Source organism: Bacteroides sp. 1001136B_160425_E2, assembly GCF_015559655.1.
GTDB classification, from domain to species: domain Bacteria; phylum Bacteroidota; class Bacteroidia; order Bacteroidales; family Bacteroidaceae; genus Bacteroides; species Bacteroides luhongzhouii.
Window position 1 is genome coordinate 173,015 of the sequence record NZ_JADMQH010000007.1, and the last position, 57,671, is coordinate 230,685.

Here is a 57,671-nt window from a genome sequence, read left to right on the forward strand (position 1 = left end):
TCGGTAGAGTTGTGGGATTCAGTAGGTCATATGACTTTAGTTGCTAACTTAGAAGACGCATTCGATATTATGATGGAGACCGATGATATTATTGATTTATCGTCTTATGAGAAGGGAATTGAGATTTTGACAGGAAAGTATGGCGTCGAATTATAGTGATTTACGTGGGAAAACAGCTCTGATTACTGGTTGTAATCGTGGTATTGGAAAAGATATTCTAACTAAGTTTGCTTCACAAGGAGTTAATATAGTAGCTTGTGTCCGAACTGCTTCCAATGAGTTTTCAGCATATTTGAATACTCTTTGTGAGAACTATGATATTAACATAGAAATTGTATTTGTTGATTTAGCTAATCCGGAGAGTATTACTTCTGCTATGCGGGAGATTTTTCAGAAGAAAATACAGATAGATATTCTGATAAATAATGCAGGAGTGGCTTTTGGCGGTTTATTTTCGATGACTTCAATGGCAAAACTCCGGGAAGTTTTTGAAATAAATTTCTTTTCCCAAGTTCAAATAACACAGTATGTGGTGAAGTGGATGAGGAAAAGAGGCTGTGGAGTAATTATTAATATGGCGTCAATTGCAGGTATTGATGGAATGGAAGGATTTACAGCATATGGATCAAGTAAAGCAGCCATGGTTTATTTGACTAAGATGTTATCTAAAGAATTAGCAACGAGCGGAATTCGAGTTAATGCTGTGGCACCTGGGTTGATTAATACAGAACTCGTTAAACAGTTAGACAATAAAGCTGTAAATAAGATGGTTGAACAGAGTAGCTTGGGGCGTTTGGGAACGCCAGATGAAATAGCAGAATTAGTTGTTTTTTTATCGTCTGATTCATCTCGCTTTATTGACGGTCAAATAATCCGGATAGATGGAGGAATGTGAGTGGGAAATAAAATAATATCTTTGATCTAATGAATTCAATAAAAGATATACTCCAAAAATATATGTTGTCAGTTCTTGCCGTTGATGAGGATGGGAACTCATATAGCTATTCTCAAGCTTTGTCTTTTGCAAGAAATATCGGACAGGTGTATCGTGAACGACCTTTAGTATTTTGTTTAGCAGAAAATAGTATAGGTTCGTTGATGGGATATCTTTCTTTTATGCAGAACCGATGGGTAGCTTTGATGTTGGATGCTAAATTGGATTCTGAATTATTACAGGGGCTGGTCGGAAAGTATCAGCCGAATCTTATCTGGATGCCTGATTCCAGAGTGCGGGAGTTTATAAATGCAAAGCTGATATATCAGGATTATGGATACTCTTTAATTGAATTGAATTCCGATCAAATTCATTTACATACAGATTTAGGACTGCTTCTAACCACATCAGGAAGTACCGGGAGCCCTAAATTAGTGCGCCTGTCTTATCAAAATCTTTCAGCAAACGCTTTTTCTATAGCTGAATATTTAGATATTACAGCCGAGGAACGACCGATAACGTCGTTACCTATGTATTATTCTTTTGGGTTATCAGTTATCAATAGCCATATAATAAAAGGAGCAACTTTGCTTTTATCTAAACGTGGATTGATGGAGAAGGAGTTTTGGAATATGTTTAAAGAGCAGAAGGCTACTTCTATGTCAGGTGTTCCTTATACTTTCGAAATGCTTCACCGTTTGAGGTTTCAGCGGATGAATCTTCCGGATTTGAGGACGATAACACAGGCTGGAGGCAAATTGAATGATAATTTGATTGAATTTTTTGCATTACATGCGCAAAAGACGGGGCAACGCTTCTTTGTAATGTATGGACAGACAGAAGCTACAGCGCGAATGAGCTATTTGCCATATCAACAGACATTGGATAAAATTGGGAGCATTGGAATACCCATTCCAGGAGGACGTTTTATGTTGATGGATGATTTGGGAAATGAAATCACTGAAACTGGGAAAAGTGGCGAATTGGTCTATTTTGGAGAAAATGTATCTTTAGGATATGCTGAGTCACAGGACGATCTGTCGCTGGGGGATGAAAATCAAGGATGTTTAGCAACGGGGGATATTGCTCAGGTGGATAGTGATGGCTATTATTATATTGTGGGGCGTAAAAAGAGGTTTATTAAGATATTTGGGAACCGAGTTAATTTAGACGCCTCTGAGCAGCTTCTGAAAGCACTTTATCCGGATATTGTATGTACTGGTAGGGATGATAAGATGTATATTTATACTCTCCAATCCGGAAAGGAAGATGAAATCCGGTCGTTTATAGCTCATAAGTTAGGTATTCATATTTCGGCTTTCGTGGTAAGGCAGATAGATGAAATACCTAAGAATAATTCAGGGAAAGTATTATACGCTCATCTAAGTATAGAATAAATGATTGATATTAACGCAATATTAGAACAAGGCCCTTATTCTTTGAGCAGAGAAGAAAAGGGCGTATTGATGGATCAGGTCATTCGGGAATTAACGAAGTATCATGCGGAGCATTGCGAGCCATATCGTAAGATTCTTCAGGCTTTGAATCTGGACTTAAATAATCTACCTTACTATACGGACTTACCTTTTTTGCCTGTTCGTTTATTTAAGGAGTTCGACTTAGTGAGTGTTCCTCGAAATGAGGTTGTTAAAACAATGACCTCTTCTGGGACAACGGGACAAGCTGTCTCTAAGATCTATTTAGATCGCGAAACGTCTAGTCTGCAAACAAAAGTTTTGGCTAAAATAGTTTCTTCATTTATTGGCAACCAGCGAGTTCCGATGTTAATTCTGGACAGTTCGGAAGTAATCAAGAACCGGGCTATGTTTTCAGCACGGGGAGCGGGTATATTGGGGTTTTCAATGTTTGGATCCAAGCGCTATTATGCTCTTGATGCTGAAATGAAACTTGATGTCGAAGGAGTACGTTCTTTTCTGGAGCAGCATAAAGATCAACCGATATTCTTGTTTGGCTTCACTTTTATGATTTGGCAGCATTTCTACAAGCAATTGAAGGAACTGGATGTCCATCTGGATCTAAGCAACGGATTACTGATACACGGAGGAGGCTGGAAGAAATTAATTTCGGAGAAAGTGAGCCCAGAAGAGTTTAAACAGCGATTGTCTGAAGTTTGCGGGCTGTCAAAAGTGTACGACTACTATGGAATGGTTGAGCAAACGGGAACGATTTATATGGAATGTGAATGCGGGCATCTGCATGCTCCTCTTTTCTCTGATGTATTGATTCGTAGAACAGAAGACTTTAGTCTTGCTGGAAAAAATGAGAAAGGACTGATACAGGTTGTTTCTATGTTGCCAAGAAGCTATCCCGGGCACTTTTTGCTGACTGAAGATGAAGGTGTATTGTTGGGCGAAGATGATTGCCCATGTGGTCGTAAAGGAAAATACTTTAAGATATTAGGACGGATTCAGAATGCGGAAATCCGAGGATGCAGTGATACATATCAATTAAAACGATAATTATGGAATGGTTGTTTAATCAATATAAATCAGATGAGGAATTTCAACAATCCTACCCCTTATCACCTTTCTCTGATGAGGTAATTCTTTATTTGAATGAGCTTTCGTCGATATTACTCCGGATGCCTGAAATAAGGCATTATCCGGATGTAGTGACATTTGCCTTTTTCTGTAGAAAGGCAAATCTGTTACGTCTTCAGAAAGAGCATGCAACTAATTCTTTGCGTTTGGGGCGGGGGCTTGTTTTTCATATTGCTCCCTCTAATGTTCCGGTCAATTTTGCCTATTCTCTAATTTGTGGATTATTGTCGGGGAATAATAATATAGTGCGACTTCCGGGAAAACAGTTTCGTCAAGTAGATTTAATTGTTGAAGCGATTCGAACACTTTCAGGCGATGAACGGTTTGATACGGTTTCCCGAATGGTTCATTTGATTAAGTATGAGCGTGGTGGAATAGAAACTACTACCTATTCGGCTTTAGCTGATGTTAGGGTTATTTGGGGAGGTGATGAAACTATTCGTACCATCCGTCAATCACCACTTCCTCCGCGAAGTTATGATATCGCATTTGCCGACCGTTATTCTGTTTGTGTGCTTAATGCAATATCTATACTTGAAGAGTCTTCTTTAGATAAGATTATTGAAGGCTTCTATAATGATACTTATCTGTTTGATCAGAATGCCTGTTCAGCACCGCAGCTAATGGTATGGGTAGGTACGGCGGACAAGATAGAAAAAGCAAAGGAATACTTTTGGACTGCTTTGCAGCAGTATGTTGACCGGAAATATAAGTTAGAACCAATCTTAGCTGTTGATAAATTGTCTACATTTTATAGACAGGCTATTTTGTCGGATGTGATAAAGGAGGAAAATAAGAACAATAACTTATGGCGTGTCAGGTTGAGGGAATTATCCTCTGATATTCCTCAATATAGGTGTGCTGGTGGATATTTTTCTGAATATTCAACCAACGATTTTAACGATCTGGCATCTATTGTTACTACTAAATATCAAACGTTGGCTTACTTCGGATTCTCGAAAGATGAGTTGCAACAGTTTGTTTTAAATAATCATATTAAAGGAATAGATCGTATAGTGCCAATTGGCAAAACGACAGATTTCTCTTTGATTTGGGATGGCTATGATTTAATAACAATGTTATCACGTGAAATTTCAATCTTATGATACCTTTTAATAAACCTTATTTAACAGGAAAAGAGGCACATTATATGTACCAGGCAGTGTATGGTGGCAAACTTTCGGGTAATGGGATATTTACCAAGAAATGCCAGGAGTATTTTGAGAAACAGTATGGTTTTAAGAAGTCTCTATTGACGACTTCTTGTACTGACGCTCTGGAAATGTGTGCTATACTGGCTGATATCCAGCCGGGTGATGAGGTGATTGTTCCTTCATATACCTTTGTTTCAACAGCATTGGCTTTTGTTCGTCAAGGAGCAAAGATAGTATTTGCTGATAGTTGTCCTGATAATCCGAATATTGACGCTACACGCATTGAGGAACTGATTACTCCTAAAACAAAGGCGATCGTTCCAGTTCATTATGCAGGAGTGGCTTGTGATATGGATCTTATTATGGATTTGGCACGAAAATACAATCTTTTAGTGATTGAGGACGCTGCTCAGGCGATTGATTCTTATTATAAAGGAAAGCCTTTGGGAAGTATCGGGCATTTGGCAGCTTTCTCATTTCACGAAACTAAAAATATAATTTCTGGGGAAGGCGGAATGTTGGCTATCAATGATGAACGATTTATCCGTCGTGCAGAAATTATTTGGGAGAAAGGTACTAACCGTGCCGAATTCTTCCGTGGGGCGGTAAACAAATACGGTTGGGTTGATACAGGGAGTTCTTTTTTGCCTTCGGAAGTAATTGCTGCGTTTCTGTGGGCGCAGTTAGAAAATTTGGAGAATATCCAATTGCGTAGGAAAGAACTATGGAACCGGTATAATGATGCATTATCAGCAGTAGCTTTACCAAATATTACTCTGCCTAATATTCCTGATTATGCAACCAACAATGCTCATATGTATTATTTGGTTTGTCAATCGTTGGAACAGCGTACTGAATTAATCAAAAAGCTGAAAGAGAATGAAGTGTTAGCTGTATTTCACTATTTGTCATTGCACAGTAGTGAATATTATCATAATAAACATGATGGAAGAGTATTGGCTAATACAGATCATTTTGCAGACTGTTTGCTACGCTTGCCTATGTTCTATGAGTTGACAGATGCGCAGGTCGATGAAATAGTTCGTATTATTGGTAGCTAATGTAAAAACCTTAAAATAATGAAGAAGAAACTAGGTTTATTATTCTTGACAGCATTTGTTGTTAGAGCCATCTTTTGTTTATCTTATAACATTAATGAATTATATCCAGATGCTGCAGGGTATCATATGTATGCAGTGAACCTAATCAATAATGGTTATTTTTCGCCTTTGGAATCCCCTACGGAGGATGTGTTTTTTAGGGAACCAGCAACTGTTTATATCTTGAAAGCTGCGTATCAAGTTGCTTCTTTTTTTGGTGTGGATGTACTCCCAATTTCTGATTATTCTATTGAAAAATATGCAGTATTGGAATATCATCCAGAATTTTATTGGGGAAGGTTGGCTTTTGCTTTTATAGACTCTATTTCTATTTGTTTCTTCTTCTTGACTTTACTATATTTTACTACGGAGAAAAAGGCGACAATTGTTACGGTCATATATTTACTATTTTTTCCATGTTTTTTCTATTTACAAACCTTGTTAAGGGATTCTTTTCAAGTAAGTTTACTGTTAATCCTTAATTACTTTTTTGTTCGATATTTGTTTAAGGGGAGCCGAATATCTTTGTTTTTAGTCGGATTATTACTTGGGATCGCAATTCTGACGTTGAAAGCATTGGCAGTTATTGGATTGGGGATTGTTATATATATATTTATTATTCATAGACGATCTTTAAAAAGGTTCTTTGTAGATGCTGCTTTAGTAACTATTGTTTCTTGCTTAACGATAACTCCTTGGATGATGAAAGTTTATAGGTCATATCCTGATGTTAGGATTGTTAAGGCACTTGGCACTTCTTTTACATTTGATATGGGTGAGTTTTGTACGGCAATGAGAGTGTATCGTTTTTCTGGCCAAATACCGGTTAATGATGCTGAGCAAATATTGGTGAATACTTGGGCAATGGATAGCAAAAAGCAATTTGCACTCTCATTTGATGGGACATTTAAGCATCAAGCGGATTCGGTTTATGCACTTATGGGTGATAAACAGGAGTACTATAAGCAGAAGTTTCATTTATATTCTTATCGTAGAGCTGTAGAAAATTCTTTTTATCCAACTGGTTGGGGATTGCTGTATAATTTTATGTTTAAGTTAAATGAATCTGTGATATCAATATTTCTTTTAATGGGTGCATTGGGTTTCTTAGGCTTTATCTTATTCTTCAGGAAATATTGGAAAGGGTTGATGGTTTACTCTTCTTTAATAGTCACAATGCTTTTTTTACCGTCATTTGGAGATGAAGGTAGAAGGCTACTGGTATTTTATTCTATCTGGATTCCTTTTTCTTTATTGCTAATTAGTAAGATATATTTTTATGTGAAAGGTAGATGGTGCTTTGAGTTGAGGGGTAAATTATAGCAACTTATAGTTGGGATGAATTTTAGGTAAGCGTCTTTTAGCCTGGTTATTTGAAAAAAAAGAGCAACAGTCTTGTTTATATCTGTTAAAGAACTATATCGATAAAAAGTTATTCAAGCTTGGGGCTTATTAGTTCTCCGTTGACAGTTCTTTTTTGAGCGTAAAACTAAAAGAAGCTTACAACTTAGGTAGCTGCTTGATAATTTCACAATTACACCTGCTTTAAGTATATCTTATTTATGATATGTTCTTGTGGACTAAGATTTTGAATGCATAATTCTGGTGCGTGTCCTCTTGATATTTAATTATTAGGATAAACATATCCAACTATAGGAGGTTCTATTCGAATCCATCCTCCATGATTATAAATTAATATTGGGGGGGCTAAAGTTGTTAAGTGCTCATCGTGTACGGTATGATAATATTCATAAAGTGGAACTGTAAACTCGGTCATTTCTTCATAAACATACCCTAAAATCGTGGATTTTCTAAATTTATTACTCTTATTTGTTGTATTTGAGAAACAAATGTTTATATTTGTTATATTGTTAAACTTTAAAGACTATTATTATGAAGAAAATTTATCTATCATTGTTCATTGTTTCTCTTTTCCAGGCATGTACTTCAGATATGGATGAAGTTTTACTGCCAGATGAAATAAGGATGAATAAAGTCATGACTAGACAGGCCTCAGATGGGGAATATGACTTGCTGGGATTTAGTTACGATATTACCGGTGATTATTTACATGTAGATAATGCGAAAAAAATGGTCGTAGACATCAAATCTTTTATCGAAGATCCTAAGAATAAAGATCGATTTTACAACCCAGCAACAATAATTGCGAATGAGGATTTCTATGCAGGTGCAAATGTGGAGGAGTTTTTACAAGAAATAAAAGATAAAAGAATAACAGAAGGTTCAAGTGGGTTAAAAATAGGGCCCTTGTCATTATCAGGTAGTGCTAAAGTAACAAAAGAAAAAAATGAGCGATATTCATACTCAAATAAATATTCATTTGCTCGCGTAGATATAATAAAAAGGATAAAAAGGCTTTATCTGGATGTTGTGGATGCTAATGATCTAATTCCTTATTTGTCTGTTGCATTCATCGAAAATCTAAATAAAATGACACCACAACAATTCGTTGAAGAATATGGTACTCACGTGTTACTTGATATATCTATTGGTGGACGTTTGCAGTTTAATTATAGGTCCGTAATAACTGAAACAGACAGCAATACTGAAAAGAAAAAAATAGTAGAAGCAGGTGCAAAAACTAGTATAGGAATTTTTGGTGCCAGTGGAAGTGGTTCTCATGAAACAACAGAAATTAAAAATCTTAATAAGAAAAATTCAAATTGGGATGTTCAAATCAGTTATCACGGTGGTACCAATAGTGGGCTTAATTATTCGTTAACTTCAACTGAAGGTCTAACGAATATACAATTTAATAAGACTCAATGGGAGGAATCTGTAAATGATAGAAATGCGGCATTAGTGGATATTAATTGGAGTAAAACATTTCCTATATATGAATTTATAGCAGATGCCACGAAGAAGCAGCAAATAAAAAAGGCGGTTGAGAATTATTTGGAAGGCAAGAAACTTCAGACAATGAACCTTATTCCCATGTATGCGCTATTTGACTTGAATGTGTATGACTGTCTTTATACAACAAATTTGAAAGAATATTTAAGCTACCCCATAAATAATGTAACAAAGCATGGTGCCTGTTTCTATGTACATAAAACTCAAGAACCTAACACGATTCCAATTTATAGAGTTTATGATGCAAGTGGACACGACCATATATATATAGTTAGAGGAGGAGAAGCGGAGCTTAATCAATATTTACCATGGACTCAATATGAAGGAATTGAAGGGTATGTATATAGTCCATATCAAACCCCACCAGCGGGTACAATCCCTGTCTATGCTTTTTTTGCTGAAGAAAGCTTAAATTGTATACTTATAACAGATGAAAAGGAGATTCCTAGCTATTCCGAATGGTGCATATATAATGGTATTTTATTTTATGCATATCCTGTATAGATAAAAAACAAAGGACTCAACAAGAGCCCTTTGTAGTTGGTAATAAAACGGGTGTCCGTGAGAAATAACCTTTTTGAAAATGCTCTAATCAAAAACTCTGTCATTAAATGATGTATTTTTTGATTAGTAATGAAGAATATAGAACGAAAAAATATCTGGACGAACTCGTTTCTTTACGTAATAATGGTATGATCAAGGTTATAATCGGTACGTCTAGGTGCGACCTTATTGGCTCTTCGAAATATTCACTTCGTATTTCGAAAGCGACGGTATTTATTAGGTCGTTTTGCAGAATGAGAATATTATAATATGGATGTTGCAATTGAGGCAGCCTTGGATTTATATAAATTGTTGCAATACGATGAAGCTGTTTTGTAATGGGGAAGATATGTTTGCCCTATTTGTGGGATGGAATTCTTGGTTGGGGATTTGTCGTATCTGGTAAATGCTATAGTTTTGGAAAACCATATGGATATGTTTATGAATTAGCTCCATATGTAACTTAATAACATTGGGCATAGGGTAAATTGCCGAATAAAACTAGCACTTTTTATAAAAACTGCAGGTTTTATTCGGCAATTTACCCTATATTTGTCTGTATAACCCTAAAACAAGAAATGATGGATACGCTTTATAGATCATATTACGGTAGATGGTTATACCTTTGGAGTAGGTGGAAAAAATAAACCGCAGAAGCAGGCGCATGATGTGGAGAATGTGTATGTTGTGAAAGATGATATTGAGTACGGGATGCGAAATGTGATTCCTCTTTGGGTATTTGTTTCTTTATATTGAGATAATATGTATATTTGTATGATGTGAACTTAAACAGATTGAAAGATGAGTGGCAAGATTTACCCTATCGGTATACAGAACTTTGAAAAAATTCGTAAAGGTGGCTATTTTTATATTGATAAAACAGCATTGATTTATCAATTGGTGAAAACCGGAAGTTACTATTTTCTGAGTCGTCCGCGCCGTTTTGGCAAAAGTCTGCTCATTTCTACGCTTGAAGCCTACTTTCAAGGAAAGCGGGAGCTCTTTGAAGGGTTGGCTATGGAGAAGCTGGAAAAAGATTGGATAACGTATCCTGTATTACATCTTGATCTTAATACGGAAAAATATGATACTCCGGAAAGTTTGGAGAACAAACTCAACGGGGCATTGGTGGAATGGGAGAAGATGTATGGCGCAGAGCCCTCGGAGAGATCCTTAGCGATGCGTTTTGAGGGGATTATTAAACGTGCCTGTCGACAGGAAGGACAGCGTGTGGCTATTCTTGTGGATGAGTATGATAAGCCGATGTTGCAGGCCATTGGTAATGATGCCTTGCAAAAGAGTTTTCGCAATACATTGAAAGCTTTCTATGGCGCATTGAAAAGTCAGGATGGCTGTATTAAGTTTGCTATGTTGACGGGAGTTACCAAGTTCGGTAAATTTAGTGTGTTCAGTGATTTGAATAACCTGAATGACATTTCAATGTGGAACAAGTATATAGACATTTGTGGCGTCAGCGAACAGGAGTTATACGATAATCTGGATGTTGAGCTTCATGAGTTTGCCAACATACAAGGGGTGACGTATGAGGAGATATGTGCCCGGTTGAAAGAGATGTATGATGGTTATCATTTTACGCACAATTCTAAGGGAATGTACAATCTTTTCAGTCTGCTTCATGCTTTTAATCGGAATGAGTTTGGGAGTTATTGGTTTGAAACGGGTACTCCTACTTATTTGGTGGAGTTGCTGAAGAAACACCATTACGACCTTCATCGGATGGCTCATGAAGAAACCGATACCCAAGTGCTGAACAGCATTGACTCTGAATCTACCAATCCTATTCCGGTAATCTATCAGAGCGGGTACCTTACCATTAAAGGGTATGATGAAGAATTTGGAATTTACCGTTTAGGTTTTCCTAATCGCGAAGTGGAGGAAGGATTTATCCGTTTTCTGCTTCCTTATTATGCGAACGTGGATAAAGTGGAATCTCCCTTTGAAATTCAGAAATTCGTTCGTGAGGTACGTGCCGGTGATTACGAATCTTTTTTCCGTCGCCTGCAAAGTTTCTTTTCCGATATTCCATACGAGCTTGCTCGCGAATTGGAGCTACATTATCAGAATGTACTTTATATTGTATGTAAACTGGTAGGTTTTTATGTAAAAGCGGAATATCATACGAGTGAAGGCCGTGTGGATATGGTATTGCAGACTGACAAGTTCATTTACATTATGGAATTTAAACTGAATGGTACAGCGGAAGAAGCTCTGCAACAGATAAATGACAAACACTATGCCCGACCATTTGAAACGGATCCACGAAAACTTTTTAAGATTGGTGTGAATTTCAGTGCTGAAACGAGAAATATAGAAAAGTGGTTGGTCGAAAATTGAACTGCCCCTGCGCCGGAAATAAAATATTTATTTCTCATATTCTCATAAATAGATGCTAAACATTAGATAATCAATAATGTAAACTATGAGAAATACTTTTAAAATTGGTATTTCTCATAGTTTTATTCGCAAATAGACCTTGATTTGGCTTATTTCTCATACCTGTTGAACTCATTTCTCATAATGTCCCGGTGTTGGTATATAAATAGGCTGTGTGGGCTTACCTATATTCTGTAAGTAGCCTTGTGCTTTAAGGCGACGGATTTGCCTACTGGCCATACTTTGAGTGAAACTGCAGAGCGACTGCATATTACTACGGGTTAATACGGGGTGAGTTGCAAAATATCCAGTGAGTTTCTTGTCGATCTCTTCTTCAGAAAGAGAAGCGGAATGTGGCTTGTATTTTGAACGTCGTAGATGAGTGCTCATGCACAAACCTTTTAAATCTCTATCAGCTTGGAAGTTAATGGACTTAAGTTTTACTTTGTCTGCACGGGTGGTAAGTGAGTGCACGGGTTCGGTGGCCTGTAGTGTAACCTGAAAATAGCCGATTCCATCCAGGTGTACTCGTTCTCCCTCGCACAGATGGTTGCCCATGCATCTGCTCAATTCCATTAACATGGCTTCTACTTCTGCTTTCCCGAAAGTGGTTGCCATGTGGATTTCTCTTGCCAGCTTTTGAGTGGTCACATGTTGAAAATTAACCACCCGTGGGTGGTAACTAGGTTCTTCCCCTTCTTTTTCCGGTTGGGGATTCTTATAAAACTCGAACTGTATTGCCATCTTTGTTTTAATTTAATGGTTGTTTATATGTTATGTACTGATGCTCTTAGTGTATCTCGCTTTTATTCTTTTATTATTCAACCGCCATCCTGATTGTTCCACTAGAGTGAACGGCTCTTTTCACTCTAGTAGACAGAACTTTTTACTGTAGTGAACAGGCCTGTGCACTCTAGTGGAACGATTGGGATGCTCTTTCAAAGATACGACATTATTAGGTGAAAAACAAGTAATTAACTAGTTGTTTGCATGAAAGAAATAGCTAGATGTTTGGTAAGATAAGCTTGGCGGATAAATAGGAGAACAGTTGTGTCTGACTATGAGAAATACCCTGAAAGAGTATGAGAAATAGCGGTTTTTTGAAGAAAATCGATGAGGATTGTATGAGAAATACCTATTTTAAAAACGTTTCTCATAATGTACTTCTTTGATTATATGTGCTTTATCTGAAATCTATGAGAATATGAGAAATAGAATTGAAAAATCTTTTCTAGTAGAAAGATGAAATAAGTATTCTCTGAAAAGTTGTTTGTGTGGAATATTTACAGTATATTTGTATCGTAATAATCGCCCTACAAAACACATGCAGGACAAATAAATGAAGTAATGAGAATAACACTGGTAAGAGACGATGGCAAGGTGAACACTATGCGTACGTTAAGAATCGAACAGCTCGTAGAGCAAATGAAAGTGGAAACCAAAATGCAGCCCGTCTCAAAAATGAGAGAAGTCCTGCCTTTTATGCTTCCGGGTGATAAAAATGATTATGTACAGAAAGTACCGAAGTTAATACCCGCCGCAGCCTTTTTTCGCAAAGGCGGCATAACGGCGATGAGTGAATATAACGGAATTGTGATGATTCAGGTCAACAACTTGTCCGGACACATGGAGGCGGATGAAGTGAAAGAGCGGGTAAAGGAGCTTCCGCAGACTTACTTAGCTTTCACCGGATCTTCCGGAAAGTCTGTGAAAGTATGGGTACGTTTTACTTATCCCAATGATCTTCTGCCGACAACTAGTGAGGAAGCGGAGCTTTTTCATGCGCATGCCTATCGGTTGGCAGTGAAGTTTTATCAGCCACAACTTCCTTATGATATTGAACTGAAAGTACCTTCATTGGAGCAATATTGTCGTTTAACTTTTGACCCGGACCTGTATTTTAATCCCGAAGCAATGCCTATTTATATGAAGCAGCCTGCGGCTATGCCGGGTGAGGTGACTTATCGCGAACGGGTACAAACGGAAACGTCACCATTGCAACGGCTTGCGCCGGGATATGAAAAATGCAATGCGCTTTCTGTCCTTTTCGAAGCGGCTTTTGCACGTGCGCTGGATGAAGAGGCTGATTATCATCCGGAAGGAGACAAACAATCGCTGTTGATTAATCTTGCTGGACATTGTTTTCGTGCCGGTATTCCTGAGGAAGATACAGTACGGTGGTCTCGTGCCCATTATCGCTTGCCGAAGGATGATACATTGGTTCGGGAGACTGTGCGGAATGTATACCGGTCTTCAGAGGGATTTGCGAGTAAGAGCAGTCTGTTGCCGGAACAATTATTTGTCATGCAGATGGATGAGTTTATGAAACGACGTTATGATTTCCGTTTCAACCAACTGACATCACAAGTGGAATGTCGTGAACGAAATAGCTTTAATTTTTATTTTCGTCCGGTGGATAAGCGGTTGATGGCAAGTATTGCAATGAATGCACATTATGAAGGGCTTAAACTTTGGGATAAAGATGTGGTACGTTATCTGAATTCGGATCATGTGCCGGTTTATCAGCCTATTGAGGACTTTCTTTATGACCTTCCTCATTGGGATGGTAAAGATCACATCGGCGATCTTGCCAAGCGAGTTCCTTGTGATCATCCTCATTGGGGGCAATTGTTTCGGCGCTGGTTTCTCAGTATGATAGCACATTGGCGTGGAATGGGAAAGAATCATGCAAACAGTACTTCTCCTATATTAATCGGTCCACAGGCTTATCGTAAGTCTACATTTTGCCGGTTAATTTTGCCTCCATGCTTGCAGGCTTATTATACGGATAGTATTGATTTTAGCAGGAAGCGGGATGCCGAGCTATATTTGAATCGTTTTTTACTGATTAATATGGATGAGTTCGATCAGATTGGCATTAATCAGCAGTCTTTCCTCAAGCATATTCTACAGAAGCCTGTTGTCAACACACGGCGACCGAATGCTTCGGCAGTGGAGGAACTCCGTCGGTATGCTTCTTTTATAGGAACGAGTAATCATAAAGATTTGCTGACGGATACTTCCGGCAGTCGTCGTTTTATCGGTGTGGAGGTGACTGGAGTGATTGACGTGGTCCGTCCTATTGACTATGAGCAATTGTATGCGCAGGCAATGGCACTGCTGCGCAGTAATGAGCGCTACTGGTTTGATGAGAAAGAAGAGGCTATAATGACGGAAGCTAACCGGGAATTTGAACAGTCGCCAGTAATTGAACAATTGTTTCAGGTGTATTATCGGGCGGCAGAGGAGGAAGAAGAAGGAGAATGGCTGCTTGCTGCGGATATATTGCAGCGGATACAAAAGGCAAGTAAAATGAAGTTTTCTTCCGGACAAGTTAATTATTTCGGGCGTATCTTGCAGAGATTGGGCGTAAAGTCGTTCAGGAAAACACGCGGGGTTTATTATCATGTGGTGCCTGTTGGGCAAGGGTGATGATGAAATAATGCACGAGATGTGCATTTTATTATTTTATAATAATTATCTTTGCGTAATAACGTGGGATATACGAAGACTATGATAAGAAATCCTTTTATAACAAGTGGATATGTGTCTGCTGATTATTTTTGTGACCGTCAGCAAGAAAGCGAACAGTTGGTACGCGAAGTGATGAATGGGAATAACCTGGCTCTTGTCTCTACCCGACGAATGGGAAAGACGGGCCTGATCCGTCATTGCTTTCAGTTTCCTGAAATTAAGCATGGCTATTACACCTTCTTTATTGATATATATGACAGCCGGTCATTGCGCGATTTGGTATTTGCGCTTAGCAAAGAGATTTTGGAAGTACTGAAACCTGTGGGGAAGAAAGCTTTGCATGGTTTTTGGGAATGTGTGAAATCTTTGCAAGCCAGTATCTCTTTTGATGTGAATGGTATGCCTTCTTTGAATTTGGGATTAGGAGATATACAAGCTCCGGCTACTACGCTCGATGAAATCTTCCGGTATTTAGAGCAAGCGGATAAGCCTTGTTTGATTGCCATTGATGAATTTCAGCAGATTACCGGATATGCAGAGAAAAATGTAGAGGCTACTCTCCGGACTTATGTGCAGCATTGTAATAATGCGCGTTTCATTTTTGCCGGGAGCCAGCGACATGTGATGGGGAATATGTTTCTGACGCCTTCCAGACCTTTTTATCAAAGTGTGTCAATGATGCATTTGGAAAGTATTCCTTTAGAAGAATACATTCGTTTTGCATGTATGCATTTCAAACGTGCAGGCAAAGAAATGGAAGAAAGTGCTGTTACCACAGTTTATCAACAGTTTGAAGGAGTCACATGGTATATACAAAAAGTATTGAATACACTTTATGATATGACCCCGGAGCACGGAGTCTGTAAAGTGGAAATGGTGTCAGAGGCCATTCGGCAGATTATTGATTCATTCAGATATACTTATTCGGAAATCCTTTTTCGTTTGCCGGAAAAGCAAAAGGAGTTACTGATTGCTATCACTAAAGAGGGAAAAGCGAAAGCTATCACTTCCGGTGCTTTCATAAAGAAATACAGACTGGCTTCAGCCAGTTCTGTGCAGTCAGCATTGAAAGGATTATTAGAAAAGGATTTTGTGACCCAAGAAAAGGGAGTGTATCAAATATATGATCGTTTCTTGGGTATTTGGTTGAAAGAGAATTATTGAGTCATTTTTCGTTTGTTGAAATGTGCTTTTCGATAAATCGCGTTAATAATTAGCTGAAACTACTGCCTGTTAATCAGTTTTATTGTATCTTTGCGGTCTTAACTTTTTTAATGGTAAATAATGAAGGAATTTCTACAACTAATGCGACGTTTCGTGTCGCCTTATAAGAAGTATATCGGCTGGGCTATTTTGCTGAATATTTTGTCTGCTGTATTCAACGTATTTTCGTTCACTTTCTTGATTCCTATTCTGAGTATTCTGTTTAAAACAGAAGGAGCGGATAAAGTATACCATTTTATGGAATGGGGTAGTGGAGATTTAGCGGATGTTGCCAAGAATAACTTCTATTATTACATATCTCAGATGATCGTGGATAATGGTCCCACTATGGCTCTTATATTCTTGGGACTGTTCCTGATGGTAATGACATTGTTTAAAACCGGTTGTTACTTTGCTTCTTCAGCCGTGATGATTCCATTGCGTACAGGAGTGGTACGTGATATTCGTATTATGGTGTATGCTAAGGTTATGCGTCTGCCGATGTCTTTCTTTTCGGAAGAAAGAAAGGGAGATATTATAGCTCGTATGAGTGGTGATGTAGGAGAAGTGGAAAATTCCATCACTAGTTCATTGGATATGTTGATGAAAAGTCCAATTCTGATTATTATATATTTTGTGACATTGGTTACGGTTAGTTGGCAGTTGACACTCTTTACTATCGTTGTGTTGCCGGGAATGGGCTGGTTGATGGGAGTGGTCGGAAGAAAACTGAAGCGTCAGTCATTGGAGGCGCAGTCGAAATGGAGTGATACAATGTCGCAATTGGAAGAAACACTAGGAGGCTTGCGCATCATCAAGGCTTTTATTGCGGAAGATAAAATGATTAACCGCTTCACCAAATGTAGCAACGAGCTCCGGGATGCGACAAACAAGGTTGCCATACGTCAGGCTATGGCTCATCCGATGAGTGAGTTTTTAGGAACAATCCTGATTGTAGCTGTATTGTGGTTTGGAGGTACATTGATTTTGGGACAGAATGCAAGCATCGATGCTCCTACATTCATCTTCTATATGGTTATCTTATATAGTGTAATCAATCCGTTGAAAGACTTTGCAAAAGCTGGATACAACATTCCGAAAGGTCTGGCTTCCATGGAACGTGTTGATAAAATCCTGAAGGCAGAGAATAAGATTAAGGAAATTCCGAATCCGAAACCGTTGAAGGGTTTGAATGATAAAATAGAATTTAAAGATATCTCTTTCAGCTACGATGGTAAGAGAGATGTGTTGAAACATGTAAATCTGACAGTTCCTAAAGGGCAGACGATTGCATTAGTAGGACAATCCGGCTCCGGGAAATCTACATTAGTCGATTTGTTGCCACGTTACCATGATGTGCAGGAAGGCGATATCACTATTGACGGAACGAGTATCCGTGATGTGCGTATTGCAGATTTGCGTAGTTTGATTGGTAATGTAAACCAGGAGGCTATTCTGTTCAATGATACATTCTTCAATAACATCGCTTTTGGTGTGGAGAATGCTACAATGGAACAAGTGGTAGAGGCGGCCAAGATTGCCAATGCACATGATTTCATTATGGAGAAACCGGAAGGATATAATATGAATATCGGTGACCGTGGTGGAAAATTGTCCGGTGGTCAGCGCCAGCGTATCAGTATTGCCCGTGCCATCCTGAAGAACCCTCCGATTCTGATTCTCGATGAGGCTACTTCTGCTTTGGATACCGAATCAGAACGTCTTGTGCAGGAAGCGTTGGAACGTTTGATGAAAACACGTACGACGATTGCTATTGCCCACCGTCTTTCTACGATTAAAAATGCAGACGAAATCTGCGTATTGTATGAAGGAGAAATTGTGGAACGTGGTAAGCATGAGGAACTTATAGAATTAAACGGTTATTACAAACGCCTGCATGATATGCAACAATTGTAATGCAGCATTTGTAATTTTTTGATAGTGCAATGATATTATTAAGTTTTGATACAGAAGAATTTGATGTACCTCGTGAACATGGCGTAGACTTTTCGCTGGATGAAGCGATGAAAGTATCAGTCTATGGTACGACTAGAATACTGGACTGCCTGAAAAAGAATGGGGTGAAAGCCACCTTCTTCTGTACAAGCAATTTTGCAGAAAATGCGCCGGAGGTGATGCGGCGCATTATGGACGAAGGACATGAAGTTGCTGCGCATGGATGTGACCATTGGCAGCCGCAGGCTTCAGATGTCAGTCGTTCAAAAGAAATCCTGGAACGTCTTACCGGCAGAACGATAGAAGGCTATCGCCAGCCACGTATGTTTCCCGTATCAGATACAGAACTTGAACGAATGGGGTATGTGTACAACTCCTCATTGAATCCCGCATTTATCCCCGGAAGATATATGCATTTGTCGGAGCCGCGTACCTGCTTTATGACAGGCAAACTGCTTCAGATCCCGGCTTCTGTAACTCCATGGATTCGTTTCCCGCTATTTTGGTTGTCTTGTCATAATCTGCCGATGTGGCTTTATCAAAGCCTGATAAACCGGGTATTGAAGCATGACGGATATTTTGTGACTTATTTCCACCCGTGGGAATTCTACCCATTGGGTGAACATCCTGAATTTAAGATGCCTTTTATCATCCGCAATCATTCCGGTAAAGGAATGGAGGAACGTCTGGATATGCTTATCCGCAACCTGAAAGAAAAAGGCTATCCTTTTATGACTTACTCGGAGTTTGCGCAGATAAAACTGGCTGAACTAAATAAACCGGACAAAAAATGATTAAATTGGCTATTGTATCCCCCTGCTATAATGAGGAGGAAGTGTTGGAAGATTCGGCCGCCCGTTTGACAGCCTTGTTTGATGAGCTGGTGGCAAAAGAAAAGATCAGTGCCGACAGCTTTGTGCTCTTTGTGAATGATGGCAGTAAAGATCGTACATGGAGCATTATTAAGAAACTGCACGGGACGAATCCTTATATAAAAGGAATGAATCTGGCAAGGAACGTGGGGCATCAGTATGCCATCATGGCCGGTATGATGACCGCTAAAGACTGGAGTGATGCCGTTATTACCATTGATGCCGATTTGCAGGATGATCTGAATGCGATTGAGGAGATGATAGATGCCTATACGGAAGGATATGATGTAGTATACGGGGTGAAAGTATCCCGTCAGGCAGACCCGATGTTGAAACGTCTTTCCGCAACGGCTTTTTATAAATTACAGCACCGGATGGGAGTAGAGACTATCTACAATCATGCGGATTTTCGTTTTTTGAGTCGGAGAGTACTGGAACAGTTATCTCATTATCAAGAACGTAATGTCTATTTGCGTGGTATTATTCCATTGTTGGGTTTCCCTTCTACTACGGTAGATGATGTGATCCGGGAACGGACAGCCGGAACCTCCAAATATACAGTAAGAAAGATGTTCAGCCTGGCTTTAGACGGAATAACCTCTTTCTCGGTAAAGCCTATTTACGGTATTGTTTATCTGGGAGGTATCTTTGTCTTCATCAGTATTCTGATAGGAATCTATGTGCTTTACGCATTGATTTCGGGCACTGCGGAACACGGCTGGGCCTCTTTGATGTTATCTATCTGGTTTGTTGGCGGAGTTGTTCTATTGTCTATAGGAGCTGTCGGACTGTATATTGGTAAAATCTATAAAGAAGTAAAACGTCGCCCGCTCTATAACGTGGAAGAAGTGTTGTACGATGATCAGAATAAGTAAGGCTATACTCGACAAGCATCCGGACTGGCGGGATAAGTTCTGGCAATTCGTCCGTTTTGGAGTTGTCGGCACTATATCTTCGGCCATTCATTATGGCGTATATTGCCTGGTCTTGTTGGTTGCGAATGCCAACATCTCCTTTACGGCAGGTTATGCAGTGGGATTTGTCTGTAACTACTTTCTGACTACTTTCTTCACTTTTCGTTCCAAGCCATCCTCTCATAATGCGATCGGCTTTAGTTTTAGCCATCTGATTAATTACTTGCTTGAAATCGGTTTGCTGAACCTCTTCCTTTGGATAGGGGCGGGTGAACTGCTGGCACCGATACTGGTAATGATCATTGTGGTACCGATCAATTTCCTGATTCTTCATTTCGTCTACATCTACAAAGGGAGAAAATAATTTTATTAGATCTCTTTTATTTAATTCATAAAAAGAAAAGGCTATTATGAAACGTTTTCTAAATCTTGTAGTATATATACTTACGATACATGTTTCGGCTTTGCTGATCGCAGGGCTGTTTCGCCTGGTACTTTTTATCTCATCCTATCATCAATTGACTTCTGAAGCCTTGTCGGATAAGAACCTGTCGGTGCTTGCTTTTGTACATGGTGTCTGGTTTGATAATGTGATAGGTTGCTACATACTTCTGTTGCCGCTGGCAGTTGCGGTGGTGTGTGGAGTATGCAACTATTATGGGAAAGCGTTGTTCCGTTTCTTTACGATCTTTTTCAGTGTCTTTTATGGATTGGTTTATTTAATCAGTGCGTCGGACATTCCTTATTTTGCCTATTTCTTTAAACATATCAACTCTTCCATATTCGAATGGTTCGGTTATGCGGGGACTACTGCCGGAATGATACTGGGTGAAAGTGCCTATTACCTGTCCATCGGATTATTCCTGCTCTTTTTGGCCGGGTTTATAGTATGGCTTGTCTGTCTGGCGCATTATTTCCACCGTCGCAGCCTTACCATTTCCGCTCCGTTTCCTTATTGGAAGAGAGGAGTTGCGGCTTTGGTTGGAGCTTGTCTGATCGGTCTCTGCATCTTTGGAATTCGGGGGCGTACAGGTTATAATCCGATCAAAGTGAGTGCGGCATATTTCTGTCAGGATGCTTTTCTGAATCAGTTGGGAGTAAGCCCCACTTTTAATCTGCTGACGAGTGTGATGGATGATATGCGTCCTGAAAATAAGTACTTGCATCTGATGGATGAGCAGGAAGCCATAGCTAAGGCGCAAGCCCTGCTCAACCGTCCGGGAGAGGCAGCCGTCTCACCATTGGCTGTGTACAGGCATGCTTCAGAACCAGATAGCGTGCAGCAAGGTCGGTCCAATGTTGTACTGATTATGATGGAATCTATGTCCAGTAAACTGATGAAGCATTTCGGGCAATCAGAGACGCTGACTCCTTTTCTGGATAGTCTTTATACTCGTTCTCTTAGTTTCCGTAATTTCTATTCGGCAGGAATCCATACGAATCATGGTTTGTATGCCACCTTATATTCTTTCCCGGCGATGATGAAACGGAACCTTATGAAAGGTTCTGTCATTCCCCGCTATTCGGGACTGCCTACTGTTCTGAAAGAAAATGGTTATTATAACCTTTTCTTTATGACGCACGAAGGGCAGTATGACAATATGAACGCATTCTTCCGGACAAACGGCTATGACGAAGTGTTCTCACAAGAAGATTATCCGGCTGATAAGGTTGTGAATAGCTTTGGAGTGCAGGATGATTTCCTGTATGACTATGCAGTTCCCGTATTGAATCGGCGGGCTGCCACCGGAGAGCCTTTCTTTGCTACTTTGTTGTCCATCAGCAATCATCCGCCGTATGTGATACCTCCTTTCTTCCATCCGAAAACGAGTGAACCCGAGACGCAGATTGTTGAGTACGCGGATTGGGCTTTGCGTAAGTTTTTTGAAGAGGCACGTAAACAGCCTTGGTTTGATAATACGATATTTGTGTTAGAAGGAGATCATGGCAAACTGGTGGGAGACGCCGAATGTGAGCTGCCGGAATCTTATAACCATATCCCGCTGATGATTTACTCCAGTCGTATTCATCCGGAAGAGAGAAATACTTTTGGGGGGCAGGTAGATATACAGCCCACGATATTGGGGCTGCTGAATATTGATTATCTGCAGAATAATTTTGGAGTGGATTTGTTGAAGGAAAAACGTCCCTGTATGTTTTATACTGCCGACAATATGATTGTGGGACGCAATGATACGTTATTGTATCTTTATAATTACGAGACGCAGCAGGAATTCACTTATCATATAGACAATGGCAAATTGAAAGCCGTCCCGATGGACGATCACTTTCTGCCTTTAAAAGAATATAGTTTTTCCATGCTCCAATCGGCAGAGTTCCTTGTGAAGCATGGAAAAACGGTAAATTCGCTCCCTTTTACTCAACAATAGGGGTCGTTTCGGTATTTTCAGGCTGTTCGTTTTTAACGAACTTGTATACTTTGGCTATTTGCCGGAGCACTCGTTTGGGAGATTCGTAAACCTGTTCAAACTGATACCCCTCCTTCTCAAATTCAGGAAGATATTTTTCTGCGTCATTGGTGCCGATCAGCAAGAAGCCTTTGGTAGGACGTTTCTGATAGAAGTTGTCGAGACGGTTATGCAGATAGAAATTAATCTCGAAGTAATGCACAGGGTCACCTGCCGCATGCAGACTTTCTTCAATGAATTCGTAAATAGTTCCTTCGCTTTCCGGCGCAATCTTTTCGATCTCTGCAGCGACGAATTTGACGGATTTCGAATTTAATGCTGCCGGCTGATAAGCACCGTCCAACGCAAGGTATAATCCCATGGTAAGCACGACGAGAGCATACAAGAAGCGGTTGCTCAATGTGTGTTTCCGTTGATAGAACCACCAGTAGATACCGAGGACGGTAGGAACGGCAACCAGAAACAAGGCTCCTGCGCCGCTGATATTCTGTATGGCGCGCATGAAATTAATGTTGTCCTGTGCGTGACGCCCGTGGAAAATTGTTTCCGGGATGAGTCCGCATTTTAACACAATGAAGCAAGTGAACAGCAACAGACTGATTACCGCAAGAATACTTCCATATACTTTAATGACTTTGGATTGCTTCTTGACCAGATAAAATAAATATTTGGCAAGGAAATAAGCGATGAAAGGATAGATAGGCATCAGATAGACACTGCGTTTGCTCTGCGGGATGCAGTAGAAAACGAAGATTACGACGATGCTGGTGAAAGAGAATAAATCCACCGGATCCATATTCTTTATCCATGCAGTGAAACGTTTCCACCAGGCGGCCGGCCGGATGCTGAACTTATGGTAAGTCAGGCTGAACAGGGAAAGTACGGCCAACAGTGTCCAGGGGACGTAGCCGGCAAATAAGGTCACAAAATTATAGTGCCAGGGGTTCACGCATGAATTATAACTCATGGTATTGGTCATGCGGCCGAGGTTTTCCTCCATCACTAATGCGAGGAATTCTTCTCCGCCTTGTTGGTAGGCGGCTACGTACCAACAGAAGGGCAGAATGAGAGAAAGGATAGCCCAGGCGGAAAGTAGCAGGAATGCCTTGAAGAAGTTGACACCCCGGAGTAACAAGAATATGCCTACAACTAAACATGGAATGATAGTGCCTACCGGTCCTTTAGTCAGTGTTCCGCAGCTCATCAGGAGAATGGCCAGCCAGGGAATGCCTTTGAGCCCTTTCTCATACCATTTGTAGAGACAATAAAGAGCACCGACAGTGAGCGCTGTCAGCACCATGTCCACCCGGCAGTTTGCTCCGGCCCGGTGTAACTCGAAATTAGTCAGAGTGATAAAGGCAGCCAGCAACGACAGTTGCACTCCTTTTCTTTTGGCAAAGAACAGAAAACCGCAGAGAGTCATGGCGATCAAGGCGATGGCGGATGGCAGGCGGGAAGTCATTTCTGTGACTTGCCCTCCGTTCACTACTGCTGATACAGCAGCGATGCTCCAGTGAAAGAAAGGTGGTTTATAAGCCATTTCTCCTCCGTTGTTTCTGGGTAAGATCCAGTTTCCGCTATCCAGCATGGAGTAGGAAACAATGGATTCGCGAGGCTCACCTTTCGTGTGGTACTCCGACAAGCCGAGGAAAGGCAAGATAGTAACTACGCAAATGACTAATAACAGCCAGAAAGCTTTACTTGAAGTCAATGTTTTCATCTTTTCATCTATTGAAATTTATATTCTTTTATTTTCTGCCGAAGTCGGCCGGAATTTCTCCCCATTCTTTCGTTTCCCATTTCAGGATACGAGTGGTATACGTGTTTCCCCGCAACCATTTTTCTGCCCGTTCAATCAATAAAAACAGTTCTTCCGTTTCCGGAGTGCGGGGAAGTTTGGTTTTGCACTTCTTCTGTCGTACCCAGCTGATCGCATTGGCGCTGTCGCTGTAAATAGGCATATCGAAACCTTTGTTCTTCAACAACGCCAACCCGTGTACGATGGCTAGAAACTCACCGATATTATTCGTGCCTTTCATCGGGCCGAAATGAAAAATTTCCTGCCGGCTGGCAATATGTACTCCACGATACTCCATCGGTCCCGGATTACCGCTACAGGCTGCGTCGACTGCCAGACTGTTGTCGATCACGCAAGAGGGTAAAGTATCTGACGAAGGTTTGGAAGCTCCTGCTTTAGACTTTGCATTTTTGCCGATATAAGCATAGGGGGACATTGTCAACGCGCGTTCCGCTTCTTCGCGCGTATCGAATGATTTGTATTTGGCAGCTTCGTATCCTTTGATTTGAAGCTGGCAGTCTGTCCAGGAAGTGTAAATCCCGGGTGTGACTCCCTCCCATACGACATAAAATTTCTGTTTAGCCATTTTTCTGACAATAAATTTAGATAGTCAATGAATTGACGCTGCGAAGGTACAAATATATTCTCTAACTGAACAAGTTAGGGAGGATACTTGTTATAAAAAAAAGAGAGTTTTAAGAATATAAAATAAGAAAGGAACTATCATGGAAAGATCTTTTAGTGAGGCTTTGAAACAACGTCGGACTTACTATTCAATTACTAATCAGTCACCTATATCCGATCAGGAGATCGAATGTATCGTTAATATGACCGTGCGCCACGTACCGTCAGCATTCAATTCGCAGACTACACGTGTGGTGCTCCTGTTGGGAGAGTCTCATAAGAAATTGTGGCAGATCGTGAAAGATGCATTGAAGAAGATTGTACCGGCTGAAGCTTTTATAAAGACAGAAGAGAAGATAGATCATTCCTTTGCCTGTGGCTACGGAACTGTACTGTTCTTTGAGGATCAAAAGGTAGTGAAAGGACTTCAGGAAGCTTTCCCGTCTTATCAGGAGAACTTCCCGGGATGGTCATTGCAGACTTCTGCCATGCACCAGTTGGCTATCTGGGTGATGCTTGAGGATGTAGGTTTCGGAGCATCGCTGCAACACTATAACCCGTTGATTGATGAAGAAGTGCGCCGTGCATGGAACTTGCCGGAACATTGGCATCTGATTGCGGAAATGCCGTTCGGACTTCCTATTGGCAAACCGGGTGAAAAAGAATTTCAGCCGCTTGAAGAACGGGTAAAAGTCTTCAAATAATGAATGACGGAGAATGAACAAAAGAGATTGAAAAAGAAGAAATTCATAACTGATAACTAATAATTATCTGTTATCCATTATCTATTATCTATTAAATGACTAATTTTGTGAGCAAAATTAGTCATTTATGGTTCGTATCTTCCTTACCGGCTATATGGGTGCCGGAAAAACGACGCTGGGGAAAGCATTTGCCCGGCAAATGAATATACCGTTCGTTGATCTGGACTGGTATATCGAAGAGCGTTTTCACAAAACCGTTGGAGAATTATTCACAGAACGAGGCGAAACAGGATTCAGGGAACTGGAGCGGAATATGCTCCATGAAGTAGCCGAGTTTGAGAATGTGGTCATTTCGACGGGAGGTGGAGCGCCTTGTTTTTTTGATAATATGGACTTTATGAACCGGACTGGAAAGACGGTTTTTCTCGATGTACATCCGGACGTATTGTTCAGACGCTTGCGTGTGGCTAAGCAGCAACGTCCTATTCTTCAGGGGAAAGAGGATGACGAACTGAAAGCGTTTATCGTTCAGGCGCTTGAGAAGCGCGCGCCTTTCTATCATCAGGCACAATATATCTTTAATGCAGACGAACTGGAAGACCGTTGGCAGATTGAAACATCGGTGCAACGTTTGCAACAACTTCTTGGATTATAATCTGTGCCTAAATTGTATATCAGACTTTATTTTTTTGATACTCTTTATTGTTCATTCGGTCAATATTTGTACCTTGCACTCGTTATGAGATTTTTTATTGACTAATAACACAAAATTAAGGTAAAGTCTATATCATGAAAACTTTAAAAGAGAAATTTGGGGAGTTATCCGCTAGAATTAAAGCGTCCGGACAGCCTGCAAGGGTATGGTTCCCACAGTATACACCGGCCTCATTATTAAATGCGGAAAATTGGTGGGAAGCATTGGCTGTATGTGAATATGCTTTGGATACGAAAGAAGACGAGAAATTAACAGAAGATTTTTTTGAACTGATATTCAGTGCTTTTGATTGTAATGTAGAGGTTGATCTCAACGAAGAAGAATATGAATTCTGGTGGGAAAAGGTGATACAGGTATGCGATCGTGTAGCAGTGTTCAGCGGTGCGGGATGGGCACAGAAGGGTGCGCAATATTCTGAAGCCCGTTATGGAAAGCGGGATATGAGTTATTTGTTTCCATGCTACGAAAAGGCTGCCGATATGGGTTGGCCCGAAGCGGAAGCAACTGTTGCCTATTGGCAATACATGGGATTCTATTGCGAACAAAATAAAGAAGAGGGCGAACGACGTTTTGCCGCTCTCACTTCTCCCGAAGCTATTTTATGGGGAAAACATTATCGTGCTTTTGTCGAAGAATTTACAGGCGATGAGGCGAAGGCATCACAGATGCGTCATGACCTGCTTGCCGAACTGCCTGAAGGAGAACGTCTGCGTGCTCATGTATATGCAGCGCTGGGAGACGCACTCGACAGGGCGGAAGCTGGTGTGGCGGAGGAAGCAGCTTGCTACGAAAAGTCTTTGGAGGTAGTTCCCAATCTTTATAGTCTTAAAAATCTGGCTACGCTTTATTTCCGTTATCCGGAACTGAATAAACCGAAAGAACTGGGCTTTGAACTTTGGGAAAAAGCCTGGCGTGCAGGTGTGTGGGCTGCCGCTAACTTCCTGGGGTATACTTATCAGAAAGAAGAATGGCTGGATATGCCGAAAGCTATTGAATGGCTGGAAAAGGGTATGCTTTATTGTGAATCTTACAGTGCGTATGAACTGGCGGTGATCTACCTGTATAATGATGAATATAAGAACGTGGAACGTGGACTGATGTGCCTGAACCGTTGTGTGGAAGATGACTATATAAAGGGTATCGAAAAACTGGCTAATATCTATTTCAACGGTGATTTGGTGGAAGAGGACATGAATCGTGCGAAAGAATTGCTGGAGAAGGCTATTGAGCTGGAGTCGGGAAATGCTGCTTATTGTTTGGGCTGGATGTATGAGCGTGGTTTCTTGTCTGAAGAACCGGATTATGTGAAGGCGTTGGAGCTTTATGAAAAGGCAGCTTCGCTGAATAATGCCGACGGATATTGTCGGATGGCGCTTTACCTGGCTAATGGATATAGCGGTGTAAAAGATGCTGATAAGTCAAGAGAATGTTATGAAAAAGCAGCTGAATTGGGCTCTTGTTTTGCTCTTTTAGAATTGGCGTTCTTGTATGAGAATGGCGATGGAGTGGAGGAGAACTATGAAAAAGCATTTGAACTGATTAGTAAGGCTGCTGAACAAGGTTATCCTTATGCGATGCTCTGTTCTGGTCTTTATATGGAAAAGGGTGTTCTTGGTGAAGCAAAACCGGAAGAGGCTTTCGTTTGGTATACAAAGGCGGCTGAAGCGGGTGATAATGATGCGAACTTTGCTCTGGGACGCTGCTATAAAGAAGGAATCGGAACGAAAGAAGACTGGGATAAGGCACTCGAATGGTTTGGCAAAGGGGCGGAGAAGGGAGAGTCCCGTTGTTTGACAGAGATGGGCCTGGCTTATGAGAATGGCAATGGCGTGGAAGAAAATCCACAAAAGGCTGTGGAGTATATGACGAAAGCGGCAGAACAGGACTATGGTTATGCCCAGTTTAAAATGGGAGATTATTATTTCTTTGGTTGCGGTCCCTGTCTGGAAGACAATAAAAAGGCTGTGGAATGGTATGAGAAGGCTGCGGCCAACGAAATTCCAATGGCTATGTTACGTATGGGTGAGTATTACCTGTATGACTATGACAGTCTGAACGAATCGGAAAAGGCCTTTGCCTATTTCAAGAAAGCTGCCGAATACGAATGGTATAACGAAGGATTGGGTATCTGTTATGAAATGGGTATCGGAGTGGAAGATAATGAAACGGAAGCTTTTAAATATTATACGCTGGCTGCGGATAATGGAAATACGATGAGTATGTATCGTACCGGGCTTTGCTATTACAACGGAGTAGGTGTGAAACAGAACTATGCCGAAGCTTACCGCTGGTTTACGGATGCGGCAGGAAATGAGAATATTGCTGCAACTTATTATCTCGGTAAGATGATGATGTATGGCGAAGGTTGTACTCCTAATCCGGAAGCCGCGGTGCAATGGCTACTGAAAGCTGCCGAAAGAAATAACGACAAAGCACAATTTGAACTTGGAAATGCCTATCTGACAGGAAATGGCGTGGAAGAAAACGATGAAATTGCAATGGAGTGGTTTGAAAAGGCCGCAGAGAATGGCAATGAGAAAGCTCTTAAAATCACCGGAAGGAGGAGAAAGTAAAAGAGGAACATGGAAAAAGAAGGGAATAATCTGTTTCAGGTCAATCTCAAAGGTATGATTGCCTTGTTATCAGAGCACATTTATAGTAACCCGAATACTTTTATTCGCGAACTGCTGCAGAATTGCGTAGATGCCATCACGGCACTACGCAATATCGACGAGAATTATGAAGGACGTATCGATGTTTTTCTGAATGAGGACAAAACGGTGGTGTTCAGGGATAATGGAATCGGACTGAAAGAGGAGGAAGTTTATCGCTTTCTGACGGTTATCGGAGAGAGTTCAAAACGGGATACTCCCGATGCGGATGATTTTATCGGAAGGTTCGGTATCGGATTGTTATCTTGTTTTGTAGTGACCAATGAAATCACCGTGGAGAGTCGTTCGGCAATGAGCGGACAGCCTGTTTGTTGGTGTGGCAAAGTGGATGGGACGTATCAGCTGACTTTATCGGATGAAGAACGGCCTATCGGGTCGCAGGTAGTATTGCACCCGAAAGGAGACTGGATGCATCTTTTTGAATATGAAACGTTCAAGAAGATACTGGTCAGTTATGGAGAAGTGCTGCCATATCCTATCTATCTGCATTATCAGGGAGAAGAAGAATTGGTAAATACACCTTCGCCTGTATGGCTTGACCCGAAGGCGACTCGTAAAGAACTGCTGGATTATGGGGCAAAAGTATTTCAGTCGTCTGCTCTTGATGCTTTCCGGATTTATACAGAAAGCGGTAAGGTAGAAGGGGTGCTTTATGTTTTGCCTTTCCGCGCACAATTTTCAGTGCGCAACTCTCATAAGGTCTACCTTAAACGTATGCTGTTGAGTGAGGATGATTGCAATTTGTTGCCGCCGTGGGCTTTCTTTATCCGTTGTCTGGTGAATGCGGACGGATTGCTGTCTACTGCCTCCCGCGAGTCCTTGGTAAGCAATGATCAGTTGAAGGATGCACGGAAAGAGATCGGGATGGCTATCAAGGATTATCTGCGGGGATTGGTGCAGAATGACCGCGTCATGTTCAACCGGATCTTGGCTGTTCATCACTTCCATATCAAGGCGATTGCTTCGGAAGACAATGAATTGCTCCGTTTGTTTATGGATTATCTTCCTTTTGAAACAAATAAGGGGGTGCGTGGTTTTGGAAGTATTCGTTCGGCAAGCAATGTGATATGCTATACCAAGAATCTGGAAGATTTCCGTCAGGTACGCCGTATAGCCGGAGCGCAAGGATGGCTGGTGGTGAATGCTGCTTACACTTTTGATGAAACTTTGTTGAAAAAGTATGTTCGTCTGAATCCGGAACTTACTTTGGATGAAATATCTCCTTCACGGTTGCTGGAACAGTTTGGTGAAGTGGAGGCGAATAAAGAGTTTCAGGCTTTTGAAATGAAAGCGAACGACTTGTTGAAGCGGTTTGGCTGTGTCTGCCGTCTGAAGCATTTTACTCCGGTGGATATTCCGGTAATCTTTGTGGCGGAGGAAAAGGAGAATGCAGCTAAAAGTGCCAATAATCCGTTGGCGGCTGTACTAGGAACTGTGAATACTGCCAAGCGGATTCCACCGACACTCACTTTCAATGCGGATAACAAAATGGTGCAGACTTTATTGCAAATACAGGGAGACAATAAACTGTTTCAGCATGTGGTGCATATATTGTATGTACAATCGCTTTTGCAAGGTAAATATCCGGTGAACAGTGAAGAAATGGAGCTTTTCAACCGTTCGCTTAGCGAACTGATGACTTCGAAAATGAATGATTTTATAAATTTCCTGAATTAAAAAAAGAGTATGAGATACACGCTTGAAATACAAAAACTGCTGTTGCAGACACAGAATAACAGCCTGCATCCCAGTGAAAAAGCCAATCTATTGAAAGAAGCTATCCGCATCGCTGATGAGAACGAAGATGTGGAATGGGCTACGGAGTTGAGACTGGATCTTATCTATGAACTGAATCTTCTTTCGGCAGATGCGGAAGAGATTACCGTGTTCTCTAAAATCCTGGATGATTACGAGAATCACAAGGATGTAATCAAAGAAGATGACTTGTTGTGGAAATATAAATGGATCTGGGCTTGTATGTTCGAATTGCCGGAAATTCCGATGGAACAGGTGAGAGCGGTTGGTGAGGATTATAAAACCCGTATTCTCCGGAATGGATATTCTTTGCGGAGTTATTATCATCGCTGGTCTGTGGAATGTGTTAGGATGCGCCAGTATGACAAGGCGAAAGAATACATTGATAAGATGCTGAATGAAAAGATAGACGGTCAGTCGTGTGAGGCTTGCGAACTGAATTTTATGCTGGATTATTATCTGGAAACAGGGCAGTTTGATGAGGCTTACAGCCGGGCGCAACCATTGATTAATAAGCAGGTTACCTGTTATGAAGCTAATTTGCGGGCTTACTTGAAGCTTTCTTATTATGCACAGATAGCTGGTAAACCGGAAGTTGCCGCCGATATGTGCGCGCGTGCCGAAGAAGCATTGCAGGGAAGAGAGAAGGACGAATATCTTTTGCTCTACTTGGGATTGTTCATTGTTTATAATATGATGACGAAGCCGGAAAGAGGATGGGAATATGCTGAGCGGTGCATCAGTTGGAGTTTGCGTACGAATACGTTGAAGAAATATCGCTTCTCTTGCGATATGGTAGAGGCCTTGAAGTATGAGACCCGCCCGGAAGTCTCCTTATCGTTACCGGAGGAATTCCCTCTTTACCGTCCGGACGGAATTTATCAGGTAAACGAGCTTCGCAATTATTTCTATCAGCAGGCAGAAGAGCTGGCACTTCGCTATGATGCCCGTAACGGAAATAGTGGTTATATGGACCGTTTGAAACAATTAATGTCCAATTAATTGCCAACATGTAGATTAATCTGTATTTTTGCCGTCCAATTATTTACTAAAAACACTGAATAACAGAAAATGAGAAAGTGGCGTATTGAAGATTCTGAGGAACTCTACAACATCACAGGTTGGGGTACCTCGTACTTTGGTATTAATGACAAAGGTCATGTCGTTGTTACACCTCGTAAAGATGGAGTATCCGTTGATTTGAAAGAACTGGTCGACGAGTTACAATTGCGTGATGTGGCGGCTCCCATGCTGGTGCGTTTCCCGGATATTTTGGACAACCGTATTGAAAAGATGTCGTCCTGCTTTAAACAGGCAGCCGAGGAGTATGGTTATAAAGCCCAAAACTTTATTATTTATCCGATTAAAGTCAACCAGATGCGCCCTGTGGTGGAAGAAATTATCAGCCACGGAAAGAAGTTCAATCTTGGACTGGAAGCTGGTTCTAAACCGGAACTCCATGCGGTGATTGCGGTCAATACGGACTCTGACTCATTGATTGTTTGCAACGGATATAAAGACGAAAGTTATATTGAACTGGCTCTGCTTGCCCAAAAGATGGGTAAACGTATCTATCTCGTTGTGGAGAAGATGAACGAACTGAAGCTGATAGCCAAAATGGCAAAGCAGCTGAATGTGCAGCCTAACATCGGTATACGTATCAAACTCGCTTCTTCCGGTAGCGGAAAGTGGGAAGAGTCGGGAGGAGATGCCAGCAAGTTCGGCTTGACTTCCAGCGAACTTCTCGAAGCACTCGATTTCCTGGAGAGCAAAGGGTTGAAAGATTGTCTGAAGCTGATTCATTTCCATATCGGCAGTCAGGTGACGAAGATACGTCGTATCAAAACGGCTTTGCGTGAGGCTTCACAATTCTATGTGCAGCTCCATTCAATGGGCTTCAATGTGGAGTTTGTTGATATTGGCGGTGGACTGGGAGTGGATTATGACGGAACCCGTTCATCCAATAGCGAAGGTAGTGTAAACTATTCCATTCAGGAGTATGTAAACGACTCTATCTCTACGCTGGTAGACGTGAGCGATAAAAATGGCATCCCGCACCCGAATATCATAACGGAAAGTGGACGTGCATTGACGGCACACCATTCTGTTCTCATCTTTGAAGTTCTTGAAACAGCTACCTTGCCCGAATGGGATGACGAGGAGGAAATAGCTCCGGACGCACACGAATTGGTGCAGGAGTTATATAGTATCTGGGATTCGCTGAATCAGAATAAGATGTTGGAAGCATGGCACGATGCGCAGCAGATCAGGGAGGAAGCGCTGGACTTGTTCAGTCATGGAATCGTGGATCTGAAAACCCGTGCACAAATCGAGCGTCTGTATTGGTCTATTACACGTGAGATTAATCAGATTGCCGGCGGTTTGAAGCATGCGCCCGATGAATTCCGCGGACTGTCCAAACTGCTTGCAGATAAATATTTCTGTAACTTCTCGCTGTTTCAGTCACTTCCTGACTCTTGGGCGATTGACCAGATATTCCCGATCATGCCTATTCAGCGATTGGATGAGAAACCGGAGCGTTCGGCTACTTTACAGGATATTACCTGCGACTCGGACGGCAAAATTGCCAACTTTATCTCTACCCGTAACGTGTCTCATTATCTGCCTGTACATGCACTGAAGAAAACAGAACCTTATTATGTGGCTGTGTTCCTGGTAGGGGCTTATCAGGAGATTTTGGGAGATATGCATAATTTATTCGGTGATACGAACGCCGTGCATGTTTCGGTGAACGAGAAAGGATATAATATCGAACAGATTATCGACGGAGAAACGGTAGCGGAGGTATTGGACTATGTGCAGTATAATCCGAAGAAACTGGTACGTACACTCGAAACTTGGGTGACGAAATCAGTGAAAGAAGGAAAGATCTCTTTGGAAGAAGGAAAAGAATTCCTTTCCAATTATCGTTCAGGGCTTTACGGATATACTTATTTGGAATAACCGGCAAGGTGCCGGAGCCGGATTCTCCATTCGGCGAACTTATTAGAAATCAAGAAATGAGAGAAAAACTAACAGTAATTAAGGTGGGTGGCAAAATCGTAGAAGAGGAAGCCACCCTTCGTCAGTTGTTAAATGACTTTGCCGCTATCGACGGACATAAAGTGTTGGTTCATGGCGGCGGTCGTTCGGCAACAAAGATTGCCGCACAACTGGGTATTGAAAGCAAAATGGTAAATGGTCGTCGGATTACCGATGCCGAAACGTTGAAAGTCGTAACGATGGTGTACGGCGGATTGGTGAATAAAAGCATTGTGGCAGGTCTGCAAGCACGCGGAGTCAATGCGCTCGGATTGACCGGAGCGGATATGAATGTAATCCGTTCGGTGAAACGTCCGGTGAAGGAAGTAGACTACGGTTTCGTGGGGGATGTGGAACAGGTGGACGCAACTTTGTTGTCGGATTTGATACATAAAGGTGTTGTTCCGGTAATGGCTCCATTGACGCACGACGGACACGGTAATATGCTGAATACGAATGCAGATACCATTGCCGGGGAAACAGCGAAGGCGTTGTCGGCTCTGTTTGATGTGACATTGGTGTATTGCTTCGAGAAGAAAGGCGTGTTGCGTGACGAGAATGATGACGACAGTGTGATTCCTCAAATCACCCGTGCCGAATTTGAACAATATGTAGCTGATGGCGTTATTCAAGGAGGTATGATTCCCAAATTGGAGAATTCTTTTGAAGCAATAAATGCAGGAGTCTCTGAAGTGGTAATCACCTTAGCGTCAGCGATTAACGACTCTGGAGGAACGAGAATAAAAAAATAATTCAAAAAAAAGTAGTGGGCGACTGTAACTTTTCATATCCTAGCCCGTCATTATTATAGAGATGCAAGAAATCAGCTTCCGAAACGATATTTTGCCGTTGAAGGATAAACTCTTTCGATTGGCTCTCAGAATCACCCTGGATAGGGCCGAAGCCGAGGATGTCGTTCAGGACACCATGATAAGAGTGTGGAACAAGCGTGATGAGTGGTCTCAATTTGAATCGGTCGAAGCCTATTGCCTGACAGTGGCAAAGAACCTGGCGATAGACCGGAGTCAAAAGAAAGAAGCTCAAAACGTGGAACTCACCCCCGAAATGGAGGAAGAACCTGATGCAAACAGTCCGTATGACCAGATGATTCATGATGAAAGAATGAACATCATTAATAGACTGGTAAACGAACTTCCCGAAAAACAGCGGCTTATCATGCAACTGAGGGACATTGAAGGTGAAAGCTATAAAAAAATTGCAAGCTTGCTGAATCTGACAGAGGAACAAGTAAAGGTAAACCTCTTCAGAGCCAGACAAAAAGTAAAACAAAGGTATTTAGAAATTGACGAATATGGATTATAAGGATATAGAACAGCTCCTCGAGCGATACTGGCAATGCGAAACTTCCGTTGAGGAGGAAGCAACATTGCGCGACTTCTTCGCAAAGGAAGAGGTTCCGGCTCATTTGCTTCGCTATAAAAACCTGTTTGTTTATCAGCAGGTTCAGCAGGAAGTAGGACTGGGCGAAGACTTTGATGCACGTATTCTGGCAGAGGTGGAGCCTACGGTAGTAAAAGCGAAACGTTTGACACTGACTGGTCGTTTTATTCCTCTGTTCAAGGCCGCTGCCGTAATTGCAATCATCCTTTCTTTGGGGAATGTGGCGCAACATTCTTTCTCCGGAGATGATGGAAGTGTATTGGCAACGGATACCATTGGTAAACAAGTAACCGCACCGTCGGTCGCTATCTCAAATGATGTGAAAGCGGAACAGGTCCTGGCTGATAGTCTGGCGAGGATCAACCACAAGGTGCAAGTTATAAACGAATAGACATTTTCATTTGCTTTAAACATATAATATAGTTAGTGTGCTTAATTAAAACAACAACGAAGGCGAAACTGTGAAGTTTTCAATTCTCTCAAATTTTTATAATAAAACTAACTAAATAAATGGGCTACCGCGCGATGCAGTAGCCCTTTTATGTTTTTAAACTGTCTTTATTTAAACTGTCTTTATTTGATCTGCCGTATATTTTTTCTTGGAGCATCCACTTCTTGAGGATCTCCTTTATAGGCAATATCACCGCTTCCTTTGACGCGGGCAACCAGCTTCTGACTGGCATAGCAACTGATGTTGCCGGAGCCGCTAATGCTTGCGTCTGTGTTTTCTGCTTGCAAATCGGCGGCCTGAATATTTCCTGATCCGGCAATAGAATAGCTCGCTTGAATGGCTTTGCCGTTCAGATTGATATTGCCCGAACCGGAAATACTTGCCTGACATTCCTGACTCTCTATTTGTTGTAGTCTTACATCTCCCGAACCATTAATTGAAACGGTCATTTTTTGGCAATTGAATCCTTCTCCCTGAATGTTGCCCGAACCGTTGATGTGGAATTCAATATCTTTAGAGGTTTGTATCCCATTGATTAATCTTATATTTCCTGAACCGTTGACCGACAGCTTATTCAGCTCCGGAGCAAAAACTTTTATTTCCAGTTTTCCTTTCCAGATAGTGACATTCTTCTTGAATTTTATAATGAATGTACTACCCTCCACATACGTTTCTATAAGTGGTATGATGTTGTCGGAACCATGAATTTCGACATGGCTGCATGTGTCTTGCCAATAACTGATGTTGGCACTTCCCACTAGTTTGATTTCATTGAAGTGGTCGGCTTTCACTTCTTTGGAGATGTAATTCTTACTACCTACGATGTGTTTTCCCCGCAAGCAAGAGCCGGCAGTAAGTACTAGAAACATTCCCGTGACTAATACGAGCAATAAACTTGTTTTCATAATTACGCTTTTCTATGATTGATATAATGGTTAGACGTAAGAACTTGATCTAAAGTTGCATCTTCCATAAAGTTTTTCGTTAGCATCTTCTTTTTTATTACTTTTGTGGCTGTTGATAGAAGGATTATAATGGATAAGATTATAGAAGATGATGAGTTAGGGCGTCTGGTGATACGCGTCAATTCACGTGCGAGAAGTCTTGTGTTTCGTACCAAGAGTGATGCTGTTTATGTTTCAGTTCCTCCCGGTACTACCCTGAAAGAAGTGAAACAGGCCATCGAGAATTTGCGTGGAAAGCTTCTGGTCTCCCGGCAAAAAATCACTCGTCCGTTGATTGATTTGAATTATAAGATTGATGCGGAGCATTTTAAACTATCTTTGGTGTCGGGCGAGAAAGATCAGTTTCTGGCTAATTCCCGGTTGGGTGTAATGGAGATCGTTTGTCCGCCTCATGCTGATTTTACAGATGAAAAACTGCAAAGCTGGTTGCATAAGGTTATTGAAGAATCATTGAGACGAAATGCCAAAAGTATTCTGCCTTCACGTCTGGCCTTCTTGTCCAAGCAATGCGGATTGCCCTATTCGAGTGTGAAAATAAACTCCAGTCAGGGCAGATGGGGGAGTTGTTCGGCTCGAAAAGCTATTAATTTATCCTATTACCTGGTTTTGCTGCCTTCTCATTTGATAGACTACGTGTTGTTGCACGAATTATGCCATACCCGCGAGATGAATCATAGCGAACGATTCTGGGCATTGCTGAATCAATTTACAGAAGGAAAAGCATTGGCCTTGCGGGGAGAATTGAGAAAGTATCGTACGGAAATATAAAATGCTTTACAGCCAAGATAATATTCTCGCATTGTCACGAACTTAGTTTATTCTATCTTGGGTAAAGCCTTGTAAGCTCCTATTTCTGGCTGTCTTCTAAATCTTATACATTCCTGATAATGGTTCGTTATGATACGTAATAGGGGGATATGTCTTTATTATTTGGCTAATTGTTTAATCCCGTCCGATTCTTTTTCAAATTGATAAGCCCCTCCTTTTTCGCTAAGATCAAACGTAGAGACTAATTCTGTGTTATTATCTACGATCAATAAAGCGCTTTGTTCTGCAAAACGTCCCACTTCTACCGTGTAAGGCTCTTCCGATATGGTTTTATTCGAAATAAGACTGTCGTTGACAAACAAAGAGATAGAATCTCCGGCAAAACCTTTTACCAGACTGATTGTGTAGCTTTCGATGAAATGACGTTCTTCCTGCTTTTCCCGTTGTAACCGCATACTCATGTATACGAAAATAACCACTACAAAAATGACGGCAAAAGCAAGAATTCCATTACCTACCATAAACTGTTTATTAGTGTTGAGACGATGTGCCATAGTCGTTATTTTTTGAATTGTGGCGTAAAGATACGAATATAGTACTGTTAATTCATACTTTTTTTCTTTAATCTTTTGTAGTCGAACAGATTATTTATATCTTTGCAACCGAAAACGGATGAAAGGTGGAGGGGCAATTAAGCTCCTTTTTTTGTTCTTATATAGCTAATAAATGATAGAAAAGAAAACTGTTTGTCAGATTGTAGAAGAGTGGCTGGAAGGAAAAGACTACTTTTTAGTAGAAATAACCGTGAGCCCGGATGACAAAATTGTGGTCGAAATAGACCATGCAGAAGGTGTTTGGATTGAAGATTGTGTGGAGCTTAGCCGCTACATAGAGTCGAAACTGAACCGTGAAGAGGAAGATTATGAACTGGAAGTTGGGTCGGCCGGTATCGGACAGCCCTTTAAAGTTCTGCAACAGTATTATATCCACATCGGACAAGAGGTGGAGGTATTGACTAAAGACGGACGTAAACTGGCCGGTATACTGAAAGATGCCGATGAAGAGAAGTTTACGGTAGCCGTACAAAAGAAAGTAAAACTTGAAGGAGCAAAGCGTCCGAAACTGGTAGAAGAGGACGAGACCTTCACTTATGAGCAAATAAAATATACTAAATACTTAATTAGCTTTAAATAGTTATGGCCAAAAAAGAAGAAACAATCAGCTTGATTGATACATTTTCGGAATTTAAGGAACTGAAGAATATCGATAGAACGACGATGGTTAGCGTACTTGAAGAGTCGTTCCGTAGCGTAATCGCGAAAATGTTTGGCACCGATGAAAATTACGACGTGATCGTGAACCCGGACAAGGGGGACTTCGAGATATGGCGTAACCGTGAAGTTGTGGCCGATGAAGATTTGACTAACCCGAATATGCAGATTTCGTTGAGCGAAGCACAAAAAATCGATGCTTCTTACGAAGTAGGCGAAGAGGTGACTGACGAAGTGATCTTTGCCAAGTTCGGACGTCGTGCTATCCTGAATCTCCGCCAGACATTGGCTTCCAAGATTCTGGAACTCGAAAAAGACAGTATTTATAATAAATATATAGATAAGGTAGGTACTATCATCAACGCAGAAGTGTATCAGATCTGGAAGAAAGAGATGTTGCTCTTAGATGATGAAGGAAACGAGTTGCTGTTGCCTAAGACCGAACAAATCCCAAGTGATTTCTATCGCAAAGGTGAAACGGCCCGTGCAGTGGTTGCCCGCGTGGATAACAAGAATAATAATCCTAAAATTATCTTGTCACGTACTTCTCCCGTTTTCCTGCAACGCTTGTTCGAGATGGAAGTACCCGAAATTAATGATGGTTTGATTACCATCAAGAAGATTGCCCGTATCCCTGGCGAACGTGCCAAGATTGCGGTAGAATCTTACGATGACAGAATCGACCCTGTAGGAGCCTGTGTAGGTGTAAAGGGAAGTCGTATTCATGGCATTGTTCGTGAACTTCGCAATGAGAACATCGATGTAATCAATTACACATCGAACATCTCATTGTTTATACAGCGCGCTTTAAGCCCGGCTAAGATTTCTTCTATCCGTCTAAATGAGGAAGAGAAGAAAGCAGAGGTTTTCCTCAAACCGGAAGAAGTTTCGCTGGCTATCGGTAAAGGCGGTTTGAATATCAAACTGGCCAGTATGTTAACTGAGTACACTATCGACGTGTTCCGTGAGTTGGATGAGAATGTAGCTGACGAAGATATCTATCTCGACGAGTTCAGAGACGAAATCGACGGATGGGTGATCGACGCCATCAAGGCTATCGGCATCGATACAGCGAAGGCTGTGTTGAATGCTCCTCGTGAGATGTTGATTGAAAAGACGGACTTGGAAGAAGAGACAGTGGACGAGGTAATACGCATTTTGAAATCGGAGTTTGAAGAAGAAAGTGATTCAATTGAAAGTTGAAAATAGAATATTGACAGTTGAAAGTTGGCTTGCAAACAGCGCAGCCAACTGTCAACTGTCATTTATCAGCTATCAACTTCTTAAAGCTCCATTTATTCATTAATTTTAAAATATGACGATAAGGTTAAACAAAGTTACAAGAGATTTGAACGTAGGAATCGCGACGGTAGTTGAGTTCCTGCAAAAGAAAGGGCATACCGTAGAGGCTAATCCTAATACAAAAATTAGCGAGGAGCAATACGCTATACTCGTAAAGGAGTTTAGTACAGATAAGAACCTTAGACTTGAATCGGAGCGTTTCATACAGGAACGTCAGAATAAGGAACGTAATAAGGCGTCTGTTTCGATTGAAGGCTTCGAAAAGCAGCCGGAGAAACCGAAGTCGGAAGATGTGATTAAGACAGTCGTACCTGAGGATGCACGTCCGAAGTTTAAACCTGTCGGAAAAATTGATTTGGATAAAATAAACGGTCGTAAACCTGAAAAGGTGGAGAAAGAGCCGGAACAGAAACAAGAAGAATCTGTTGTAGAACGGCCTGTCGTTAAACCCGAAGTGAAAAAGGAGCCCGAGAAGAGAGAACCCGAGGTGAAGAAAGAAGAGGTGGTGACACCTCCTGTTTCTGTAGTAGAGCCTACTCCAGTGGTAGTTGAGCCCGTAGTAGTGCCGGAACCTGTAGTGGAGACGAAGCCGGTAGAAGTTGAAAAAGTAGTGGAAGAAGTGAAAAAAGAAGAGCCGAAGGTAGTAGAAACTGTACCTGTGAAGGCGGAAGAACATAAAGAAGAAAAAAAGGTGGAAACTGCACAGGCTGAAGTAACCCCGGTAGCAGAAAAGGCTCCGGAGGATGATGGTGTTTTCAAAATCCGTCAACCGGAATTAGGCGCGAAGATCAATGTGATCGGTCAGATCGACTTGGCTGCATTGAACCAGTCTACTCGTCCGAAGAAGAAATCGAAGGAAGAGAAGCGTCGCGAACGTGAAGAGAAAGAGAAAATCCGTCAGGATCAGAAGAAATTGATGAAGGAAGCCATCATCAAAGAAATCCGTAAGGATGATTCTAAAGTGGTGAAGAACGGTCCGAAAGAAAGTGCGGATGCTGCTAAGAAAAAACGTAACCGTATCAATAAAGAAAAGGTAGACGTTAATAACGTTGCGACTTCTAACTTTGCTGCGCCGAGACCTAATATACAAGGTAAAGGCGGTAATGGCAATAACAACGGTCAGGGCAACGGACAAGGTAATAATAACAGAAGAAATAATAACAATAATAAGGATCGCTTCAAGAAGCCGGTTATCAAACAGGAAGTGAGCGAGGAAGACGTAGCAAAACAGGTAAAAGAAACTCTTGCACGTCTGACAACCAAAGGTAAGAACAAGACGTCCAAATACCGTAAAGAAAAACGTGAAATGGCTTCCAACCGTATGCAGGAACTGGAAGATCAGGAAATGGCAGACAGCAAGGTATTGAAGCTGACCGAGTTCGTTACGGCTAACGAATTGGCAACGATGATGGATGTATCTGTTAATCAGGTTATCGCTACTTGTATGAGCATTGGTATCATGGTTTCCATCAACCAACGTCTGGATGCGGAAACAATCAATCTGGTGGCAGAAGAGTTCGGATTCAAAACAGAATATGTAAGTGCGGAAGTGGCACAAGCTATCGTTGAAGAAGAAGATGCTCCGGAAGATTTGCAACCGCGCGCTCCGATTGTTACAGTGATGGGACACGTTGACCACGGTAAGACATCTTTGCTCGACTATATCCGTAAGGCGAACGTAATTGCCGGTGAAGCCGGAGGTATTACACAGCATATCGGTGCGTATAACGTGAAACTGGAAGACGGTCGCCGTATTACGTTCCTTGATACTCCGGGGCACGAAGCGTTTACCGCTATGCGTGCACGTGGTGCGAAAGTAACGGATATTGCTATCATTATTGTGGCTGCCGATGATAACGTGATGCCGCAGACGAAAGAAGCAATCAATCACGCGATGGCTGCCGGTGTACCTATTGTATTTGCAATCAATAAGGTAGATAAACCGACTGCGAATCCGGATAAGATTAAAGAAGAACTGGCTGCAATGAATTACCTTGTTGAAGAATGGGGTGGTAAGTATCAGTCACAAGATATCTCTGCCAAGAAGGGAATGGGTGTGGAAGATTTGCTGGAAAAAGTATTGCTTGAAGCAGAAATGCTCGACTTGAAAGCAAATCCGGACCGTAATGCTACGGGGTCTATCATCGAATCTTCTTTGGATAAGGGACGTGGATATGTAGCTACTGTATTGGTATCTAACGGTACTCTGAAAGTGGGAGATATCATACTGGCAGGAACTAGCTACGGACGTGTGAAGGCTATGTTCAACGAACGTAACCAACGCATCAAGGAAGCAGGACCTTCTGAACCGGCTCTGGTATTGGGATTGAACGGTGCACCTGCTGCTGGTGATACATTCCATGTCGTTGAAAGCGATCAGGAAGCTCGTGAAATCACCAATAAACGTGAACAGTTGGCTCGTGAACAAGGCTTGCGTACGCAGAAGATCCTTACGTTGGATGAGTTGGGCCGTCGTATTGCTTTGGGTAACTTCCAGGAATTGAACATCATTGTTAAGGGTGATGTGGACGGTTCTGTTGAGGCATTGAGCGACTCGTTGATCAAGTTGTCTACGGAACAAATTCAGGTAAATGTCATCCATAAGGGTGTGGGAGCAATCTCCGAGTCGGATGTATCTCTGGCTGCCGCTTCGGATGCGATTATTGTCGGATTCCAGGTACGTCCTTCGGGTGCTGCCGCTAAGATGGCTGAACAGGAAGGTGTCGATATCCGTAAGTACTCTGTCATCTACGATGCAATCGAAGAGGTGAAGGCGGCTATGGAAGGTATGTTGGCTCCGGAATTGAAGGAACAGATCACGGCAACTATCGAAATCCGCGAAGTATTCAACATCACGAAGGTGGGTTTGGTAGCCGGCGCAATGGTGAAGACCGGAAAGGTGAAACGAAGCGACAAGGCTCGTTTGATCCGCGATGGTATCGTAATCTTTACCGGAAACATCAACGCGTTGAAACGCTTCAAGGACGATGTGAAGGAAGTGGGTACAAACTTCGAATGTGGTATCAGTCTGGTGAACTGCAACGACATGAAGGTAGGCGATATGATCGAGACATTCGAAGAAATAGAAGTGAAACAGACGCTATAAATAATAGAGTAAGATTATAAGTGATATGTTATAATGTTATAATATAGCAGAGGTCATGATATGATAAAAAGGTGGTAATGTGGTACTGTTTGCAGAACACCACCTTACCACCTTATTTTTTATCATTCTACACCCTATCACTGTGATTACCTTATAATATACACCCGATTATTTGTGGCTTATAACATTATAAATGTGGCAACGATTGATATCATTATCCTTATTGTAATAGGCGCCGGAGCGGTGGTAGGCTTTGTAAAAGGCTTTATCCGCCAGTTGGCTTCTATTTTGGGGTTAATAGTCGGGCTGCTGGCGGCGAAAGCTTTGTATGCCTCTTTGGCGGAAAAACTTTGCCCGACAGTGACGGATTCGATGACAGTTGCGCAAGTGTTGGCTTTTATCATGATCTGGATTGCCGTACCGTTGATCTTTGTATTGATAGCTTCGTTATTGACAAAAGCAATGCAGGCAATCTCGCTGAACTGGCTGAACCGCTGGTTAGGAAGTGGACTGGGAGCACTTAAGTTTCTGTTGTTAACGAGTGTAGTGATCGGTGCGATAGAGTTTGTGGACAGCGATAATAAGTTAATTAGTGCAACAAAAAAGGAAGAATCTTTGTTATATTATCCGATGGAAACGTTTGCGGGGATCTTTTTCCCTGCTGCGAAGAATATGACGCAACAATATATATTAGAGAATAAAGATAAAGATGCAACAAGAAGAACCCAATAAAATGAAACCCAATCAGAAAGACGAACTCGAAAAGAAGACTGATAATGAGTTTGTCCGGAAATTTGCGGAGGAGAAATATAAATACGGCTTCACCACAGAGGTGCATACAGACATCATTGAGCGTGGACTTAATGAAGAGGTCGTTCGTCTGATTTCATCGAAAAAAGACGAACCGGAGTGGTTGCTGGAGTTTCGACTGAAAGCGTACCGCCACTGGCTGACGCTGGAGATGCCGACCTGGGCACACCTCCGTATCCCTGAAATCGACTATCAGGCGATTTCTTATTATGCCGATCCGACGAAGAAGAAAGAAGGACCGAAGAGCATGGAGGAAGTTGATCCTGAACTGATAAAGACATTTAATAAACTAGGCATTCCTTTGGAAGAGCAGATGGCTCTTAGCGGAATGGCGGTGGATGCCGTTATGGACTCAGTTTCCGTAAAGACTACCTTCAAGGAAACGCTGATGGAGAAAGGAATAATCTTTTGCTCGTTCAGTGAGGCCGTGCGGGAACATCCCGATTTGGTGAAGAAATATATGGGATCGGTGGTAGGTTACCGGGATAATTTCTTTGCCGCGTTAAACTCCGCTGTCTTTTCTGACGGCTCTTTCGTGTATATTCCGAAAGGGGTACGTTGTCCGATGGAACTTTCCACTTATTTCCGTATCAATGCCCGTAATACGGGACAGTTTGAACGTACGCTGATTGTGGCGGACGACGATTCATACGTTTCTTATCTGGAAGGATGTACGGCACCGATGCGGGATGAAAATCAGTTGCATGCCGCTATCGTTGAGATAATCGTGCACGACCGCGCAGAGGTAAAATACAGCACTGTTCAGAACTGGTATCCGGGCGATGCGGAAGGTAAGGGTGGTGTATACAACTTTGTGACAAAACGCGGTAATTGTAAGGGAGTGGATAGTAAACTATCCTGGACACAAGTGGAAACCGGTTCGGCAATCACTTGGAAATACCCTTCTTGTATTCTGACAGGCGATAACTCAACCGCTGAATTCTATTCTGTAGCTGTAACGAACAACTATCAGCAAGCAGATACCGGGACGAAGATGATTCATCTGGGCAAGAATACCCGCAGTACGATTGTAAGTAAAGGTATCTCCGCCGGGCATAGTGAGAACTCCTATCGTGGGTTGGTACGTGTGGCTGAGAAAGCGGATAATGCCCGTAATTATAGCCAGTGTGACTCTCTGTTGCTGGGAGATAAATGTGGTGCGCATACTTTCCCTTATATGGATATTCATAATGAAACGGCAGTAGTGGAACATGAAGCCACAACGAGCAAGATCAGTGAAGACCAGATATTCTATTGCAACCAGCGCGGTATTCCGACAGAAGATGCTATCGGACTTATTGTGAACGGATATGCAAAGGAAGTATTGAATAAACTTCCAATGGAGTTTGCGGTAGAAGCACAGAAGTTGCTTACTATCTCATTGGAAGGAAGCGTGGGATAATTGAACGATTAGACGATTTACGATTTACGATTGAAGTTTCTCTCGTGAGTGTGTGGGTCGTCTGAGTAATATGAATCGTAAATCGTAAATTGTTAAATCGTAAATATAATCATGTTAGAAATAAAAGACCTGCATGCCAGCATTAATGGCAAAGAGATATTGAAGGGTATTAACCTGACGGTGAATCCCGGTGAAGTGCACGCTATTATGGGGCCGAATGGTTCCGGCAAAAGTACGCTTTCTTCCGTATTGGTGGGAAATCCGGCTTTTGAGGTAACAAAAGGATCGGTCACTTTTTATGGAAAGAACCTGTTGGAGTTGAGTCCTGAAGATCGTAGCCATGAAGGAATCTTTCTTAGTTTCCAGTATCCGGTAGAGATTCCGGGGGTGAGCATGGTCAACTTTATGCGTGCTGCTGTGAATGAGCAACGTAAATATAAAGGTCTGCCTGCACTGACAGCCAGTGAGTTTCTGAAACTGATGCGTGAGAAACGTGCGGTTGTAGAGCTGGATAATAAGTTGGCTAACCGTTCGGTGAATGAAGGTTTTTCGGGTGGTGAAAAGAAACGGAACGAGATCTTCCAGATGGCCATGTTGGAACCGCGGTTGAGCATCCTTGATGAGACAGACTCCGGTTTGGATATTGATGCGCTCCGTATTGTTGCGGAAGGAGTGAACAAACTGAAAACTCCTGAAACAAGTACGATCGTTATTACCCACTACCAACGTTTGCTTGATTATATCAAACCTGGTATTGTACATGTCCTTTATAAAGGTCGTATCGTAAAAACTGCCGGACCGGAACTTGCGCTGGAACTGGAAGAAAAAGGATATGATTGGATCAAGAAAGAAGTAGGAGAATGACAAATATAAAACGATGATGGTTGAACAACAATATATAGAACTCTTCTCACAGACGGAAGCAATGATCTGCAAGCATAGTGCCGAAGTGCTGAATGCGCCTCGTGCAGCTGCATTTGCCGATTTTGAGCGACTCGGATTTCCGACCCGTAAGATGGAGAAGTACAAATATACGGATGTGAGCAAGTACTTTGAACCGGATTACGGTTTGAACTTGAATCGTCTGGCTATTCCGGTCAATCCGTATGAAGTGTTTAAGTGCGATGTGCCGAATATGAGTACCGCCCTGTATTTTGTGGTAAATGACGCATTTTATAATAGGGCACTTCCCAAAGGAAACCTGCCGGAAGGTGTGATTTTCGGCAGCCTGAAAGAGGTGGCCGAGCAGCATCCGGAGTTGGTGAAGAAGTATTACGGTCAGTTGGCAGATACTTCCAAAGATGGAATAACTGCTTTCAATACAGCTTTTGCACAAGACGGCGTTGTGTTTTTTGTACCGAAGAATGTAGTGGTAGAAAAACCGATCCAGCTGGTAAATATCCTGCGTGCAGATGTTAACTTTATGGTGAACCGCCGCGTACTAATCATCCTGGAGGATGGTGCGCAAGCCCGTCTGCTGATTTGTGACCATGCAATGGATAACGTGAACTTCCTGGCTACACAAGTGATTGAAGTATTTGCAGGTGAGAATACGGTATTCGATATGTATGAACTGGAAGAAACACATACAAGCACCGTTCGTATCAGTAACCTATATGTAAAGCAAGAGGCAAACAGTAATGTATTGTTGAATGGAATGACTTTGCATAATGGTACTACCCGCAACACTACTGAAGTGTTGTTGGCAGGAGAAGGAGCCGAGATAAACCTCTGTGGTATGGCAATTGCCGATAAGAACCAGCACGTAGACAATCATACAAGCATTGACCATGCCGTACCAAACTGCACCAGCAATGAGCTGTTCAAGTATGTACTCGACGATCAGTCGGTAGGCGCGTTTGCCGGATTGGTATTGGTGCGTCCTGATGCACAACATACGAACTCCCAGCAGACTAACCGGAATCTTTGTGCTACACGTGATGCGCGAATGTACACACAACCTCAATTGGAGATTTATGCGGATGATGTGAAATGTTCGCATGGAGCAACGGTAGGCCAGTTGGATGAGAGTGCATTATTCTATATGCGTTCACGAGGTATTGCAGAGAAAGAAGCCCGTTTGTTATTGATGTTCGCATTTGTCAATGAAGTGATTGATACCATCCGTTTGGAAGCACTGAAAGATCGCCTGCACCTATTGGTAGAGAAACGTTTCCGTGGCGAGCTGAACAGATGTCAGGGCTGTGCCATTTGTAAGTAACCACTAAAAAATAATAAACGTGGATATTCAAAAGATACGTGAGGATTTTCCGATATTGAGCCGTACGGTTTACGGTAAACCTTTGGTTTATTTCGACAACGGTGCGACGACGCAGAAACCCCGCTTGGTGGTTGATGCGTTGGTGGATGAATATTATTCCGTAAATGCCAATGTACATCGCGGTGTGCATTATCTTTCGCAACAAGCTACGGAATTGCATGAGGCTTCCCGTGAAACGGTGCGTCAGTTTATTAATGCCCGTAGCACAAGTGAAGTTGTCTTCACCCGCGGAACGACGGAAAGCATCAACCTGCTTGTTTCCAGCTTTGGCGACGAATTTATGGAAGAGGGAGATGAAGTGATTATTTCCGTAATGGAACATCACAGTAACATCGTTCCCTGGCAACAGCTGGCTGCCCGCAAGGGAATTGCCATCAAAGTGATTCCGATGAATGACAAAGGCGAACTTCTGTTGGATGAATACGAAAAACTATTTTCCGAACGCACGAAAATAGTCAGTGTGGTTCATGTTTCGAATGTGCTGGGTACAGTGAATCCGGTGAAAGAAATGATTGCGACGGCTCATGCGCACGGTGTACCTTGCCTGATAGATGCTGCGCAGTCTATCCCTCACATGAAAGTGGACGTACAGGAGTTGGATGCCGATTTTCTGGTATTTTCTGCCCACAAGATATACGGTCCGACAGGCGTCGGAGTGCTTTATGGAAAAGAAGAGTGGTTAGACCGCCTTCCGCCTTATCAGGGAGGAGGAGAGATGATTCAGCATGTCTCTTTTGAAAAGACTACTTTCAACGAACTTCCTTTCAAATTTGAAGCCGGTACGCCCGACTACATCGGAACTACCGGACTGGCAAAAGCCCTTGATTACGTGAATGGACATGGACTTGAGCAGATAGCCGCCCATGAGCATGAACTGACAACTTACGCTTTGCAACGGCTGAAAGAGATTCCCCAGATACGTATATTCGGTGAGGCAGCCGAACGGGGAGCGGTCATATCCTTCCTGGTAGGAGATATCCATCATTTCGACCTCGGAACGTTGTTGGATCGTTTAGGCATTGCCGTAAGGACGGGACATCATTGTGCGCAACCTCTCATGCAACGTCTTGGTATAGAAGGAACTGTACGGGCTTCGTTTGCTATGTACAATACGAAATCGGAAATAGATACATTGGTGGATGGAATCGAACGCGTCAGCAAGATGTTCTAACGATATAAAAGCTGCTATTCCTGTGGGATGGCGGCTTTTTTTATTCTTTAACTAAAAAAAATGTCTTCAAGTGCAGTGATTTGAGCTTTTGTGCGTCTAATAGGTAAAGAAACAAAATGTTCATTGAATATTAGGAGGGTCGTGAGACCATGCTCATATTATATAAATTCTCTCTCTTTAACATTAATCGCAGCTATACCGTAAAACGGTATAGCTGCAACTTTTTTTATTCGGTTGTAATTTCAATCACACGGCTGAAAGCTTGATTGGTAGTGAAAGCATTGATTCCTACTTTCATCAGATAATTTCCTGAATAAGTATTCTCGGCTTCTTTAGCAGACTTCACGAGTGCAGGAATACCGCCCGGCAGTTTGGATTTCATCACTTCCCAGTCACCTAGTCCGGCATTGTCGCTGTTGCGAGGATGCTTGTTTCGGTGGAAGTGGGCAGTTGCGGATAGTTCTCTACGGTAGCCATCCATAGCAGAGAAGGGGAATGGTAATCAAAATGATAATACCATTCGTTCAATCCCAGACGCAATTTGTGGTTGCATGGCGCCTGCACTCCGCAAGGGGATGCCATGTCACGGGTCGACGAACAACTGATGTCTCAATTGATAGCCAAAGTGCGTGAGAATCTTTCTGATGCCAACTATAATGTGGAAGCATTAGCTACGGCTATGAATATGTCCCGTTCCAGCCTTCACCGTAAGATTAAGGCATTGACCAGTCTTTCTTCACTCGATTTTATCCGTGTCATCCGACTAAAACATGCTGCGGAATTGTTGCAGGAGGGAGAACTGCGCATCAATGAAATTTGTGACAGGGTAGGATTTCAGTCTCCTTCTTACTTCGCCAAAGTATTTCAGAAACAGTTTGGAGTTACTCCTACAGAATTTGCCCAGCAGAATAAGCAGAGAATGGCGGATAGTTAGTTGTTATTGACTATTATTCGTTGTTTTGTTATGGGATGGTGAACTGGTTTTAACCCCTTTCGGTGCATAAATGAGGGAATAAAATAAATAACTGCCATCTGTTTATCTGTCCAAAGTGACGTATGAAAAATAGAATGATCCAACTCTGTAAATTCTTTCTTTTTTACTTGCTTATTTCGATTGATTTCCATACTTTTAGCCTCCGTAATCCTTTAAAAATTGACCCTATGGACAACATTCTTTTCTGGCTCGTTCCAGTCGCTTCCGTGTTAGCCCTCTGCTTTGCTTATTACTTTCATAAGCAGATGATGAAAGAGAGTGAAGGTACACCCCAAATGATAAAAATAGCTGCTGCTGTACGCAAAGGAGCTATGTCTTATCTAAAACAGCAATACAAAATAGTAGGTTGCGTATTCTTGGGGCTGGTTATTTTGTTTTCAATTATGGCTTATGGTTTTCATGTACAGAATGCATGGGTTCCCATTGCTTTTCTTACAGGTGGATTCTTCTCCGGGCTTTCCGGATTTTTGGGGATGAAAACGGCGACTTATGCGTCCGCTCGTACCGCTAATGCTGCCCGTACTTCTCTGAATGCAGGATTAAGAATTGCTTTCCGAAGTGGTGCGGTGATGGGACTGGTGGTTGTTGGTCTGGGACTGCTCGATATCTCTTTTTGGTATTTGTTGCTGAATGCAGTGATTCCTGCTGATGCGCTGACACCTACTCATAAACTCTGTGTAATCACTACCACCATGCTGACGTTCGGTATGGGAGCTTCTACACAGGCGCTCTTTGCCCGTGTAGGCGGTGGTATCTATACAAAGGCAGCCGATGTCGGAGCCGATTTGGTAGGTAAGGTAGAAGCCGGGATCCCGGAAGATGATCCTCGTAATCCTGCCACTATTGCCGATAATGTAGGTGATAATGTAGGTGACGTGGCCGGTATGGGAGCCGATTTATACGAATCTTACTGTGGTTCGATTCTGGCAACAGCCGCCCTGGGGGCTGCTGCTTTTATCCATTCGGCAGATACAGTGATGCAATTCAAGGCAGTTATCGCCCCGATGCTGATTGCGGCTGTTGGTATTATCCTTTCTATTATAGGTATATTCGCTGTCCGTACCAAGGAGAATGCGACCATGAAGGATCTGCTCGGCTCGTTGGCTTTCGGTACGAATCTTAGTTCCGTGCTTATTGTTGCCGCTGCATTTTTGATTCTGTGGCTCCTGCAACTTGATAACTGGATTTTGATCTCTTGTGCCGTAGTAGTCGGACTGGTGGTAGGTATTATCATCGGACGTTCTACGGAATATTATACTTCCCAATCTTATCGCCCTACCCAGAAACTTAGTGAAAGCGGTAAGACCGGACCTGCCACCGTAATTATCTCCGGTATCGGTTTGGGTATGCTTTCTACGGCTATTCCGGTAATTGCAGTCGTGATTGGTATCATTGCTTCCTATCTGCTGGCTTCTGCAGGCGATTTTGCCAATGTCGGTATGGGATTGTATGGAATCGGTATTGCGGCTGTCGGCATGCTTTCTACTTTAGGTATCACTCTGGCAACGGATGCTTATGGCCCGATAGCGGATAATGCAGGAGGTAACGCGGAAATGTCCGGCTTGGGTGCCGAAGTCCGCAAACGTACCGATGCGCTCGATTCGTTAGGGAATACGACTGCTGCCACCGGAAAAGGTTTTGCAATCGGTTCCGCTGCATTGACAGGGTTGGCTTTGCTGGCTTCTTATATTGAAGAAATCCGAATCGGCCTGACACGGCTTGGTAATGTAGATTTAACCTTTGCGGATGGTAGTTCCATCAGTGTGGCGAATGCTACTTTTATCGACTTCATGGATTATTATGAAGTACATCTGATGAATCCGAAAGTTCTTTCGGGTATGTTCCTCGGTTCCATGATGGCTTTCCTGTTCTGTGGATTGACTATGAATGCCGTAGGACGTGCAGCAGGGCATATGGTGGATGAAGTACGTCGCCAATTTCGTGAAATAAAGGGCATTCTGACGGGAGAAGCGGAGCCGGATTACGAACGCTGTGTTGCAATATCGACAAAAGGTGCGCAGCGTGAAATGGTTATACCTTCCTTAATCGCTATTATTGCTCCTATCCTTACAGGCCTTATTTTCGGTGTTCCCGGCGTACTTGGTTTGTTGATTGGTGGTTTGAGTAGTGGTTTCGTACTGGCTATCTTCATGGCTAATGCCGGAGGGGCATGGGATAATGCAAAGAAATATGTAGAAGAAGGAAACTTTGGAGGAAAAGGCGGTGAAGTTCATAAAGCAACCGTAGTAGGAGATACTGTGGGTGATCCGTTTAAAGATACATCCGGGCCGAGCTTGAATATCTTAATAAAGCTAATGAGCATGGTGGCCATTGTAATGGCAGGGCTTACTGTCGCTTGGAGTTTATTCTAAAAAAAGCAGGAAAGAAGTAAGAAAAAGGAGACAAAACAAGTCTCCTTTTTTAATTTGAATTACCTTTGTGTCAAAATAGAAGCGATAAATATGTTATTACCTTACTTAAACGAGAATCTGATTGAAGCCGGATGTGATGAGGCCGGTCGTGGATGTTTGGCAGGAGCGGTATACGCTGCTGCGGTTATTCTTCCGAAGGATTTTAAGAATGAACTGTTGAATGATTCCAAGCAATTGACGGAAAAACAACGTTATGCACTGCGTGAGGTAATAGAGAAGGAGGCGATAGCTTGGGCAGTCGGCATCGTGTCACCGGAAGAAATTGATGAAATAAATATCCTGCGGGCTTCTTTCTTGGCCATGCATCGTGCAGTGGATCAGCTGACTACCCGCCCACAACATTTACTGATCGACGGAAATCGTTTCACTAAATATCCCGGCGTCCCCCATACCACAGTAGTGAAAGGAGACGGGAAATATCTTTCAATAGCTGCGGCTTCTATTTTAGCCAAGACATACAGAGACGATTATATGAACCGTCTCCACGACGAGTTTCCTTATTATGATTGGGATCACAATAAAGGCTACCCAACTAAAAAACATCGCGCTGCCATTGCCGAACGTGGAACCACCCCTTACCATCGAATGACATTCAATCTATTAGGAGACGGACAGCTAACTTTAAACTTCTAAAGTTGCTTTGTTTCATTTTGCACAAACATTCTACATTTTTTTGCAGAATAAGCACGATTTTGTTACGGATAACCTTGAAATTGTTCTGTTTAGGCTGAAAAAGTGTTGCCTAGTGCTTTTATTTGTTATTGAAATACTATATCTTTGCAAACAATAATAAGAATTAAAAAGTTTAAAATCATGGCAACGAACAAACTATTGTGGTCTTCTAAACTCATTGGGGTATTTTTTATTATGTTGGTTTGCACTCTTTCCGCAAATGCACAGTTTTTACGTACTTCCTATTTTATGGAAGGTACACACTATCGTCAACAACTGAATCCGGCTTTAACACCGACAAAAGGTTATTTCAACCTTCCAGTAATTGGTGCTGTTAATGCAACTGTCGGGTCTACTTCATTAGGCTATCAGGATATCATCGATATTATTGATGATGGTGACGATTTCTATACTAAACCGGATTTCATGAACCGTCTGAAAGATAATAATAAACTGAATGTGAACTTCAGTACAGAAATTCTTTCTGCAGGATGGTACAAAGGCAAGAACTTCTGGTCATTCAATATCGGTCTGCGTACAGATATCGGTGCTAACTTGACTAAGAATATGTTTACCTTCTTGAATGAGATGGAAACAGTTGAAGAAAATTGGAGAAACAGTAACTATGATATTAGTGGTCAGCGATTGAATATTAATGCTTATACGGAAGTCGGTTTAGGACTTTCACGTCAGATTAACAGCCGTTTGACTGTTGGTGCTAGAGTGAAAGCATTATTGGGTATTGGCAACATGGAGTTGAAACTTAATAAAGTTGCGATGAATGCTAACTTGCCTAGTGACGCAGAAATTGCAAAATGGTCTAGTGAGAGCTACTGGAATTCTATGAGTACTCCCGAAGCAATAAAAGCTGCACAGGAATTGAAAACTAAGTTTGATAATTATCATGCAAACTTGACTGTTGGCGCAGAACTGAAAAGTTCTTTCAAAGGTCTGGAATTGAAAGAAGAAGAAGGTAAAGACTATGTAACAGATTTCGACTTTGACAGTGGTAAATTGGGTATTGCAGGTTATGGCTTTGGTATCGACTTGGGAGCTTCTTATAAAATATTGGATAATCTGACAGTGTCTGCATCTGTTCTTGATTTAGGTTTTATTTCTTGGTCAAAATCAAGCACAAAAATTGCCTCAGCTAACCCGGATCCGATTGATATTAAAGGGAGTACCTATGCAAATATGGTTGATCCGAATGATCCGAATACTGTTATGAACGCTGTAAATCAGTTGCAGAATGACGCTCAAGGATATATGGACCGTGTAACGAATGGTGATGTACTTGACTATGACATGTTGCAACTTGAAGTAGGCGATGCTAGAGAATCTCGTAAATCCCGTCTTGCTTCTACATTAGTATTAGGTGCAGAATACGGATTCTTCAATAACAAATTAGCAGTCGGTGTATTGTCAACAACTCGTTTTGTACAGCCTGATGCTCTTACAGAATTAACATTCTCCGCAAACTATCGTCCGAAAAGCTGGTTCAATGTAGCGCTTAGCTATTCAGCAATCCAGTCAGCCGGTAAATCTTTCGGTCTGGGTCTGAAGTTAGGTCCTCTGTTTGTCGGAACTGACTATATGTTCTTAGGAAAGAACTCTAACTCTGTTAACGGATTTGTTGGAGTATCTATTCCGTTAGGTGGAAAAAAAGCAAATAAAGAAGGATAAAATATTTTAATTTCTCTCTCTAAACATTCTCTTTTAATTAATTCTCTATAGAATAAAAAACGTATAATTACAGCTTACCGTCATAAAGAATCCTTGTAAAGGACCATAGATGGTAAGCTGTTTTTTTTATGTTCCTCCTTTTAGAACCACTTAATCTTCCGGAATATCACAAACGCAAGCGTTGACAATCCGATGGAGAAGAGCACGATCAAAGAGAAAGCAAAGGGTACTTTTTCCAGGTGAATGTCCACATTCATGCCATAAAAACTGGCAATCAATGTCGGAAGCATCAGGACGATGGACAGACTTGTCATACGTTTCATGATCGTATTCACATTGTTGGAGATAATAGAGGCAAAAGCATCCATTGTTCCTGTGAGGATATCGCTGTAAATATTTACCGTATTGAGTGCCTGTTTCAGCTCGATAATCACATCCTCCACTAATTCTGTGTCCAGATAATCCGTATCCTGAAAAATAGTCCTTAACTTACCGATCATCACTTCATTTCCACGGATGGAAGTATTGAAGTAGACAAGTGTTTTTTGCAGTCTCATCAGGCGAAGTAAATCCTCGTTACGGATACTTCGTTCCAATTCCTTTTCTGCGGCACTGATGTCTATGTTTATCTGCTTTAGATATTTCAGGAACCACACAGCAGAAGAATAGATTAACCGAAAAATCAGATCCAGTTTGTTGCGTACAACGATCCCTTTTCGACGGGTATGCTCTATGAAATCCGGTAACAAATCTGTGTTGTGATAACAGACGGATACAATAATCTCATTGTTGGTGATAATTCCAATCGGTACAGTGTCGAAAGGCAGGCTGCCATTCAGTTTGTTCACTACCGGGATGCGGAGAATTGTCAACAACCAGTTACCTTCCGTATCCGTACGCGGACGTTCGTCCGTATCGGCTATATCATTAAGAAATGATTCGGGTACGTTGAGAGTTTGAGTTAGAAATTCAAAGTCATCATTGTTTGGGCATACTACATTTACCCAGCTGTTGGGAAGCCATTGTGCTTTTTCCACAAAGCCAGCCTCACAATAAAGATACGTTCTCATCTTATTGCCTCCTTTCGTTTGTTTGACACGAGCAGAGGCATCAGTTTTCAATGACTCTGTTCGCTTTAATTAATACTAGTTGTGCACGTTCGCGGGTTTGAATCGTCCATATTTCTATGATTTTAATTTAAAAGCGACGCAAAGGTACGGAAAAATGAAGTAGGTTCCGCCTTTTGTGTCGGGTTTTTCGATAGACAGCTTGAAAGTTGTTTTACAAAGTAAGAAAAAGACCCATAGCCTGATGCACTTCTGCCTTGTAACTTAACATAGATTAAACGTTTACGTAACTATCTTTTTTGTACCTTTGCGCCCGAAAATCAGTGTGATAATTTAAATATTGAAATATTATGAGTAAGAAAGCCCTTTTAATGATCCTCGATGGTTGGGGATTAGGTGACCAAAAGAAAGACGACGTAATCTTCAACACTCCCACTCCTTATTGGGATTATCTGATGAGTACTTATCCTCACTCTCAACTTCAGGCAAGCGGTGAAAACGTAGGTTTACCTGACGGACAGATGGGTAACTCGGAAGTAGGTCACTTGAATATCGGTGCCGGACGCGTGGTTTATCAGGACTTGGTGAAAATCAATCGTGCATGTGCGGACAACAGCATCATGAAAAATCCTGAAATCGTTTCTGCTTTCTCTTATGCAAAAGAAAACGGCAAGAGTGTTCACTTTATGGGGTTGACTTCTAACGGTGGTGTACACAGCTCACTCGTTCATCTCTTCAAACTTTGTGATATCGCAAAAGAATACAACATCAACAATACATTTATCCACTGTTTCATGGATGGTCGCGATACTGACCCGAAAAGTGGTAAAGGTTTTATCGAAGAACTTTCTGCGCACTGCGAGAAATCAGCTGGCAAGATTGCTTCTATCATCGGCCGTTATTACGCTATGGACCGTGACAAGCGTTGGGAGCGTGTAAAAGAAGCTTATGACCTGCTCGTAAACGGTGTAGGTAAGAAAGTTACCGATATGGTTCAGGCAATGCAGGAATCTTACGACGAAGGCGTGACAGACGAATTCATCAAACCGATTGTGAACGCTAACTGCGACGGAACAATCAAAGAAGGTGATGTAGTGATCTTCTTCAACTACCGTAACGACCGTGCCAAAGAGTTGACTGTCGTACTGACTCAACAAGATATGCCGGAAGCTGGCATGCATACCATCCCAGGTTTGCAATATTACTGTATGACTCCGTATGATGCATCTTTCAAAGGTGTTCATATCTTGTTCGACAAAGAAAACGTATCCAACACATTGGGCGAATATCTTGCTTCCAAAGGCTTGAGTCAACTTCATATCGCTGAAACAGAAAAGTATGCTCACGTAACATTCTTCTTCAACGGTGGACGTGAAACTCCGTTCGACAATGAAGAACGTATCCTTGTTCCTTCTCCAAAGGTTGCTACTTACGACTTGAAGCCGGAAATGAGCGCTTTCGAAGTAAAAGATAAACTGGTGGCTGCCATCAACGAGAACAAATATGATTTCATTGTAGTGAATTTCGCTAACGGTGACATGGTTGGTCATACCGGTATTTACGAAGCAATCGAGAAAGCGGTTGTTGCTGTAGACGCTTGCGTGAAAGATGTAATTGAAGCAGCTAAAGCACAAGATTACGAAGCAATTATCATTGCCGATCATGGTAATGCTGATCATGCTTTGAACGAAGACGGTACTCCGAACACAGCTCACTCTTTGAACCCTGTTCCTTGCGTTTACGTGACAGAGAACAAGGCTGCGAAAGTAGAGGATGGCCGTTTGGCAGATGTTGCTCCGACTATTCTGAAAATTATGGGGCTGACTGTTCCGGCTGAAATGGACGGAAACGTTTTGATTAAGTAATTTAGATTTCTATAATTGGGAGGGCGGAGTAGAACTCCGCCCTTTTTGTCTCACATAAGGTTTAAAATGATACAAATAGGTGATGTAGTAGTGTCTCTTGATGTATTTCAGGAGAAGTTCCTTTGCGATTTGGGCGCCTGCAAGGGGGCTTGTTGCGTTGAAGGTGATGCCGGTGCTCCGGTAGAGCTGGACGAGGTGATGGAGTTGGAAGAAGTTTTGCCGATTATTTGGGATGAACTGGCTCCGGAAGCACGTGCGGTGATTGAAGAGCAAGGAGTGGTATATACGGATCAGGAAGGCGATCTGGTGACT

At 42.0% G+C, this 57,671-nt stretch carries 47 protein-coding genes (2 of these 47 running past the window's edge); 40 read left to right on the forward strand and 7 right to left on the reverse strand.

All coding sequences use genetic code 11. From position 1 onward, the window contains the following. The 9 genes from I2I04_RS08910 to I2I04_RS08950 all read left to right on the forward strand — a co-directional run. Window positions 1-156 carry the 3' portion of an acyl carrier protein gene (locus I2I04_RS08910; RefSeq protein WP_195654836.1) on the forward strand. Its footprint begins 84 nt before the window's first position, so the window shows 156 of its 240 coding nt (coding positions 85-240); its start codon lies off the left edge, out of view; it ends in the stop codon at window positions 154-156. Further along, the gene (locus I2I04_RS08915; RefSeq protein WP_118195469.1) at window positions 140-895 is read left to right on the forward strand and encodes an SDR family NAD(P)-dependent oxidoreductase; all 756 of its coding nucleotides are present in this window, start codon (window positions 140-142) and stop codon (window positions 893-895) included. The genes I2I04_RS08910 and I2I04_RS08915 overlap by 17 nt, the downstream gene beginning before the upstream one ends. A gap of 29 nt (window positions 896-924) precedes the next feature. Next, complete coding sequence (locus I2I04_RS08920; protein ID WP_195654837.1) at window positions 925-2,331, forward strand: AMP-binding protein; 1,407 nt, start codon at window positions 925-927, stop codon at window positions 2,329-2,331. Continuing rightward, the gene (locus tag I2I04_RS08925) at window positions 2,332-3,414 is read left to right on the forward strand and encodes an acyl-protein synthetase (protein WP_195654838.1); all 1,083 of its coding nucleotides are present in this window, start codon (window positions 2,332-2,334) and stop codon (window positions 3,412-3,414) included. Window positions 3,415-3,416: 2 nt separating this feature from the next. After that, window positions 3,417-4,601, forward strand: a complete 1,185-nt coding sequence (locus tag I2I04_RS08930; protein ID WP_195654839.1) for an acyl-CoA reductase — start codon at window positions 3,417-3,419, stop codon at window positions 4,599-4,601. After that, entirely contained in the window at window positions 4,598-5,710 is a 1,113-nt protein-coding gene (gene rffA, locus I2I04_RS08935; protein ID WP_195654840.1) for a dTDP-4-amino-4,6-dideoxygalactose transaminase, read from the forward strand. The genes I2I04_RS08930 and rffA overlap by 4 nt, the downstream gene beginning before the upstream one ends. 18 nt (window positions 5,711-5,728) lie before the next feature. Beyond that, complete coding sequence (locus I2I04_RS08940; RefSeq protein WP_195654841.1) at window positions 5,729-7,072, forward strand: ArnT family glycosyltransferase; 1,344 nt, start codon at window positions 5,729-5,731, stop codon at window positions 7,070-7,072. A gap of 570 nt (window positions 7,073-7,642) precedes the next feature. Then, a complete protein-coding gene (locus I2I04_RS08945; protein ID WP_195654842.1) occupies window positions 7,643-9,127 on the forward strand; it encodes an MAC/perforin domain-containing protein in 1,485 nt (494 codons plus the stop codon). Between the two features lie 840 nt (window positions 9,128-9,967). Then, window positions 9,968-11,521, forward strand: a complete 1,554-nt coding sequence (locus I2I04_RS08950; RefSeq protein WP_195654843.1) for an ATP-binding protein — start codon at window positions 9,968-9,970, stop codon at window positions 11,519-11,521. 171 nt (window positions 11,522-11,692) lie between these two features. On the opposite strand, the gene I2I04_RS08955 is transcribed toward I2I04_RS08950, so the two are convergent. Further along, entirely contained in the window at window positions 11,693-12,304 is a 612-nt protein-coding gene (locus tag I2I04_RS08955; RefSeq protein ID WP_195654844.1) for an HU family DNA-binding protein, read from the reverse strand. 603 nt (window positions 12,305-12,907) lie between these two features. Between I2I04_RS08955 and I2I04_RS08960 the strand changes: the two genes are divergently transcribed. The 7 genes from I2I04_RS08960 (at window position 12,908) to I2I04_RS08990 (ending at window position 22,369) form a co-directional block, all read left to right on the forward strand. Then, window positions 12,908-14,992: a BT4734/BF3469 family protein gene (locus I2I04_RS08960; protein WP_195654845.1), complete on the forward strand. Its 2,085-nt coding sequence runs from the start codon at window positions 12,908-12,910 to the stop codon at window positions 14,990-14,992. Window positions 14,993-15,073: 81 nt separating this feature from the next. Further along, window positions 15,074-16,198 (forward strand): AAA family ATPase, encoded by a 1,125-nt coding sequence (locus I2I04_RS08965; protein ID WP_087320810.1) that lies wholly within the window; start codon window positions 15,074-15,076, stop codon window positions 16,196-16,198. 120 nt (window positions 16,199-16,318) lie between these two features. Continuing rightward, window positions 16,319-18,154: an ABC transporter ATP-binding protein gene (locus I2I04_RS08970; protein WP_195654846.1), complete on the forward strand. Its 1,836-nt coding sequence runs from the start codon at window positions 16,319-16,321 to the stop codon at window positions 18,152-18,154. A gap of 29 nt (window positions 18,155-18,183) precedes the next feature. After that, on the forward strand, window positions 18,184-18,987 hold the full coding sequence (locus tag I2I04_RS08975) for a polysaccharide deacetylase family protein (protein ID WP_143256787.1): 804 nt from the start codon (window positions 18,184-18,186) through the stop codon (window positions 18,985-18,987). After that, a complete protein-coding gene (locus I2I04_RS08980; protein ID WP_143256788.1) occupies window positions 18,984-19,940 on the forward strand; it encodes a glycosyltransferase family 2 protein in 957 nt (318 codons plus the stop codon). Before I2I04_RS08975 ends, I2I04_RS08980 begins: the two co-directional genes overlap by 4 nt. Continuing rightward, on the forward strand, window positions 19,924-20,343 hold the full coding sequence (locus I2I04_RS08985) for a GtrA family protein (RefSeq protein WP_117809346.1): 420 nt from the start codon (window positions 19,924-19,926) through the stop codon (window positions 20,341-20,343). The genes I2I04_RS08980 and I2I04_RS08985 overlap by 17 nt, the downstream gene beginning before the upstream one ends. A 46-nt stretch (window positions 20,344-20,389) precedes the next feature. Continuing rightward, complete coding sequence (locus tag I2I04_RS08990; RefSeq protein ID WP_195654847.1) at window positions 20,390-22,369, forward strand: LTA synthase family protein; 1,980 nt, start codon at window positions 20,390-20,392, stop codon at window positions 22,367-22,369. Here I2I04_RS08990 and I2I04_RS08995 read toward each other — a convergent pair. Together I2I04_RS08995 and I2I04_RS09000 are read right to left on the reverse strand one after the other, a co-directional pair. Continuing rightward, window positions 22,356-24,128 carry an ArnT family glycosyltransferase gene (locus tag I2I04_RS08995; RefSeq protein WP_195654848.1) on the reverse strand — a complete coding sequence of 591 codons (1,773 nt, stop codon included), beginning with the start codon at window positions 24,126-24,128 and terminating at the stop codon, window positions 22,356-22,358. The genes I2I04_RS08990 and I2I04_RS08995 overlap by 14 nt on opposite strands. Before the next feature lie 28 nt (window positions 24,129-24,156). Further along, on the reverse strand, window positions 24,157-24,792 hold the full coding sequence (locus tag I2I04_RS09000) for a viroplasmin family protein (protein ID WP_195654849.1): 636 nt from the start codon (window positions 24,790-24,792) through the stop codon (window positions 24,157-24,159). 139 nt (window positions 24,793-24,931) lie between these two features. On the opposite strand from I2I04_RS09000, the gene I2I04_RS09005 reads away from it, so the two are divergent. The 9 genes from I2I04_RS09005 (at window position 24,932) to I2I04_RS09045 (ending at window position 35,510) form a co-directional block, all read left to right on the forward strand. Continuing rightward, a complete protein-coding gene (locus I2I04_RS09005; RefSeq protein WP_195654850.1) occupies window positions 24,932-25,534 on the forward strand; it encodes a nitroreductase family protein in 603 nt (200 codons plus the stop codon). A gap of 127 nt (window positions 25,535-25,661) precedes the next feature. Further along, the gene (locus tag I2I04_RS09010; protein WP_055236084.1) at window positions 25,662-26,189 is read left to right on the forward strand and encodes a shikimate kinase; all 528 of its coding nucleotides are present in this window, start codon (window positions 25,662-25,664) and stop codon (window positions 26,187-26,189) included. Between the two features lie 134 nt (window positions 26,190-26,323). Beyond that, a complete protein-coding gene (locus I2I04_RS09015) occupies window positions 26,324-28,822 on the forward strand; it encodes a tetratricopeptide repeat protein (protein ID WP_195654851.1) in 2,499 nt (832 codons plus the stop codon). A 9-nt stretch (window positions 28,823-28,831) separates the two neighbouring features. After that, the gene (locus I2I04_RS09020) at window positions 28,832-30,598 is read left to right on the forward strand and encodes an HSP90 family protein (protein ID WP_195654852.1); all 1,767 of its coding nucleotides are present in this window, start codon (window positions 28,832-28,834) and stop codon (window positions 30,596-30,598) included. A 9-nt stretch (window positions 30,599-30,607) separates the two neighbouring features. Further along, window positions 30,608-31,678: a hypothetical protein gene (locus tag I2I04_RS09025; RefSeq protein ID WP_195654853.1), complete on the forward strand. Its 1,071-nt coding sequence runs from the start codon at window positions 30,608-30,610 to the stop codon at window positions 31,676-31,678. 69 nt (window positions 31,679-31,747) lie between these two features. After that, on the forward strand, window positions 31,748-33,640 hold the full coding sequence (gene speA / locus I2I04_RS09030) for a biosynthetic arginine decarboxylase (RefSeq protein WP_143256796.1): 1,893 nt from the start codon (window positions 31,748-31,750) through the stop codon (window positions 33,638-33,640). Window positions 33,641-33,696: 56 nt separating this feature from the next. Continuing rightward, window positions 33,697-34,470 (forward strand): acetylglutamate kinase, encoded by a 774-nt coding sequence (argB, locus tag I2I04_RS09035; protein ID WP_195470077.1) that lies wholly within the window; start codon window positions 33,697-33,699, stop codon window positions 34,468-34,470. Window positions 34,471-34,531: 61 nt separating this feature from the next. Then, complete coding sequence (locus I2I04_RS09040) at window positions 34,532-35,041, forward strand: RNA polymerase sigma factor (RefSeq protein ID WP_143256798.1); 510 nt, start codon at window positions 34,532-34,534, stop codon at window positions 35,039-35,041. Beyond that, window positions 35,031-35,510: a hypothetical protein gene (locus I2I04_RS09045; RefSeq protein WP_143256799.1), complete on the forward strand. Its 480-nt coding sequence runs from the start codon at window positions 35,031-35,033 to the stop codon at window positions 35,508-35,510. Before I2I04_RS09040 ends, I2I04_RS09045 begins: the two co-directional genes overlap by 11 nt. A gap of 182 nt (window positions 35,511-35,692) precedes the next feature. Here the strand turns inward: I2I04_RS09045 and I2I04_RS09050 are convergent, their stop codons facing one another. Next, on the reverse strand, window positions 35,693-36,475 hold the full coding sequence (locus I2I04_RS09050) for a head GIN domain-containing protein (RefSeq protein WP_195654854.1): 783 nt from the start codon (window positions 36,473-36,475) through the stop codon (window positions 35,693-35,695). A gap of 129 nt (window positions 36,476-36,604) precedes the next feature. Here I2I04_RS09050 and I2I04_RS09055 point away from each other — a divergent pair, with 129 nt between their 5' ends. Continuing rightward, window positions 36,605-37,303, forward strand: a complete 699-nt coding sequence (locus tag I2I04_RS09055; RefSeq protein WP_195654855.1) for a SprT family zinc-dependent metalloprotease — start codon at window positions 36,605-36,607, stop codon at window positions 37,301-37,303. Between the two features lie 158 nt (window positions 37,304-37,461). Here the strand turns inward: I2I04_RS09055 and I2I04_RS09060 are convergent, their stop codons facing one another. Continuing rightward, the gene (locus I2I04_RS09060) at window positions 37,462-37,857 is read right to left on the reverse strand and encodes a hypothetical protein (RefSeq protein WP_008024082.1); all 396 of its coding nucleotides are present in this window, start codon (window positions 37,855-37,857) and stop codon (window positions 37,462-37,464) included. Between the two features lie 172 nt (window positions 37,858-38,029). Here I2I04_RS09060 and rimP point away from each other — a divergent pair, with 172 nt between their 5' ends. The 8 genes from rimP to I2I04_RS09100 all read left to right on the forward strand — a co-directional run bounded on the left by rimP (window position 38,030) and on the right by I2I04_RS09100 (window position 48,646). Beyond that, window positions 38,030-38,497, forward strand: a complete 468-nt coding sequence (gene rimP / locus I2I04_RS09065; protein WP_143256802.1) for a ribosome assembly cofactor RimP — start codon at window positions 38,030-38,032, stop codon at window positions 38,495-38,497. 2 nt (window positions 38,498-38,499) lie between these two features. After that, the gene (gene nusA, locus I2I04_RS09070; RefSeq protein ID WP_143256803.1) at window positions 38,500-39,777 is read left to right on the forward strand and encodes a transcription termination factor NusA; all 1,278 of its coding nucleotides are present in this window, start codon (window positions 38,500-38,502) and stop codon (window positions 39,775-39,777) included. Between the two features lie 112 nt (window positions 39,778-39,889). Next, complete coding sequence (gene infB, locus I2I04_RS09075) at window positions 39,890-42,982, forward strand: translation initiation factor IF-2 (RefSeq protein ID WP_195470079.1); 3,093 nt, start codon at window positions 39,890-39,892, stop codon at window positions 42,980-42,982. Window positions 42,983-43,177: 195 nt separating this feature from the next. Continuing rightward, window positions 43,178-43,714: a CvpA family protein gene (locus tag I2I04_RS09080; RefSeq protein ID WP_143256805.1), complete on the forward strand. Its 537-nt coding sequence runs from the start codon at window positions 43,178-43,180 to the stop codon at window positions 43,712-43,714. After that, the gene (gene sufB / locus I2I04_RS09085) at window positions 43,692-45,194 is read left to right on the forward strand and encodes a Fe-S cluster assembly protein SufB (RefSeq protein ID WP_370511848.1); all 1,503 of its coding nucleotides are present in this window, start codon (window positions 43,692-43,694) and stop codon (window positions 45,192-45,194) included. The genes I2I04_RS09080 and sufB overlap by 23 nt, the downstream gene beginning before the upstream one ends. A 111-nt stretch (window positions 45,195-45,305) precedes the next feature. Next, window positions 45,306-46,058 carry a Fe-S cluster assembly ATPase SufC gene (sufC, locus tag I2I04_RS09090; RefSeq protein WP_195654856.1) on the forward strand — a complete coding sequence of 251 codons (753 nt, stop codon included), beginning with the start codon at window positions 45,306-45,308 and terminating at the stop codon, window positions 46,056-46,058. A gap of 13 nt (window positions 46,059-46,071) precedes the next feature. Then, the gene (gene sufD, locus I2I04_RS09095) at window positions 46,072-47,415 is read left to right on the forward strand and encodes a Fe-S cluster assembly protein SufD (RefSeq protein ID WP_195654857.1); all 1,344 of its coding nucleotides are present in this window, start codon (window positions 46,072-46,074) and stop codon (window positions 47,413-47,415) included. A gap of 19 nt (window positions 47,416-47,434) precedes the next feature. Then, window positions 47,435-48,646, forward strand: coding sequence for an aminotransferase class V-fold PLP-dependent enzyme (locus I2I04_RS09100; protein WP_195654858.1), 1,212 nt, complete (start codon window positions 47,435-47,437; stop codon window positions 48,644-48,646). Window positions 48,647-48,872: 226 nt separating this feature from the next. Here I2I04_RS09100 and I2I04_RS23495 read toward each other — a convergent pair whose 3' ends face one another. Beyond that, complete coding sequence (locus I2I04_RS23495) at window positions 48,873-49,127, reverse strand: hypothetical protein (RefSeq protein ID WP_317192946.1); 255 nt, start codon at window positions 49,125-49,127, stop codon at window positions 48,873-48,875. A 198-nt stretch (window positions 49,128-49,325) separates the two neighbouring features. Here I2I04_RS23495 and I2I04_RS23650 point away from each other — a divergent pair, with 198 nt between their 5' ends. The 4 genes from I2I04_RS23650 (at window position 49,326) to I2I04_RS09125 (ending at window position 54,427) form a co-directional block, all read left to right on the forward strand. Next, window positions 49,326-49,580, forward strand: a complete 255-nt coding sequence (locus I2I04_RS23650; protein ID WP_410489770.1) for a helix-turn-helix domain-containing protein — start codon at window positions 49,326-49,328, stop codon at window positions 49,578-49,580. A gap of 227 nt (window positions 49,581-49,807) precedes the next feature. Next, window positions 49,808-52,012, forward strand: a complete 2,205-nt coding sequence (locus I2I04_RS09115; RefSeq protein WP_143256810.1) for a sodium-translocating pyrophosphatase — start codon at window positions 49,808-49,810, stop codon at window positions 52,010-52,012. 90 nt (window positions 52,013-52,102) lie between these two features. Beyond that, window positions 52,103-52,705 carry a ribonuclease HII gene (locus tag I2I04_RS09120; protein WP_195470081.1) on the forward strand — a complete coding sequence of 201 codons (603 nt, stop codon included), beginning with the start codon at window positions 52,103-52,105 and terminating at the stop codon, window positions 52,703-52,705. Window positions 52,706-52,885: 180 nt separating this feature from the next. Continuing rightward, window positions 52,886-54,427: a DUF5723 family protein gene (locus I2I04_RS09125; protein ID WP_195654859.1), complete on the forward strand. Its 1,542-nt coding sequence runs from the start codon at window positions 52,886-52,888 to the stop codon at window positions 54,425-54,427. 140 nt (window positions 54,428-54,567) lie between these two features. Here I2I04_RS09125 and I2I04_RS09130 read toward each other — a convergent pair whose 3' ends face one another. Then, window positions 54,568-55,497 carry a magnesium transporter CorA family protein gene (locus tag I2I04_RS09130; RefSeq protein ID WP_195470083.1) on the reverse strand — a complete coding sequence of 310 codons (930 nt, stop codon included), beginning with the start codon at window positions 55,495-55,497 and terminating at the stop codon, window positions 54,568-54,570. Between the two features lie 347 nt (window positions 55,498-55,844). On the opposite strand from I2I04_RS09130, the gene gpmI reads away from it, so the two are divergent. Then, entirely contained in the window at window positions 55,845-57,359 is a 1,515-nt protein-coding gene (gene gpmI, locus I2I04_RS09135) for a 2,3-bisphosphoglycerate-independent phosphoglycerate mutase (protein ID WP_195654860.1), read from the forward strand. 66 nt (window positions 57,360-57,425) lie between these two features. Continuing rightward, window positions 57,426-57,671, forward strand: the start of a protein-coding gene (locus tag I2I04_RS09140) for a DUF3109 family protein (RefSeq protein WP_143256814.1). Its footprint extends 336 nt past the window's final position; only the first 246 of its 582 coding nucleotides appear in the window; the start codon lies at window positions 57,426-57,428; the stop codon falls past the right edge of the window.

Coding starts and splice junctions, on each gene's coding strand:
- I2I04_RS08915 (WP_118195469.1), top strand. CDS start 140: ATGGCGTCGAATTATAGTGATTTACGTGGGAAAACAGCTCTGATTACT.
- I2I04_RS08920 (WP_195654837.1), top strand. CDS start 925: ATGAATTCAATAAAAGATATACTCCAAAAATATATGTTGTCAGTTCTT.
- I2I04_RS08925 (WP_195654838.1), top strand. CDS start 2,332: ATGATTGATATTAACGCAATATTAGAACAAGGCCCTTATTCTTTGAGC.
- I2I04_RS08930 (WP_195654839.1), top strand. CDS start 3,417: ATGGAATGGTTGTTTAATCAATATAAATCAGATGAGGAATTTCAACAA.
- rffA (WP_195654840.1), top strand. CDS start 4,598: ATGATACCTTTTAATAAACCTTATTTAACAGGAAAAGAGGCACATTAT.
- I2I04_RS08940 (WP_195654841.1), top strand. CDS start 5,729: ATGAAGAAGAAACTAGGTTTATTATTCTTGACAGCATTTGTTGTTAGA.
- I2I04_RS08945 (WP_195654842.1), top strand. CDS start 7,643: ATGAAGAAAATTTATCTATCATTGTTCATTGTTTCTCTTTTCCAGGCA.
- I2I04_RS08950 (WP_195654843.1), top strand. CDS start 9,968: ATGAGTGGCAAGATTTACCCTATCGGTATACAGAACTTTGAAAAAATT.
- I2I04_RS08955 (WP_195654844.1), bottom strand. CDS start 12,304: ATGGCAATACAGTTCGAGTTTTATAAGAATCCCCAACCGGAAAAAGAA.
- I2I04_RS08960 (WP_195654845.1), top strand. CDS start 12,908: ATGAGAATAACACTGGTAAGAGACGATGGCAAGGTGAACACTATGCGT.
- I2I04_RS08965 (WP_087320810.1), top strand. CDS start 15,074: ATGATAAGAAATCCTTTTATAACAAGTGGATATGTGTCTGCTGATTAT.
- I2I04_RS08970 (WP_195654846.1), top strand. CDS start 16,319: ATGAAGGAATTTCTACAACTAATGCGACGTTTCGTGTCGCCTTATAAG.
- I2I04_RS08975 (WP_143256787.1), top strand. CDS start 18,184: ATGATATTATTAAGTTTTGATACAGAAGAATTTGATGTACCTCGTGAA.
- I2I04_RS08980 (WP_143256788.1), top strand. CDS start 18,984: ATGATTAAATTGGCTATTGTATCCCCCTGCTATAATGAGGAGGAAGTG.
- I2I04_RS08985 (WP_117809346.1), top strand. CDS start 19,924: ATGATCAGAATAAGTAAGGCTATACTCGACAAGCATCCGGACTGGCGG.
- I2I04_RS08990 (WP_195654847.1), top strand. CDS start 20,390: ATGAAACGTTTTCTAAATCTTGTAGTATATATACTTACGATACATGTT.
- I2I04_RS08995 (WP_195654848.1), bottom strand. CDS start 24,128: ATGAAAACATTGACTTCAAGTAAAGCTTTCTGGCTGTTATTAGTCATT.
- I2I04_RS09000 (WP_195654849.1), bottom strand. CDS start 24,792: ATGGCTAAACAGAAATTTTATGTCGTATGGGAGGGAGTCACACCCGGG.
- I2I04_RS09005 (WP_195654850.1), top strand. CDS start 24,932: ATGGAAAGATCTTTTAGTGAGGCTTTGAAACAACGTCGGACTTACTAT.
- I2I04_RS09010 (WP_055236084.1), top strand. CDS start 25,662: ATGGTTCGTATCTTCCTTACCGGCTATATGGGTGCCGGAAAAACGACG.
- I2I04_RS09015 (WP_195654851.1), top strand. CDS start 26,324: ATGAAAACTTTAAAAGAGAAATTTGGGGAGTTATCCGCTAGAATTAAA.
- I2I04_RS09020 (WP_195654852.1), top strand. CDS start 28,832: ATGGAAAAAGAAGGGAATAATCTGTTTCAGGTCAATCTCAAAGGTATG.
- I2I04_RS09025 (WP_195654853.1), top strand. CDS start 30,608: ATGAGATACACGCTTGAAATACAAAAACTGCTGTTGCAGACACAGAAT.
- speA (WP_143256796.1), top strand. CDS start 31,748: ATGAGAAAGTGGCGTATTGAAGATTCTGAGGAACTCTACAACATCACA.
- argB (WP_195470077.1), top strand. CDS start 33,697: ATGAGAGAAAAACTAACAGTAATTAAGGTGGGTGGCAAAATCGTAGAA.
- I2I04_RS09040 (WP_143256798.1), top strand. CDS start 34,532: ATGCAAGAAATCAGCTTCCGAAACGATATTTTGCCGTTGAAGGATAAA.
- I2I04_RS09045 (WP_143256799.1), top strand. CDS start 35,031: ATGGATTATAAGGATATAGAACAGCTCCTCGAGCGATACTGGCAATGC.
- I2I04_RS09050 (WP_195654854.1), bottom strand. CDS start 36,475: ATGAAAACAAGTTTATTGCTCGTATTAGTCACGGGAATGTTTCTAGTA.
- I2I04_RS09055 (WP_195654855.1), top strand. CDS start 36,605: ATGGATAAGATTATAGAAGATGATGAGTTAGGGCGTCTGGTGATACGC.
- I2I04_RS09060 (WP_008024082.1), bottom strand. CDS start 37,857: ATGGCACATCGTCTCAACACTAATAAACAGTTTATGGTAGGTAATGGA.
- rimP (WP_143256802.1), top strand. CDS start 38,030: ATGATAGAAAAGAAAACTGTTTGTCAGATTGTAGAAGAGTGGCTGGAA.
- nusA (WP_143256803.1), top strand. CDS start 38,500: ATGGCCAAAAAAGAAGAAACAATCAGCTTGATTGATACATTTTCGGAA.
- infB (WP_195470079.1), top strand. CDS start 39,890: ATGACGATAAGGTTAAACAAAGTTACAAGAGATTTGAACGTAGGAATC.
- sufB (WP_370511848.1), top strand. CDS start 43,692: ATGCAACAAGAAGAACCCAATAAAATGAAACCCAATCAGAAAGACGAA.
- sufC (WP_195654856.1), top strand. CDS start 45,306: ATGTTAGAAATAAAAGACCTGCATGCCAGCATTAATGGCAAAGAGATA.
- sufD (WP_195654857.1), top strand. CDS start 46,072: ATGATGGTTGAACAACAATATATAGAACTCTTCTCACAGACGGAAGCA.
- I2I04_RS23495 (WP_317192946.1), bottom strand. CDS start 49,127: ATGGATGGCTACCGTAGAGAACTATCCGCAACTGCCCACTTCCACCGA.
- I2I04_RS23650 (WP_410489770.1), top strand. CDS start 49,326: ATGAATATGTCCCGTTCCAGCCTTCACCGTAAGATTAAGGCATTGACC.
- I2I04_RS09115 (WP_143256810.1), top strand. CDS start 49,808: ATGGACAACATTCTTTTCTGGCTCGTTCCAGTCGCTTCCGTGTTAGCC.
- I2I04_RS09120 (WP_195470081.1), top strand. CDS start 52,103: ATGTTATTACCTTACTTAAACGAGAATCTGATTGAAGCCGGATGTGAT.
- I2I04_RS09125 (WP_195654859.1), top strand. CDS start 52,886: ATGGCAACGAACAAACTATTGTGGTCTTCTAAACTCATTGGGGTATTT.
- I2I04_RS09130 (WP_195470083.1), bottom strand. CDS start 55,497: ATGAGAACGTATCTTTATTGTGAGGCTGGCTTTGTGGAAAAAGCACAA.
- gpmI (WP_195654860.1), top strand. CDS start 55,845: ATGAGTAAGAAAGCCCTTTTAATGATCCTCGATGGTTGGGGATTAGGT.